Annotated in this window: 55 protein-coding genes, 6 tRNA genes and 1 other RNA gene (2 of these 62 only partly in view); 31 read left to right on the forward strand and 31 right to left on the reverse strand. The window is 54.9% G+C overall.

What is annotated here, in order from left to right:
* The 3 genes in view from AC6I8X_RS14085 to AC6I8X_RS14095 are tightly spaced (at most 10 nt apart) and all read right to left on the reverse strand, a layout consistent with a single transcriptional unit that may run on beyond the window.
* On the reverse strand, positions 1–642 hold the 5' portion of the coding sequence (locus tag AC6I8X_RS14085) for a hypothetical protein (protein WP_313682248.1). 162 nt of this gene lie to the left of the window's left edge; 642 of the gene's 804 nt are visible here — the first part of the coding sequence; the start codon lies at positions 640–642; the stop codon falls past the left edge of the window.
* Between the two features lie 10 nt (positions 643–652).
* Entirely contained in the window at positions 653–1,105 is a 453-nt protein-coding gene (locus AC6I8X_RS14090; RefSeq protein WP_313682246.1) for a universal stress protein, read from the reverse strand.
* A 6-nt stretch (positions 1,106–1,111) separates the two neighbouring features.
* A complete protein-coding gene (locus AC6I8X_RS14095) occupies positions 1,112–1,897 on the reverse strand; it encodes an IclR family transcriptional regulator (RefSeq protein WP_497839996.1) in 786 nt (261 codons plus the stop codon).
* A 146-nt stretch (positions 1,898–2,043) separates the two neighbouring features.
* Here AC6I8X_RS14095 and AC6I8X_RS14100 point away from each other — a divergent pair, with 146 nt between their 5' ends.
* The 3 genes from AC6I8X_RS14100 (at position 2,044) to ypdK (ending at position 4,952) form a co-directional block, all read left to right on the forward strand.
* A complete protein-coding gene (locus AC6I8X_RS14100) occupies positions 2,044–3,645 on the forward strand; it encodes an MFS transporter (protein WP_313682243.1) in 1,602 nt (533 codons plus the stop codon).
* A gap of 5 nt (positions 3,646–3,650) precedes the next feature.
* Complete coding sequence (locus tag AC6I8X_RS14105; RefSeq protein WP_313682241.1) at positions 3,651–4,679, forward strand: HlyD family secretion protein; 1,029 nt, start codon at positions 3,651–3,653, stop codon at positions 4,677–4,679.
* A 201-nt stretch (positions 4,680–4,880) separates the two neighbouring features.
* Positions 4,881–4,952: a membrane protein YpdK gene (gene ypdK, locus AC6I8X_RS14110; RefSeq protein ID WP_128178783.1), complete on the forward strand. Its 72-nt coding sequence runs from the start codon at positions 4,881–4,883 to the stop codon at positions 4,950–4,952.
* Between the two features lie 54 nt (positions 4,953–5,006).
* Here the strand turns inward: ypdK and alaC are convergent, their stop codons facing one another.
* The gene (alaC, locus tag AC6I8X_RS14115) at positions 5,007–6,239 is read right to left on the reverse strand and encodes an alanine transaminase (protein WP_084876196.1); all 1,233 of its coding nucleotides are present in this window, start codon (positions 6,237–6,239) and stop codon (positions 5,007–5,009) included.
* Between the two features lie 118 nt (positions 6,240–6,357).
* On the reverse strand, positions 6,358–6,882 hold the full coding sequence (locus tag AC6I8X_RS14120) for a GNAT family N-acetyltransferase (protein ID WP_313682239.1): 525 nt from the start codon (positions 6,880–6,882) through the stop codon (positions 6,358–6,360).
* A gap of 256 nt (positions 6,883–7,138) precedes the next feature.
* Between AC6I8X_RS14120 and AC6I8X_RS14125 the strand changes: the two genes are divergently transcribed.
* The gene (locus AC6I8X_RS14125; protein WP_299455268.1) at positions 7,139–8,827 is read left to right on the forward strand and encodes a sensor histidine kinase; all 1,689 of its coding nucleotides are present in this window, start codon (positions 7,139–7,141) and stop codon (positions 8,825–8,827) included.
* Entirely contained in the window at positions 8,824–9,552 is a 729-nt protein-coding gene (locus AC6I8X_RS14130; protein ID WP_084876199.1) for a LytR/AlgR family response regulator transcription factor, read from the forward strand. The genes AC6I8X_RS14125 and AC6I8X_RS14130 overlap by 4 nt, the downstream gene beginning before the upstream one ends.
* Before the next feature lie 37 nt (positions 9,553–9,589).
* Here the strand turns inward: AC6I8X_RS14130 and glk are convergent, their stop codons facing one another.
* On the reverse strand, positions 9,590–10,555 hold the full coding sequence (gene glk / locus AC6I8X_RS14135; protein ID WP_313682236.1) for a glucokinase: 966 nt from the start codon (positions 10,553–10,555) through the stop codon (positions 9,590–9,592).
* Between the two features lie 162 nt (positions 10,556–10,717).
* Positions 10,718–12,364 carry an alpha-keto acid decarboxylase family protein gene (locus AC6I8X_RS14140; protein ID WP_497839997.1) on the reverse strand — a complete coding sequence of 549 codons (1,647 nt, stop codon included), beginning with the start codon at positions 12,362–12,364 and terminating at the stop codon, positions 10,718–10,720.
* Between the two features lie 210 nt (positions 12,365–12,574).
* Between AC6I8X_RS14140 and mgrA the strand changes: the two genes are divergently transcribed.
* The gene (gene mgrA / locus AC6I8X_RS14145) at positions 12,575–13,564 is read left to right on the forward strand and encodes an L-glyceraldehyde 3-phosphate reductase (protein ID WP_313682232.1); all 990 of its coding nucleotides are present in this window, start codon (positions 12,575–12,577) and stop codon (positions 13,562–13,564) included.
* Positions 13,565–13,723: 159 nt separating this feature from the next.
* Positions 13,724–14,068 carry a DUF2502 domain-containing protein gene (locus AC6I8X_RS14150; RefSeq protein WP_313682230.1) on the forward strand — a complete coding sequence of 115 codons (345 nt, stop codon included), beginning with the start codon at positions 13,724–13,726 and terminating at the stop codon, positions 14,066–14,068.
* Between the two features lie 32 nt (positions 14,069–14,100).
* Here the strand turns inward: AC6I8X_RS14150 and AC6I8X_RS14155 are convergent, their stop codons facing one another.
* Entirely contained in the window at positions 14,101–15,342 is a 1,242-nt protein-coding gene (locus AC6I8X_RS14155) for an Nramp family divalent metal transporter (protein ID WP_497839998.1), read from the reverse strand.
* Between the two features lie 372 nt (positions 15,343–15,714).
* Here AC6I8X_RS14155 and AC6I8X_RS14160 point away from each other — a divergent pair, with 372 nt between their 5' ends.
* From AC6I8X_RS14160 to AC6I8X_RS14180, 5 genes are all read left to right on the forward strand, one after another.
* Complete coding sequence (locus AC6I8X_RS14160) at positions 15,715–16,905, forward strand: NupC/NupG family nucleoside CNT transporter (protein ID WP_013509976.1); 1,191 nt, start codon at positions 15,715–15,717, stop codon at positions 16,903–16,905.
* A gap of 192 nt (positions 16,906–17,097) precedes the next feature.
* Complete coding sequence (locus AC6I8X_RS14165; protein ID WP_497839999.1) at positions 17,098–18,186, forward strand: LLM class flavin-dependent oxidoreductase; 1,089 nt, start codon at positions 17,098–17,100, stop codon at positions 18,184–18,186.
* The gene (locus tag AC6I8X_RS14170; RefSeq protein ID WP_497840000.1) at positions 18,186–19,166 is read left to right on the forward strand and encodes an ABC transporter substrate-binding protein; all 981 of its coding nucleotides are present in this window, start codon (positions 18,186–18,188) and stop codon (positions 19,164–19,166) included. The genes AC6I8X_RS14165 and AC6I8X_RS14170 overlap by 1 nt, the downstream gene beginning before the upstream one ends.
* On the forward strand, positions 19,163–19,753 hold the full coding sequence (locus AC6I8X_RS14175; RefSeq protein WP_313682221.1) for a cysteine dioxygenase family protein: 591 nt from the start codon (positions 19,163–19,165) through the stop codon (positions 19,751–19,753). Before AC6I8X_RS14170 ends, AC6I8X_RS14175 begins: the two co-directional genes overlap by 4 nt.
* The gene (locus AC6I8X_RS14180) at positions 19,746–21,353 is read left to right on the forward strand and encodes a rhodanese homology domain-containing protein (protein ID WP_497840001.1); all 1,608 of its coding nucleotides are present in this window, start codon (positions 19,746–19,748) and stop codon (positions 21,351–21,353) included. The genes AC6I8X_RS14175 and AC6I8X_RS14180 overlap by 8 nt, the downstream gene beginning before the upstream one ends.
* A gap of 75 nt (positions 21,354–21,428) precedes the next feature.
* Here the strand turns inward: AC6I8X_RS14180 and AC6I8X_RS14185 are convergent, their stop codons facing one another.
* From AC6I8X_RS14185 to AC6I8X_RS14200, 4 genes are all read right to left on the reverse strand, one after another.
* A complete protein-coding gene (locus tag AC6I8X_RS14185) occupies positions 21,429–21,776 on the reverse strand; it encodes a DUF1493 family protein (protein WP_313689982.1) in 348 nt (115 codons plus the stop codon).
* Entirely contained in the window at positions 21,770–22,213 is a 444-nt protein-coding gene (locus AC6I8X_RS14190; protein WP_313689979.1) for an STM2901 family protein, read from the reverse strand. The genes AC6I8X_RS14185 and AC6I8X_RS14190 overlap by 7 nt, the downstream gene beginning before the upstream one ends.
* Positions 22,214–22,408: 195 nt before the next feature.
* Positions 22,409–22,484 (reverse strand) — tRNA-Ala (locus tag AC6I8X_RS14195).
* 45 nt (positions 22,485–22,529) lie between these two features.
* A tRNA-Ala gene (locus tag AC6I8X_RS14200) sits at positions 22,530–22,605 on the reverse strand.
* Positions 22,606–22,943: 338 nt separating this feature from the next.
* Between AC6I8X_RS14200 and AC6I8X_RS14205 the strand changes: the two genes are divergently transcribed.
* Both AC6I8X_RS14205 and AC6I8X_RS14210 read left to right on the forward strand, forming a co-directional pair.
* Positions 22,944–23,732 carry a formate/nitrite transporter family protein gene (locus AC6I8X_RS14205; RefSeq protein ID WP_313689976.1) on the forward strand — a complete coding sequence of 263 codons (789 nt, stop codon included), beginning with the start codon at positions 22,944–22,946 and terminating at the stop codon, positions 23,730–23,732.
* 111 nt (positions 23,733–23,843) lie between these two features.
* The gene (locus AC6I8X_RS14210; RefSeq protein WP_084876212.1) at positions 23,844–24,197 is read left to right on the forward strand and encodes a YfeC-like transcriptional regulator; all 354 of its coding nucleotides are present in this window, start codon (positions 23,844–23,846) and stop codon (positions 24,195–24,197) included.
* A gap of 60 nt (positions 24,198–24,257) precedes the next feature.
* Here the strand turns inward: AC6I8X_RS14210 and gltX are convergent, their stop codons facing one another.
* Entirely contained in the window at positions 24,258–25,679 is a 1,422-nt protein-coding gene (gltX, locus tag AC6I8X_RS14215; RefSeq protein WP_497840002.1) for a glutamate--tRNA ligase, read from the reverse strand.
* A gap of 273 nt (positions 25,680–25,952) precedes the next feature.
* Between gltX and AC6I8X_RS14220 the strand changes: the two genes are divergently transcribed.
* The 6 genes from AC6I8X_RS14220 (at position 25,953) to AC6I8X_RS14245 (ending at position 27,010) form a co-directional block, all read left to right on the forward strand.
* Positions 25,953–26,028 (forward strand) — tRNA-Val (locus tag AC6I8X_RS14220).
* A gap of 38 nt (positions 26,029–26,066) precedes the next feature.
* A tRNA-Val gene (locus AC6I8X_RS14225) sits at positions 26,067–26,142 on the forward strand.
* A gap of 41 nt (positions 26,143–26,183) precedes the next feature.
* Positions 26,184–26,259 (forward strand) — tRNA-Val (locus tag AC6I8X_RS14230).
* Between the two features lie 4 nt (positions 26,260–26,263).
* Positions 26,264–26,339, forward strand: a tRNA-Lys gene (locus AC6I8X_RS14235).
* Positions 26,340–26,370: 31 nt separating this feature from the next.
* A non-coding RNA gene (locus tag AC6I8X_RS14240) (RtT sRNA) lies at positions 26,371–26,507 on the forward strand.
* A gap of 152 nt (positions 26,508–26,659) precedes the next feature.
* Positions 26,660–27,010 carry a FlxA-like family protein gene (locus tag AC6I8X_RS14245; RefSeq protein WP_313689478.1) on the forward strand — a complete coding sequence of 117 codons (351 nt, stop codon included), beginning with the start codon at positions 26,660–26,662 and terminating at the stop codon, positions 27,008–27,010.
* Here the strand turns inward: AC6I8X_RS14245 and AC6I8X_RS14250 are convergent.
* Positions 27,007–27,927 carry a LysR family transcriptional regulator gene (locus AC6I8X_RS14250; protein WP_299455142.1) on the reverse strand — a complete coding sequence of 307 codons (921 nt, stop codon included), beginning with the start codon at positions 27,925–27,927 and terminating at the stop codon, positions 27,007–27,009. The two genes, AC6I8X_RS14245 and AC6I8X_RS14250, sit on opposite strands and share 4 nt — an antisense overlap.
* A 99-nt stretch (positions 27,928–28,026) precedes the next feature.
* Here AC6I8X_RS14250 and AC6I8X_RS14255 point away from each other — a divergent pair, with 99 nt between their 5' ends.
* Entirely contained in the window at positions 28,027–29,031 is a 1,005-nt protein-coding gene (locus AC6I8X_RS14255; protein WP_313689474.1) for a bile acid:sodium symporter family protein, read from the forward strand.
* Between the two features lie 30 nt (positions 29,032–29,061).
* Here AC6I8X_RS14255 and AC6I8X_RS14260 read toward each other — a convergent pair whose 3' ends face one another.
* From AC6I8X_RS14260 to zipA, 3 genes are all read right to left on the reverse strand, one after another.
* On the reverse strand, positions 29,062–29,280 hold the full coding sequence (locus tag AC6I8X_RS14260) for a DUF3820 family protein (protein WP_084876217.1): 219 nt from the start codon (positions 29,278–29,280) through the stop codon (positions 29,062–29,064).
* A gap of 1 nt (position 29,281) precedes the next feature.
* Positions 29,282–31,300 carry an NAD-dependent DNA ligase LigA gene (gene ligA, locus AC6I8X_RS14265; protein WP_497840003.1) on the reverse strand — a complete coding sequence of 673 codons (2,019 nt, stop codon included), beginning with the start codon at positions 31,298–31,300 and terminating at the stop codon, positions 29,282–29,284.
* Positions 31,301–31,374: 74 nt separating this feature from the next.
* Positions 31,375–32,355 (reverse strand): cell division protein ZipA, encoded by a 981-nt coding sequence (gene zipA, locus AC6I8X_RS14270; RefSeq protein WP_497840004.1) that lies wholly within the window; start codon positions 32,353–32,355, stop codon positions 31,375–31,377.
* Positions 32,356–32,583: 228 nt separating this feature from the next.
* Here zipA and cysZ point away from each other — a divergent pair, with 228 nt between their 5' ends.
* On the forward strand, positions 32,584–33,342 hold the full coding sequence (cysZ, locus tag AC6I8X_RS14275; RefSeq protein WP_299455127.1) for a sulfate transporter CysZ: 759 nt from the start codon (positions 32,584–32,586) through the stop codon (positions 33,340–33,342).
* 140 nt (positions 33,343–33,482) lie between these two features.
* Positions 33,483–34,454, forward strand: a complete 972-nt coding sequence (cysK, locus tag AC6I8X_RS14280; protein WP_299455125.1) for a cysteine synthase A — start codon at positions 33,483–33,485, stop codon at positions 34,452–34,454.
* Positions 34,455–34,457: 3 nt separating this feature from the next.
* Here the strand turns inward: cysK and AC6I8X_RS14285 are convergent, their stop codons facing one another.
* Positions 34,458–34,733: a hypothetical protein gene (locus AC6I8X_RS14285; protein ID WP_299455122.1), complete on the reverse strand. Its 276-nt coding sequence runs from the start codon at positions 34,731–34,733 to the stop codon at positions 34,458–34,460.
* A 110-nt stretch (positions 34,734–34,843) separates the two neighbouring features.
* On the opposite strand from AC6I8X_RS14285, the gene ptsH reads away from it, so the two are divergent.
* The 3 genes from ptsH to crr all read left to right on the forward strand — a co-directional run bounded on the left by ptsH (position 34,844) and on the right by crr (position 37,534).
* Positions 34,844–35,101 (forward strand): phosphocarrier protein Hpr, encoded by a 258-nt coding sequence (ptsH, locus tag AC6I8X_RS14290; protein WP_007889063.1) that lies wholly within the window; start codon positions 34,844–34,846, stop codon positions 35,099–35,101.
* A gap of 159 nt (positions 35,102–35,260) precedes the next feature.
* Positions 35,261–36,988, forward strand: coding sequence for a phosphoenolpyruvate-protein phosphotransferase PtsI (gene ptsI, locus AC6I8X_RS14295; protein WP_332665502.1), 1,728 nt, complete (start codon positions 35,261–35,263; stop codon positions 36,986–36,988).
* Between the two features lie 42 nt (positions 36,989–37,030).
* The gene (crr, locus tag AC6I8X_RS14300; protein WP_084876224.1) at positions 37,031–37,534 is read left to right on the forward strand and encodes a PTS glucose transporter subunit IIA; all 504 of its coding nucleotides are present in this window, start codon (positions 37,031–37,033) and stop codon (positions 37,532–37,534) included.
* A gap of 58 nt (positions 37,535–37,592) precedes the next feature.
* Here the strand turns inward: crr and AC6I8X_RS14305 are convergent, their stop codons facing one another.
* The 11 genes from AC6I8X_RS14305 to AC6I8X_RS14355 all read right to left on the reverse strand — a co-directional run bounded on the left by AC6I8X_RS14305 (position 37,593) and on the right by AC6I8X_RS14355 (position 47,266).
* The gene (locus AC6I8X_RS14305; protein WP_299455095.1) at positions 37,593–38,954 is read right to left on the reverse strand and encodes an ATP-binding protein; all 1,362 of its coding nucleotides are present in this window, start codon (positions 38,952–38,954) and stop codon (positions 37,593–37,595) included.
* A complete protein-coding gene (locus AC6I8X_RS14310; RefSeq protein ID WP_084876226.1) occupies positions 38,951–39,631 on the reverse strand; it encodes a response regulator transcription factor in 681 nt (226 codons plus the stop codon). The genes AC6I8X_RS14305 and AC6I8X_RS14310 overlap by 4 nt, the downstream gene beginning before the upstream one ends.
* Positions 39,632–39,754: 123 nt before the next feature.
* The gene (cysM, locus tag AC6I8X_RS14315) at positions 39,755–40,636 is read right to left on the reverse strand and encodes a cysteine synthase CysM (protein ID WP_497840005.1); all 882 of its coding nucleotides are present in this window, start codon (positions 40,634–40,636) and stop codon (positions 39,755–39,757) included.
* 72 nt (positions 40,637–40,708) lie between these two features.
* Positions 40,709–41,797 carry a sulfate/thiosulfate ABC transporter ATP-binding protein CysA gene (gene cysA / locus AC6I8X_RS14320; protein WP_299455091.1) on the reverse strand — a complete coding sequence of 363 codons (1,089 nt, stop codon included), beginning with the start codon at positions 41,795–41,797 and terminating at the stop codon, positions 40,709–40,711.
* Positions 41,787–42,659, reverse strand: a complete 873-nt coding sequence (gene cysW, locus AC6I8X_RS14325; protein WP_084876229.1) for a sulfate/thiosulfate ABC transporter permease CysW — start codon at positions 42,657–42,659, stop codon at positions 41,787–41,789. Before cysW ends, cysA begins: the two co-directional genes overlap by 11 nt.
* A complete protein-coding gene (gene cysT / locus AC6I8X_RS14330; protein WP_299455086.1) occupies positions 42,659–43,492 on the reverse strand; it encodes a sulfate/thiosulfate ABC transporter permease CysT in 834 nt (277 codons plus the stop codon). Before cysT ends, cysW begins: the two co-directional genes overlap by 1 nt.
* A complete protein-coding gene (locus AC6I8X_RS14335; RefSeq protein ID WP_313685225.1) occupies positions 43,492–44,508 on the reverse strand; it encodes a sulfate ABC transporter substrate-binding protein in 1,017 nt (338 codons plus the stop codon). Before AC6I8X_RS14335 ends, cysT begins: the two co-directional genes overlap by 1 nt.
* A gap of 193 nt (positions 44,509–44,701) precedes the next feature.
* A complete protein-coding gene (locus AC6I8X_RS14340; RefSeq protein ID WP_313685227.1) occupies positions 44,702–45,598 on the reverse strand; it encodes a Dyp-type peroxidase in 897 nt (298 codons plus the stop codon).
* Between the two features lie 101 nt (positions 45,599–45,699).
* Positions 45,700–46,314, reverse strand: a complete 615-nt coding sequence (locus tag AC6I8X_RS14345; RefSeq protein ID WP_497840006.1) for an RpoE-regulated lipoprotein — start codon at positions 46,312–46,314, stop codon at positions 45,700–45,702.
* Between the two features lie 64 nt (positions 46,315–46,378).
* A complete protein-coding gene (locus AC6I8X_RS14350) occupies positions 46,379–46,840 on the reverse strand; it encodes a DUF2919 domain-containing protein (RefSeq protein WP_497840007.1) in 462 nt (153 codons plus the stop codon).
* Positions 46,841–47,266, reverse strand: a complete 426-nt coding sequence (locus AC6I8X_RS14355; RefSeq protein ID WP_084876235.1) for a GNAT family acetyltransferase — start codon at positions 47,264–47,266, stop codon at positions 46,841–46,843. It abuts the gene before it with no gap.
* A gap of 210 nt (positions 47,267–47,476) precedes the next feature.
* On the opposite strand from AC6I8X_RS14355, the gene amiA reads away from it, so the two are divergent.
* Positions 47,477–48,337 carry an N-acetylmuramoyl-L-alanine amidase AmiA gene (gene amiA / locus AC6I8X_RS14360; protein ID WP_299455068.1) on the forward strand — a complete coding sequence of 287 codons (861 nt, stop codon included), beginning with the start codon at positions 47,477–47,479 and terminating at the stop codon, positions 48,335–48,337.
* A 35-nt stretch (positions 48,338–48,372) separates the two neighbouring features.
* Positions 48,373–49,296: an oxygen-dependent coproporphyrinogen oxidase gene (gene hemF, locus AC6I8X_RS14365; RefSeq protein ID WP_497840008.1), complete on the forward strand. Its 924-nt coding sequence runs from the start codon at positions 48,373–48,375 to the stop codon at positions 49,294–49,296.
* Positions 49,297–49,388: 92 nt separating this feature from the next.
* Here hemF and maeB read toward each other — a convergent pair whose 3' ends face one another.
* Positions 49,389–51,668 (reverse strand): NADP-dependent oxaloacetate-decarboxylating malate dehydrogenase, encoded by a 2,280-nt coding sequence (maeB, locus tag AC6I8X_RS14370; protein WP_313685234.1) that lies wholly within the window; start codon positions 51,666–51,668, stop codon positions 49,389–49,391.
* 366 nt (positions 51,669–52,034) lie between these two features.
* Between maeB and tal the strand changes: the two genes are divergently transcribed.
* The 3 genes from tal to ampH all read left to right on the forward strand — a co-directional run bounded on the left by tal (position 52,035) and on the right by ampH (position 56,373).
* Positions 52,035–52,985 carry a transaldolase gene (tal, locus tag AC6I8X_RS14375; protein ID WP_313685236.1) on the forward strand — a complete coding sequence of 317 codons (951 nt, stop codon included), beginning with the start codon at positions 52,035–52,037 and terminating at the stop codon, positions 52,983–52,985.
* A 72-nt stretch (positions 52,986–53,057) separates the two neighbouring features.
* Positions 53,058–55,058 (forward strand): transketolase, encoded by a 2,001-nt coding sequence (gene tkt / locus AC6I8X_RS14380; RefSeq protein WP_313685238.1) that lies wholly within the window; start codon positions 53,058–53,060, stop codon positions 55,056–55,058.
* Between the two features lie 145 nt (positions 55,059–55,203).
* Positions 55,204–56,373, forward strand: coding sequence for a D-alanyl-D-alanine-carboxypeptidase/endopeptidase AmpH (gene ampH, locus AC6I8X_RS14385; RefSeq protein WP_497840009.1), 1,170 nt, complete (start codon positions 55,204–55,206; stop codon positions 56,371–56,373).
* On the opposite strand, the gene AC6I8X_RS14390 is transcribed toward ampH, so the two are convergent.
* Positions 56,370–56,435: the 3' portion of a DUF1176 domain-containing protein gene (locus AC6I8X_RS14390; protein WP_313685242.1), read on the reverse strand. 1,008 nt of this gene lie beyond the right edge of the window; the window shows 66 of its 1,074 coding nt (coding positions 1,009–1,074); its start codon lies beyond the right edge, outside the window — the gene reads right to left on this strand; the stop codon is at positions 56,370–56,372. The genes ampH and AC6I8X_RS14390 overlap by 4 nt on opposite strands.

Here is a 56,435-nt window from a genome sequence, read left to right on the forward strand (position 1 = left end):
GCCGTACAGGGTTTCCACCACTTTTTGCAAATCACGTTGCGCAGCCTGATTATCGACGACCTGATCATCACCGGTGCTCTGCGCCAACAATTCATCCAGCGCCTGAGCATCACGCTGATTCAGCGCCGGTGACAGCACGCGTTGCAAATTAATGCCGCCAATCACCTGCGGATAGAGGAAGCGGAAACAGGTTTGTGCATCCTGCTGTTGCAGCGCCTTCATCTCCTCAACCGACACGGAAATATAATTGATGATGGCTGCATCACTGGCTCGCATCAGACGCTGATTGACCAGATCGAGCAGCCAGCCACGCATTTCGCCCAGCGCTTCATCCGGCGGCACCCCGGCCAGGCGTTTGTGCAACAGTTCATGGTTCAGTAGTTGCCACAACGCCGGTTCCTGCGTTTTCAGCAATCGATAGCCCGGAGCCTCGCTGAGCTGGCTGGCAACTTCAGCCGCCAGCGCCTGTCGCTGCTGGCGCGGATGCAACCAGCTAAACCACAGCAAATTCGCCAGCAACACCGGTAACAGGAACAACACCACCCCCTGCCAGAGACGGAGTGAGGTGGTACGTATCAGCAAAATAATAATCACCGCCAGCAGCACAAAGGCGGCCAGCGTAACAGGGAAAAGCGAGAGCATGGAGCGGTTATTAATCCTTGCGAACGTCAATCAGAACCGGGCAGTTAGCACGTTCAATCACGGCAGCACTGACCGAGCCTTTCAGCAGGCGGTTAAACGGCGAAAGATGCCGACGTCCCATGATGATCATGCTGGCCTGCACTGCCGCCGACTGTGCAACAATGGTTTCTGCTGCTTCACCGGCCAGAATCACCCCTTTGGCCGCCACACCAGCCCGCAGTATGGGGGCAAGCGCATGCCGCACCACCATTTCCGCAGTATTCTGTTCATCCTTTGCCACCAGAAAATCATCCGGATCTTCACCGGCATCAATCTCGATCGGCTGGTTGCAGGATGAATAAGCGGGATCGACGCAGCACAACACCACGACCTGCGCCTGGTGAGCCAGCGCCTGATCAATGGTAAGGGCGATCACTTTTTCCGCCACCGGGGAGTTATCTATGGCCATCAGCAAGGTTTTCATTCTTGGTTATCCTTCAACAGCGGTCATTTTGCCAATTTCGCGGGTTAGCGCTTCTTTACACTTCAGGATTTCCTCACAATAACGCGCTTCATGTTTACGGAAACGCGCCGTTGGCACCAGTAGTGAGATAGAAAAACGTCCAAATAACGTATCGATCGCCACCGCCATGGTGGAGATGCCTTCCAGCGTCTCGCCACGATCGTAGGAGAAGCCGGTTTTACGGACTTCGCCAATCAACCCCAGCAATTGCGGCAGCGTTTTTATCGTCATTTCGGTCAGCTCTTTATACGCTTCACCGACAATAACCCGTACATCATCATCGCTCTCCAGCGCCAGCAGGGCACGTCCGCCCGAGGTGCTGTAAAGCGGAAGGTTCAGTCCCATGCGAGGCACCACGCGCAGTTCGCGCGAAGCCACCACATAATGGACGATCGCCAACTGCGTCCCACTGGCACGCGCCAGCGAAACGGTTTCATTAGTCGCAGCAGAAAGTTGTTCAAGGAAGGGACGTACCACTTCAACCACGTCGCTGTGCACACTGGAGATCAGTTTCAGCAATGCGGGCCCGAGACGTAAGCCACCTGCGCCGCTGCTGCGCACCAGTTGGGCGTTATCCAGCGCGGCGATAATGCGTTGCACCGTTGAGCGCGGCAAATCCACCGCCTGAGCGATCTCCCCCAGGCTCATACCGCCGGGATGCTCACCCAAAGCATTTAAAATTTTTGCCGCGCGGGCAATGACCTGAATGCCGCCCGCTTTTTCATCCTCACGGCAGGAGGGGAGTTCAACCATATTTCGTTCCTTTGTGGCCTGGCCTACTGTAGCGCGATTACCGCACTTTTACACCCTGTATCACATTGCAATACAACATACCGGGATGTAATATGCGAGCTGTATCACATCGCAATACACTGCATCAACATAACGAGATTCCTGCTATGAACGCCCAACCTGCAGCGGCGCCGGCACCTCATCCTTTTACCCTGCGCCTTGCGCTCGGTCTGGTGGGGGTACTGATTGCCGCACTCACCTCCGGTTTAAACGATCGTGTCACCGATATTGCGCTGGCGGATATTCGTGCGGCCATTGGCATCAGTTACGATCAGGGTAGCTGGATTATTTCCGCCTATCAGGCCGCCGAAGTGGCCGCGATGATGATCGCCCCCTGGTTTGCCGTGACCTTCTCGTTACGTCGTTTTGCGCTGACGGTGTCAGCAGGCTTTATGCTTACCGGCCTTCTGTTACCACTGCTGCCTAATGCCACGCTGTTTATCACCCTGCGCGTCATTCAGGGATTATTCGGCGGCGCGCTGCCCCCGTTACTGATGACGGTAGCGCTGCGTTTTTTACCTCCGCCGATCAAACTTTACGGCCTCGGCGCTTATGCGCTGACCGCCACCTTCGGTCCCAATCTCGCCGCCACCCTTGCTGCCTTCTGGACCGATGACGTCAGCTGGATGTTTGTGTTCTGGCAGATTGTCCCCACCATGCTGATCGCCATGCTGCTGATCGGTTGGGGCCTGCCGCAGGATCCCCTGCGCTTCGAGCGTTTCCAGCAGATGGATCTGTTTGGCATGCTCACCGGTTGCAGCGGCATTGCCATGCTGGTACTGGCGCTGACCCAGGGCGAACGGCTGGACTGGCTCAGTTCACCGCTAATCGTCGCGCTATTATTCAGCGCAGCGGCATTGCTGATTGTGTTCTTTATTAATGAATGGTTTCATCCGCTACCCATCTTTAAGTTGCAGATGCTCCAGCGCCGCAATCTGGCGCACGGTCTGCTGGCGCTGGCGGGGGTACTGATTCTGTCGCTGTCCGGCTCTGCCCTGCCCTCCGCTTACTTTGGCCAGATTGAAGGTTTTCGCACCCTGCAATTCGCACCGCTGGCGCTGACGGTGGGTTTACCGCAGTTACTGATCGCACCGTTGATTGCTGCCTTGCTGAATATCCGCTGGATTGACTGCCGCTGGATGTTGACGGCTGGCGTGGCGCTGCTGGTCATCTCCTGCCTGCTGGGCATGCAGATCACCACCGACTGGGGACGGCAGAATTTTTGGCTGATCCAAATTTTGCAGGCTTTCGGTCAACCGATGGTCATTTTGCCGGTGCTGATGAGCGCCACCAGCGTGGTAGCACCGCCGGAAGGTCCGTTTGCCTCGGCGATGTTCAACACCGTACGTGGGTTCTCCAGTGTCGCTGCCAGTACGCTGGTGGAGTGGTTTATCAGCCATCGCGAACAGTTTCATTCCAATATCCTGGTGGGTAATGCCGCCAGTCGTTCCTGGCTGATGACCGCACCCACCACCGCCCAGGCCAGCAGCAGTTTTCCACTCCTCCCCGATGGCAGCGCCAGCAGCAGTGAAAACCTGAGTGGTTTCGCCAGCCTGCTCAAGCATCAGGCGATGGTGCTGAGCCTGAGTGATAGCTATCTGATGCTGATCGGTTTCGCCGCACTGATGCTGCTGCTTACCGTCTGGCTGCCAAAACGCGTCTGGCCGCCACAAACCCTGATTCAACCTGTTACAAACACGTCGAGATAAATAATATGCGTGCTTTTGCTTTGAAGAGAACGGTGCTGCTGAGCGCCTTACTGCTGCTGTTGCTGGTGATGGCTTTTTTTGTCTGGTCAGCCATGACCCGTAACGATCATCGCACCGATGATGCTTACGTGAATGCTGATTACACGCTGGTGGCCCCCAAAGTCTCTGGCTATATTGCCAGCGTCAATGTGCAGGATAACCAGCGGGTGAAAGCGGGAGAACTGCTGGCGACGCTGGACGATCGTGATTACCGCGTCGCGCTGGAAACCGCCAAAGCCAATCTGCAGGTTAGCGAAGCCAAACGTCTGAGCAGCCAGGCACAGCTGGATCAGCAACAATCGACCATCGACCAGGCCAAAGCAACGCTGGCAGCCAGCCAGGCCTCCGCGCAATACGCGGGACAGAGCGCTGCACGTTACGACAGCTTGTATAAAAGCGGCACCATCGCTGCCGACGAGCAACAAAAAGCGACATCGACTCAGCGTTCCGCCGCCGCTACGGTGCGTCAAAGCGAAGCGGCTCTCGCCGCAGCGGTAAAGGAAGTGGGAGTGTTGCAGGCGGCCTTGCGTCAGGCTGAAGCCGATGTCAGCGCAGCGCAGGCCAGTGTCGATCAGGCGCAGCTAAACCTGTCTTACACGCGGATTGTCGCACCGGTTGATGGCATGGTCGGGCAGCGTTCGGTCCGCCTCGGAGCCTATGTCACAGCGGGTACCCGTTTGCTGGCAGTGGTGCCATTACAGCAAACTTACATCACCGCCAATTTTCTGGAAACTCAGTTGACAGATGTTCGCCAGGGTCAGAAGGTGACCGTGCGGGTGGATGCCCTGCCCGGCAAAACGTTTTCCGGTCACGTTGACAGCATCGCCCCGGCCACAGGCGCGACCTTTTCCGCCATTTCTCCGGATAACGCGACAGGCAACTATACTAAGGTGATTCAGCGTCTGCCGGTAAAAATCGTGCTGGATCCGAACCAATCCGATCTGGCGCAATTACGGGTAGGTATGTCGGCGATCCCGCAAATTGAGGTGCAGTAAAAGCGTGATAAATATCTCAGATCCGATCACTTTCTTTTCGGAAAGATTACGCGTAAATTAGCGTTCGATCCTGTTCTGAGTTTGCTCTGGACGACCTGAGAGAAAAGCGTGCGGCGGTTATGAACTTCACCTTTCTCTTATTCTGTCGCGTTACGCTGGCCTGGGATCGCCATCGTCGTAACCGCTCAGAGGAGTTGTTGTGTGAAATACGCTTTGATGGGAATCTCTTTTTTCCTGTTAATCTGGGTCGGCACCTTTGTGCTGATGCTATAGAGCCACCAGGAAGTCAGAAAGGGCGACAAATCTGTCGCCCTTTACTCAAAAATTCTACTCTTCTTCTGTTGCTTTCAGCGTTCCCGGCAAAATACCATCCGCACGAAACATCGCTTTAATGCCCCGCACCGCCTGACGAATACGGTCGCTGTTTTCGATCAGCGCGAAACGTACGTGAGTATCGCCGTAATCGCCAAAGCCGACACCCGGTGAGACGCACACTTTGGCTTCCTGTAGCAACAGTTTGGCAAATTCCAGCGAGCCAAGGTGCGCATAGTGGTCAGGAATTTTCGCCCAGACATACATTGACGCTTTCGGCATCTCCACCATCCAGCCCGCTTCATGCAGCCCTTTCACCAGCACATCACGACGACGTTTGTATTGTTCAGCGATATCACGAACGCATTGCTGATCGCCTTCCAGTGCAGCAATCGCCGCCACCTGCAACGGTGTAAAGGTGCCGTAATCGTGATAACTCTTGATACGCGCCAGCGCTGCGACCAGCTCCTTGTTGCCGACCATAAAGCCGATACGCCAGCCCGCCATGTTGTAGCTTTTTGACAGGGTGAAAAACTCCACCGCCACATCGCGTGCACCCGGCACCTGCATGATAGACGGCGCTTTCCAGCCATCGTAAACAATGTCGGCATAGGCCAGATCGTGGATAACCAGCACGTTGTACTGTTTCGCCAGCGCAATCACCCGCTCAAAGAAATCCAGCTCGACGCACTGCGCGGTCGGATTCGACGGGAAGCCGAGGATCATCATCTTCGGTTTCGGGTAGCTTTCGCGAATTGCGCGTTCCAGCTCGTTAAAGAAATCGACGCCCGCCACCAGCGGCACAGAACGGACCTGTGCACCGGCAATCACCGCGCCGTAGATATGAATAGGATAACTGGGATTCGGTACCAGCACGGTGTCACCGTGGTCGAGCGTTGCCAGCATCAGATGCGCCAGCCCCTCTTTCGAACCGATAGTGACAATGGCTTCGGACTCCGGATCGATGTCCACCTGATAACGGTCCGCATACCAGCGCGAAATAGCGCGGCGCAGACGCGGAATACCTTTCGAGGTGGAGTAACCATGGGTGTCGTCGCGCTGTGCCACCTGGCACAATTTTTCCACGATATGCGGCGGCGTTGGGCCATCCGGGTTCCCCATCGAAAAATCGATGATGTCTTCGCCGCGCCGACGCGCAGCCATCTTCAATTCAGCGGTGATGTTAAAAACGTAAGGGGGAAGGCGTTCAATACGGGAAAAACGACGGGGTGTGCTGTTATCAGCCATGATGTCCTCTGGAGTACGTTAGCGCCCGGACCGTCCGAGCGACGTGGGTCACTGCTGTGACCGAACCAAGAACATAACGCGGCGATCACCGCATTGTCGAGCGCCGAAGATAATTTTTTTATTTTCGCGGATTCAGGCGGCCGAGCACCCAATCGTTTACCCACCGGCCATTTAGCAGATAATTATCCCGCAAAACCCCCTCCAGCGCGAAATCATTCTTCTCCAGAATGCGCCGTGACGGCCAATTCCCCTCCACCACCAGCGCTTTGAGTTTATGAAATTCCGCCTGGAACAAAAAGGTGCACAGCGCGCTCAATGCCTCACTGCCATAGCCCTGCCCGGTGAAGCGATGCAGCATCATGTAACCCACTTCAGCCTGCCGATTTGGCTCCCATTCGGGGCTACAGCCAAACAGGCCGATAGCCTCCCCGCTGTCACGCAGACGGGCCACCAGACACAGCATATGGAAACTGGTGACCAGCCAGGGTGCAAGGCGTTCGGTAAAGCGCTGGCGGATATCCTCTTCATCGGGGATCTCACTTACCCAGGTCATAGTGGCGGCATCTTCGTGGACCGCTTTAAAAATCTGCCAGTCTTCCGGTTGTAACCGGCTGAGGGTCAAACGAGCAGTAACTAATTGCATGGCTGCACTCCGAAAAAGGCTTAGGCCAACATAACAAACCGGACCAGTGACAGGAAGTCGCAACCACCGGGAAAAGATAATCCTCTTTTTACCACTCAACTTTTCCCCTTTTTGGATTTTGGTGAGTAAAAATTGATCCTGGCCATAAGAAGTGCCCGCAGCCTGCCAGGGCGCTGGCAGATCTCGATCACATTTTTTATCATAGACCTACTCCTTTTTCGTTAGCGACGAGATGCCTGTGCCCTCTCACTTTGACATGCTGCTGGCGGTGTTTGATCGCGCCGCACTGATGCTGATTTGCCTGTTTTTCCTCACCCGCACCCGGGTGTTTCGCCAGTTGTTGCAGAAGGATGAGCATTCACGCCAGGAAAAAGTGGTAGTAACGGCGATTTTTTCGCTATTCGCCCTCTTCAGCACCTGGTCAGGTATTGATGTCGATGGTTCACTGCTTAACGTACGTGTGATTGCGGTGATGTCGGGCGGCATTTTATTTGGCCCCTGGGTCGGCATCGCCACAGGCGTCATTGCCGGGTTACACCGTTTTCTGATTGATATTCATGGCATTACCTCAATTCCCTGTCTAATCACCAGCATCATTGCCGGTATCGCTTCAGGCGTGATTAATCGCCGGGTCAGCAAGGAGCAGCGCTGGCGCGCCGGTATTCTCGGCGGCATGTTGTGTGAAACCCTGACCATGCTGCTGATTGTGCTGTGGGCCAGACCGATGACGCTCGGCCTCGATATTGTCTCTGAGATTGCACTGCCGATGATCCTTGGCGCATCCAGTATTGGGTTAATTGTGTTGCTGGTGCAGAGCGTTGAAGGGGAAAAAGAAGCGATTGCGGCGCGCCAGGCCAAGCTGGCGCTGGAGATTGCGAACAAAACGCTGCCACTGTTTCGCCAGGTCAACAGCGATTCATTGCACCAGATTTGCGACATCATTCGCAGCGAAATTCATGCAGATGCGGTGGCAATCACCAATACCAAACAGATTCTTGCCTATGTCGGCTACGGTGAAGAGAACTATCACGATGGTGATGACGGCCTCAGCCCCACCACCGCTCAGGCGATCACCAGCCGAAAAATTATCATTAAAAATAATGACGAGGCACACCGCACCAAAGATATCCACTCGATGCTGGTTATTCCCCTTTGGGAAAAAGGGGAAGTTACCGGGACGCTAAAAATCTATTATCGCCGTGCGCATCGCATCACCGGTTCGCTAAAAGAGATGGCAGTTGGGCTGTCGCAGATCATCTCCACCCAGCTGGAAGTGTCGCGCGCCGAGCAGTTGCGTGAGATGGCAAACAAAGCCGAACTACGTGCGTTACAAAGCAAGATCAACCCGCATTTCCTGTTTAACGCGCTGAACGCGATCTCCGCCTCGATTCGCCTCAATCCCGATACCGCCCGCCAGCTGGTGATCAATTTGTCACGCTATCTGCGCTACAACCTGGAACTGAATGATGACGAGCCTATCGATATCAAGAAAGAGCTGTGGCAGGTGAAAGATTATATTGCGATTGAGCAAGCGCGCTTCGGTGACAAACTGTCGATGATTTACGATGTTGATGAAGACCTGCATTTCACCCTGCCCAGCCTGCTAATCCAGCCACTGGTGGAGAATGCCATTGTGCATGGCATCCAGCCCTGCCGGGGTAAAGGGGTGGTCACGCTCAGCGTGAAAGACCTGGGCGACCAGGTGCGGGTTTCGGTGCGCGATACCGGTGCCGGTATTAGCGATGACGTGATGGCACGCGTGGCGCGGGATGAAATGCCAGGGAATAAAATCGGTCTGCTTAATGTACATCATCGGGTGAAACTGCTTTCCGGCCAGGGATTAACCATTGTGCGTCATCAGCCTGGCACCGAAATTTCCTTTACTCTTAGCAAAAATGGCCACCGGTTGCCCACACCGCTCGTCAGCCAGGAAACCTCAGCGTGAAAGCCATCATTGTCGAAGATGAATTCCTGGCACAGCAGGAACTGAGCTGGATGATTCAGCATCATAGCCAGATCAGTATTGAAGCCTGTTTTGATGACGGGCTGGAAGTGCTGAAATATCTGCAAAACCACCGTGTCGATGTGATTTTCCTCGACATCAATATCCCGTCCCTGGATGGCATGTTGCTGGCACAAAATATTAATCAGTTCGCGCACAAGCCGTTGATCGTGTTTATCACCGCGTGGAAAGAGCATGCAGTGGAAGCCTTTGAGCTGGAAGCCTTTGACTACATCCTGAAGCCGTATCATGAGTCGCGCATTATCACCATGCTCAACAAACTGGAAGCCAGCTGGCAACAGCAGCAATCACCCGCCAGCAATCCGCAATCCACGGTTCCGCAGACCGTGAATCTGGTTAAAGATGAGCGCATCATCGTGACTGACATCAACGATATTTATTATGTCGAAGCGCACGAGAAGCTGACGTTCGTGTATACCCGGCGCGAAGCCTACGTGATGTCGATGACCATCAGTGAGTTTTGCAGCCGTCTGCCCGAATCGGCCTTCTTTCGTTGCCACCGTTCGTACTGCGTCAACCTGAGTAAAATTCGCGAAATTGAACCCTGGTTCAACAATACCTATCTGGTGAAATTACGTGATTTGGACGCGCAGGTCCCGGTGAGCCGCAGCAAAGTGAAGGCCTTCCGGCAATTGATGCGTTTGTAAGGCGAACGGCATGTTGACACCGTTCGCCTGCGCGGAATTACAGCACGCGCCCCAGTGTCTGGCGCAGATGAGCACCGGCACCGAGCAGACCCGGCTGATCGTGGGTGATCATATAGACCGGAATATCCACCAGGTAATCGCGGAAACGGCCTTTATCTTCAAACGCCGCACGGAAACCCGAGGCTTTAAAGAAGTCGAGGAAACGCGGCACAATGCCACCAGCGATATAAACACCGCCAAAAGTGCCCAGGTTGAGCGCCAGGTTGCCGCCGAAACGTCCCATAATGACGCAGAACAGTGACAGGGCGCGGCGGCAATCAATGCAGCTGTCTTTCAGTGCGCGTTCGGTAACATCCTTCGGCTTCAGATTTTCGGGTTCACGCTGATCCGATTTAACGATGGCGCGGTACAGATTGACCAACCCGGAACCAGACAGCACGCGCTCCGCTGAGACATGGCCCAGCTCCGCCCGCAGCACTTCCAGAATCTCGGCTTCTTCTTCGCTGTTAGGCGCGAAATCAACGTGACCGCCCTCACCCGGCAGACTCACCCAGCGCTTATCGACGTGCACCAGATGGCTGACGCCAAGCCCGGTGCCTGCCCCATAGATGGCGATCGGTTTGTCCTGCACCGGCGCTTTGCCACCGAACTGAATCACATCGTTTTCTGCCAGCATCGGCACCGCCATCGATATCGCGGTGAAATCATTGATGATTTCCAGGTGAGCAAAACCGAGGCTCTCTTTCATCTGCTTCGTGGAGAAAGCCCAGTCATGGTTGGTCATTTCGACCCAGTCGCCAGTAATCGGGCAGGCGATGGCGATGCAACCATCTTTGATATCCTGTTTCTGCTCATCCAGATAGTGACGGATGACCGCTTCAAGGTTGTCATAGTCTGATGTTGAGAATGTTGTGGCCTGGGAGATGGCACCGGTCTCCACCTCACACAGGGCGAGACGGGCATTGGTACCCCCCACATCGCCGACCAGGGCGTATTTTGTCATTCTTCTGCTGCTCCGCTTGGGTCATAAATAATTGCAGGACACTATAAAAGCCTGCCAATAAAACAACAACGCCCATCAGTGCGTCAGATGGGCGTATTCACTCAGGTGCGGCCACATACTGGCACGCACCTGGCTAACTGCACAGAGGCAACTGTCCGAAACTCAGCCACCGTTGCGCTGATGGAGCGAGGCTGTCACCTTACGTAGCAACGGCGGGAGATCGTCTTTATCCAGCACCACTTCCACCAGCGACAAATGCTCGTTGCGCGCCAGTAACGCCATCACGCCTTCCAGCTGCACCGTTTCGCTCACGCGCCAGCTCTGCGCGGCACCCTCCAGGCTGAGTGCCTGCGGCAGCGCGGTCCAGTTCCACTGGGCGATATCGTTGTAACGCTGATGCGCACCGTGTATCGCCCGTTCGACGGTATAGCCCTCATTATTCAGAAGAAAAATAATCGGTTGCTGACCATCGCGCTGCATCGAACCCAGTTCCTGAATGGTTAACTGCGCCGAGCCATCGCCGATAATCAAAATCACGCGGCGATCCGGTTGTGCGGTTTGCGCACCAAAGGCTGCCGGTAAAGTATAGCCAATCGATCCCCACAGTGGCTGTACCAGCAACTGCGCATCCTGTGGTAACCGCAGCGCCGCAGCACCAAAGGCGGCAGTGCCTTGATCGGCCAGGATAATATCACCAGGTTGCAGAAACTGCTGCATCGCCTGCCAGAAAGCATTCTGCGTGATTAGCGCGTCCTCAACCGGCTCGCAGGTGCTGATCGGGATCTGCCCCAGTGCCCATTGCGCTCCGTACTGACGGAACAGTGGCTCCAGTGTGCTGAGCGCCTGTGCCATGGTCAGTGGGGCAAAAGTTTCCCCCGCCACCACTGCATGGAAAGGTTGCAGATCGATAAGTCTGGCGGCTGGCAGATGCTGAGTAAAACCGGCGGTCAAGGTATCAGTGAAGCGCACCCCGACACAGATGGTGACATCCGTCTCCTCAATCGCCGATTGCACCTGTGGCGTACTGCCTTCAGCGGCATAGGTCCCAACAAAACCGGGCTGCTGTTCATCCAGCACCCCTTTGCCCATTAATAAGGTGGCGGCTGGAATAGCGCGTATCTGGCGCAATGCGGCCAGCTGTGCCTGCAATTGCCAGCGTGATGCAAGGAAATCGGCCAGCAGCGCCACGCGCTGTGCTGGAGCCAGTAATCGTTCCGCAGCCTGCGCAAACGCCTCTGCCGCTGAAGTAATGGGGGTGACAGAGGATGACAGCGGCGGCAGTTCCACCTCCGCCTGCTCCACATCCACCGCCATCAATAAATAACCGGGCCGGTGCTGATGGAGTGCCTCGCTGATCACGCGATCAATTTCCTGAACCGCATTTTCCGCCGTCAGCACCGCAGTCGCGGCACTGACTTCTTTCGCCATACGGCTAAAGTGGCGGAAATCGCCATCACCGAGTGAATGATGGACGCAATCTCCCTGCTGCTGCGCCGCGCTGGCTGGCGCGCCAACGATATGGATCACCGGGACATATTCCGCGTAACTTCCGGCAATCCCGTTAATCGCACTCAACTCGCCAACGCCAAAAGTGGTGAGCAGTGCGGCCGCACCGCTGCAGCGGCCATAGCCATCCGCAGCATAAGCCGCATTCAGCTCATTAGCACAGCCCACCCAGGTCATCTCCGGATGATCAATCACGCTATCCAGGAACTGTAAATTGTAATCGCCCGGCACCCCAAACAGATGCCGGATGCCCGCCTGCTGTAAACGCAACAACAAGTATTCGCCAACTTTAAACGTTTTCATGCGCAGCTACTCCTTTGTAGGTTATATAAGGAGTATTACCGATGAGGCTGAATTGGTTGGATTTTAACCACAATTACTCAGAATGATCTGTCAAGGTAACGTTACTAAAGGGAAAAATCCGTAAGTTGCGATCCCCCGCGCGTTCACCATTTGTGTAAACGTATACACTGCTATGCTAATGACACTTTCCCTTTGCGACAGGAACGCTGCATGAGTGCTTTTCCCCATCCCGAACGCTATCAACAGATGCAATATCGACGCAGTGGACGTAGTGGCCTGAAATTGCCCGCCATTTCACTCGGCCTGTGGCACAACTTTGGTGATAGCACCCGGGTTGATAACAGCCGCACGCTGCTGCGTCATGCCTTCGACCGTGGCATCACGCATTTCGACCTTGCGAATAACTACGGGCCACCGCCGGGTTCAGCGGAAGAGAATTTTGGCCGCATTCTGCGGGAAGATTTTCGTGGCTACCGCGATGAACTGGTGATCTCCACCAAAGCCGGTTACACCATGTGGGACGGCCCTTACGGTGACTGGGGGTCACGCAAGTATCTGATTTCCAGTCTCGATCAAAGCCTGAAACGAATGGGGCTGGAGTACGTCGATATCTTTTATCATCACCGCCCGGATCCCGAAACGCCGCTGGAAGAAACCATGCGCGCGCTGGATCAGGTGGTACGCCAGGGCAAAGCGCTGTATGCCGCGATCTCAAATTATCCGGCAGAGAAAGCCGCCGAAGCGATCGCCATCTTGCGTGACCTGGGCACTCCCTGCCTGATTCATCAGCCACGTTATTCGATGTTTGAACGCGCGCCGGAACAGGGCTTGCTGGATGTGCTGGGTGAGAATGGTGTGGGCTGTATCGCGTTCTCGCCGCTGGCTGGCGGCGTGCTGACTGATCGTTATCTGCAAGGCATCCCCGAAGATTCGCGTGTGGCCAGTGGCAGCAAGTTCCTGCGTGAAGATCAGCTGACGCAGGAAAAAATGGTGAAAGTTCGCGCCTTGCACGCCATCGCCCAGCAACGTGGGCAGAAGCTGGCTCAGATGGCATTGAGTTGGGTGCTGCGCGATGCGCGTGTCACTTCGGTATTAATTGGTGCCAGCAAAACTGCGCAAATTGATGATGCCGTTGACATGCTGAGCCAGCCAGAGCTGAGCCAGGAAGAACTTCAGGCTATCGCCGCAATTTTGATGTAACCGCTTTCCCGCCCGGCCAGCGCCGGGCGACGTCCTCAGCAGAAAACTCTTATTTCAGAAATTCCTCAGCGCTTTCAGACCGGTTCTTAAAGCTTTACTGGTTCGATATGGCAAACTAGCGCAACGGCAGCAACCGATAAGTTGCCGGAAAGGAGAATTATGAAACGTGGAATTTTGTTTGCCGCTTTGCTGGCAACGCTGTCACCCCTGGCCCTACACTCAGCCCATGCCAGTGGTGCCACCATTAACCTGGCACCCGGCATCACCCTGCAATTAGGCGATCGCGATAATCGTGGTTATTACTGGGACGGTGGCCGCTGGCGCGAACCGCGCTGGTGGAACGATCGTTATCGCTACCATGACCACCGCTGGTGGCGTCATGAAGAATGGCGTCGTCATCAGGCGTGGGAGCGTGAACGTGAGCGTCGCCGCCATGAACGCTGGCGTTATGAACATCGTTACGACCATCCCGGTCGTGGACCTGGTCATCACGACCATCGATGATCTGTCGGGGTGCGCTTGATGCGCACCTTTTTTTATAACCCCAGCGCCTGCCCGACCAGCAGATAGATATTCAGCGCCACCACCAGCACCACAATCACCCAGCCAATGGTTTGCATCACACGCGAGTTGACCATCTCCTCACCCATCAGCTCACGATTGCCGGTGAAAAACAGCAGCGGCACCAGCGCCAGTGCGATACCAAAACTCAGCAACACCTGGCTGAGTATCAGAATTCGTGTCGGATCCCAGCCAGCCCAGATAACAATAAAGGAAGGCAGCATAGTAATGGTGCGACGCAGCCACAGCGGGATATGAAAACGGATAAACCCCTGCATCACCACCTGCCCGGCCAGCGTGCCGACCACGGTGGAAGAAAGACCGGCTGCCACCAGGCTCAAACCAAATACCGTCGCCGCCGCGTGGCTTAACAACGGTTGCAACGTCAGATAGGCCTGATCAAGATCGGCAATCCCGCTATGGCCACTAAAGTGAAAGGCTGCTGCTGCGGTTGCCATCATCGCCAGGTTAACAAATCCGGCAATGGTCATGGCGATAGCCACATCCAGTTTGGTGGAGGAGTAACGCTGTCCTTTGGTGCCCTGATTACCATATTGGGTCAACGCCGAATGCAGATAAATCACATGCGGCATGATGGTCGCCCCCAGCACACCGGCCGCGAGGAACACGGCATCAGAAGTCGGCAACGATGGCAGCGCCATGCCGGTGAGAAGTTCACTGACCTTCGGCTGTGAGAAGAACAACTCAACAATATAAGCCGCCGCGACAAACATCAGCAGACCGCCAATCACCAGTTCCAGTGGCTTTTGCCCGCGATTTTGCAGCATCAGAATCAGGTAAGTGGCAATGCCTGTCAGCACCGCCCCCTGCAATAGCGAGATACCCAGTAACAACTTAAAGCCGAGTGCAGCCCCAATAAATTCCGCTAAATCGGTGGCCATGGCGATGATTTCGGCCTGAACCCAGTAGAACCACACTGCCGGACGCGGAAAGCGGTCACGGATGTGTTCCGCGAGATTTTTGCCGGTAGCGATACCCAGCTTCGCCGACATGAGTTGGATCAGCGCAGCCATAATGTTTGCCCAGACCACCACCCACAGCAATTTGTAGCCGTAGGCAGCCCCCGCCTGGATATTGGTGGCAAAGTTACCAGGATCGATATAACCGATGGCCGCGATGAAGGCCGGTCCCAGCAACGCAAGTTTAACCTTTCTGGCTCCGCGAGCGGCGCGCTCTGCGGTGCGGCTTTCTGACATAGTTTTTGACCCTGTCTTAACGCTTGTTTACCCGCACAGGTTACGGGGCATTCAAGGCAAGTGAAATATGGTTATAGTTATCGCTTTAATAGATAGTGCTATAAAGTATAGCCTTTGCTATACCTTGCGGTAAAGCCAGGTTTTGCCAAAATTTACACAACAGGATTCAATCTACCCTCGGCTTATTTTATAGACAATCCCTTTGTGGTTATTTTTCTTGTAAAGGAGGTGTGAAGAACTTGTGATGGCTGAGACTTATCCGAGAAATATGTCGATACCGAATACTTATAATGTGGTTTAGATCTCGTTTTTAAGTAACGCGTTACATAGAATACGCAGCAAAATACAACCCTCCTCAAATTTGGAGCCGACATGTCCCATATTTTGCACTTTCTTTTAGCATTGGTGGTGGTAGCCGTGCTGGCCTTGCTGGTCAGTCACGATCGTAAAAGCATCCGTATTCGCTATATCGTTCAGCTTCTGGTGATTGAAGTTCTGCTTGCCTGGTTCTTCCTCAACTCTGAAGCCGGCCTCGGCTTCGTAAAAGGGTTTGCCGGTCTGTTTGATCATCTGCTGAAGTACGCGGCAGAAGGCACCAACTTCGTGTTCGGCAACATGAATGAAAAAGGCCTCGCCTTCTTCTTCCTTAATGTTCTGTGCCCGATCGTCTTTATCTCCGCCCTGATCGGTATTTTGCAACACTTCCGCATCCTGCCATGGGTTATTCGTGGCATCGGTACCGTGCTGTCAAAAATCAATGGCATGGGCAAGCTGGAATCCTTTAACGCCGTCAGCTCTCTGATTCTGGGACAGTCAGAAAACTTTATCGCTTATAAGGATATCCTCGGCAAAATGTCACAGCGCCGCATGTACACCATGGCCGCCACCGCGATGTCAACGGTGTCGATGTCAATCGTGGGTGCTTACATGACCATGCTGCAACCGAAATATGTGGTCGCCGCGCTGGTGCTGAACATGTTCAGTACCTTTATCGTGCTGTCGCTGATCAACCCGTACCGCGTTGATAGTGAAGAAGATCTGCAATTGCAGGATCTGCATAAAGGTCAGAGCTTCTTTGAAATGCTGGGTGAATACATCCTGGCCGGTTTCCGCGTTGCCATCATCGTCGCGGCAATGCTGATCGGCTTTATCGCCCTGATTTCCGGCCTGAATGCGTTGTTTGATGTGATTTTCGGCATCAGCTTCCAGGGCGTGCTGGGTTATGTCTTCTACCCGTTTGCCTGGGTGATGGGTGTGCCGTCTAACGAAGCGTTGCAGGTTGGCAGCATCATGGCGACCAAACTGGTTTCTAACGAATTCGTTGCGATGATGGATCTGCAGAAAATTGCCGGCCAGCTCTCTCCGCATGCGGAAGGTATTCTGTCGGTGTTCCTCGTTTCTTTCGCCAACTTCTCTTCTATCGGGATTGTGGCGGGTGCGATTAAAGGCCTGAACGAAGAACAAGGCAATGTGGTTTCCCGCTTTGGTCTGAAGCTGCTGTACGGCTCTACCCTGGTGAGCGTGCTTTCTGCCGCAATTGCCGGTCTGGTGCTGGCATTCTGATGCACGGGGCGAGCTGCGGCTCGCCCTTCCCTTCTTAATTATTCCTATCCGTTATATCTCATTTTTTCACGCCTCTCGCCGCGCCCTGGCCTGCTTCCCCGCCCAACGCAAAACCTTTGCACAATATTGAATTTCCGTTGCCACCGCCTGCGCCCGTAGTTTTTCTCCTTAACGTCACATCAGGAGAACAGCATGAGCATTCAATTTCTTGGCATGATTGGCCACCGTCTCGCCTCCGAGATCATCCCGGCCAGCGGCTCGTTATTTGATAAAGATTATATTGCCCGCTTTGCCCGCGCCCATGAAGACGCTGGCTTTGACCGTATTCTGGTCGGTTACTGGTCCGATCAACCCGATGGGTTCCTGGTGACCGCCCACGCTGCGGCCCATACCAGCAAACTGAAATTCCTGCTGGCGCACCGCCCGGGCTTTGTCGCACCCACCCTGGCCGCACGGAAACTGGCTTCGCTCGATCATCTTACCGATGGCCGTCTGGCGGTGCATATCATCAGTGGTGGCAGCGATAGCGAACAACGTCGCGACGGCGATTTCCGCAATAAAACCGAACGCTATGCACGAACCAATGAGTTTCTCACGGTGCTGAAGCAGAGTCTGGAATCGACGCAGCCCTACGACTACCAGGGGACGTACTATCAGGCCGAACAGGCCTTTTCCGCCATCAAACCCCTGCAGAAAAAGCTGCCGATTTATTTCGGCGGTTCTTCAGCGGAAGCCATTGACGTCGCCGCGCGTCATGCCGATGTGTATGCGTTGTGGGGCGAGCCGCTTAAAGGTGCGGAAGAAACGGTACACAACGTGCGCGCTGCTGCGGCGCAACAGGGAAGGAACATCGATTTCAATATCTCCTTCCGTCCGATTCTCGGCAAAACCGAAAAGGAAGCCTGGGAACGTGCTGAATATATCCGCGCCACCGCCGAAAAACAGCTGGCAGAAACCGGTTATACCTTCGGTCTGCCAAAACCGCAGAGTGTCGGTGCACAACGCCTGCTGGCTGCCGCTAACGAAGGCGATCGGCTGGATAAAGTGCTGTGGACTGGCGTCGCCAAACTGGTGAAGGGGGGCTACAACTCAACAGCGTTGGTGGGAACGCCTGAACAGGTGTCGGATGCGCTACTCGATTACTATCGCCTCGGCATTCACAGCGTGTTGATTCGCGGCTTCGATCCGCTCAATGACGTGGTGGAATATGGCCGCGAGCTGCTGCCGCTGACGCGGGAAAAAGTGGCTGCTCTCGATAGCAAAGAAAAAAGGAGCGCCTGATGCGCCTGGCTGCTTTATTTGTTGGTCTGACTCTGGCGTTATCGCTCAACCCGCTGTTTGCGGCGGAAAAAGTCACCCTGCGGCTGGGAGATGTCAAAGGTGACCGCTTTGCCGCGCTGAAAGCCTCTGGTGAACTCAACAACCTGCCATACGATCTCAAACTGACGGCGTTCGATTCCGGTGCGCCAGTGCAGGAGGCCCTGAACGCAGGCGCGCTGGATGTCGGTTTCACCGGCGATCTGCCGTTCCTGTTTGTCTATGCCGCCGGTGCGCCGGTTAAAGCCGTGGGCGCGTGGCAAAACAATCCCGATAGCATTGCCCTGCTCACCCGTCCCAATGCCGGCGTGCACAGTTTGCAGGATCTGAAAGGCAAACAAATTGCGGTGAACCGCGGCGGATGGGGCCACTATCTGATCCTTGGCCTGCTGGAACGCGCCGGCCTGAAACCTGACGATGTCACGCTGCGTTTTCTCGGCCCGGTTGATGGCCGTGCCGCGTTAACTTCCGGCGCGGTTGCCGCCTGGGCTCCGTGGGAACCGTACATTGCCACCTCCACTGCCGTGGATGGCACGGTGCGTGTACCGCAGGGGGGCGGCAAGGGGATTATGTCTGGCTACTCTTACGCGCTGGCGCGCGATGAAGCGCTGAGCAATCCGGAAAAGCGCAAAGCCATTGCCGATTTGCTGGTGCGTTTAGCTAAAGCCCAGATCTGGGCGCAGCAGCATCCCGAAGAGTTCGCCCGTGTGCTGGGTAAAACCCTCAACATGCCGACGAACATCACTGCCAGCTGGATTGCGGATGCGCGCATCCGTCCTTTGGTGTTTGACGCCAGCCTGATCGGCACCCTGCAAAAATCAGCGGATTTCTTCCACCGCTACCAGGTGCTGCCAAAACAGGTCGATGTCAGCAAAGCCTTTGATTTCAGCCTCGCGGCGGGAGCTAACCAGGTGGCGAAAAGTGCCCAGGGGGATAAATCGTGAGTGAGCTTCAGCATCAGCGTTTGCGAACCTTTGTCGGTAATCTGGCGCAATTGCTCGATAGCCAGCCCGATGAACAAACCATTTTACAACGCGGCAGCAACTGGCTGAGCGAGTTAATTCGTCATGATGACTGGCTGGATGAAGCCTTCACCCAACCCCATGCGCAGCATTATCAACAATATTTACTCTACGCCGATGCACAGCAACGCTTCTCGGTCGTGAGCTTTGTCTGGGGGCCGGGTCAGCAAACCCCGATTCACGACCATCGCGTCTGGGGTTTGATTGGCATGCTGCGCGGTGCCGAAATTTCCCAGTCATGGCAAGCGGGACCGCAGGGATTGCAACCGGAAGGCCCGCCAGTGCGGCTTGAACCCGGCAGCGTTGAGGCGGTGTCACCCACCGTGGGTGATATCCATCGCGTCAGCAATGCCTTTGATGACCGCATCTCCATCAGCATCCACGTTTATGGCGCAAATATTGGCGCAGTGAAGCGCGCGGTGTATCGCGAGGATGGCAGCGAAAAGGTGTTTATCTCCGGTTACAGCAACCGTTATTTACCCAACATCTGGGATCTTTCACATGACTAAACCGATTTTCCCGTTGCGCCAGGTGGCCGACATTATTGCAGCGCTGCGCCAGCAGCAGGAAGTGGCGCTGGTGGATGTACGCGATGAAGCGTTGTATGCCACTGGTCATCCGTTGTTTGCGGTGAACATTCCCTTGTCCAAACTGGAGCTGGAGTGGCTGGATCGTATCCCCCGGCGTGAGACGGCCATCACCTTGTACGATAATGGCGAAGGTCTGGCACAAACAGCGGCGGAACGTATATCCGCACTGGGTTATCGCAACGTCGCGCTGCTGGCTGGCGATTTGCAGGGCTGGCAGGATGCGGGTGGTGAGCTGTTTATTGACGTTAATTCCCCCAGCAAAGCCTTTGGTGAACTGGTGGAACATCATAACCAGACACCGTCGCTGGCGGCTGATGAGGTACATGCGTTGCTGGCAAGCGGCAACCATGTGGTGGTACTGGATGCGCGCCGTTTTGATGAATACCAGACCATGAGTATTCCTGGTGCGACCAGCGTACCGGGCGGTGAACTGGTGCTGCGGGTACGTGACCTGGCCCCTTCACCGGATACCACGGTAATCGTGAACTGCGCGGGCCGTACCCGCAGCATTATCGGCACGCAATCGCTGGTGAATGCCGGTATCCGTAACCCGGTTTATGCGCTGCGCAACGGCACTATCGGCTGGACGTTGGCCGGCCATCCGCTCGAGACAGGACAGACGCGCCGCTACGAAACCACCAGCGAAACCGCCCAGCGACAGGCCGCAGCTCAAGCGCGTCAGTTGGCTGACCAGGCAGGCGTGGAGCGTACTCACCTCTCTGCCCTGGCGGGTCTTCAGCAGGAAAACCGCACCACCTATCTGTTCGATGTGCGTGATGCGCAGGAGTATGCAGCAGGCCATCTGCCGGGCAGCCGCCATGTCCCCGGCGGACAGCTGGTGCAGGAGACCGATCATTACGCCAGCGTTCGTGGTGCGCGGATTGTGCTGATCGATGATGACAACGTACGCGCCAATATGGCGGCATCCTGGCTGGTTCAACTTGGCTGGCAGGTCGCGGTGCTGGATGGATTACAACCCAGTGACTTCAGCGTTAGCGGGCCATGGCTGGCACAGGTACCACCCGTCGCCCATCCCGAGTTTGTCTCACCAGAGCAGCTCGCCAGTTGGCTGGATGAGGGGCAAACTCAGGTGCTGGATTTCACTACGCGCGCCAACCATCTCAACAGCCATATCCCCGGTGCCGCCTGGCTGCTGCGCTCAACTCTGCAACAACAGGGAAAAGCGTTGCTTCCCGAGGCGCGACGTTATGTGCTGACCTGTGGTAGCAGCCTGCTGGCGGGTTATGCCGTTGAACAGGTCGCTGAACTGACCGGGAAGCCGGTCTATGTCCTGGCGGGCGGGAACGCCGCCTGGCGCGCCGCGGGTCTGCCGACTGAGCAGGGAGCACAACAATTGCTGTCACCAGCGATAGACCGTTATCGCCGCCCGTATGAAGGCACCGATATCGCACCCGCGGTGATGCAGGCGTATCTCGACTGGGAATACGGCCTGGTGGCGCAGCTGGATCGTGATGGGACGCATGGGTTCCGCGTACTGAAGCCAGTCGCACAGGGCTAGCGTTGTGCATGGGTAGCGGCGGGATTTTCGACTTTGCGCGATAAATCGCGCCGCTACGGTTATGCAGGATTTTGATTAATCAAACAGCCAACGCCCGGCTTTGGCGGAATCAATCAACATCTGGATTGTCAGCGGCTTAGGGTCAGCTTGAGAAATTTTTTGCGATTTTGGACGAATAAAGTTAGGCAGTATGCCTTTTTCATAGGGCCAGTATGAAAGGAAGTTGAAGTCACTACTGTCAACATTGAAGTGCTGAAAGTAGTCTTTCATGATTTCGTCACCTGTCTCTCTCGCCCAGGGATATTTACCTGTGTTCAGACTCGTTTCTGGCGTTAATACGGGTGCCGATTTTGCGAAGAGAGGCTTAACGTTGTAGCTCGTTTCATACCATTCGGTAACCGCGTTTTCGATATCCGTTACCATATACGATCCTCCTCTCTGGCAATTCGGTTGTAGGTGTTAAGAGAGTTAAACCCTATCCATGCAACGTCATTCATCACAAAGGCAATACTGAGAATGGGTATCCAGCGGCCAGCGAAAGCGCCCAAATTAGTGACATAACTAAAGCGTAAATTGCGGATACTTTCGTTGGTTAAGGTAGGCCAGCGGTTAACACGATACTTTAACCAGCGTCGAAGGTTTTCACTGAGAATGGATGTTCCTGGCGTCGCGCCTGCTGGCTTACCTCTGGTACTTTGCGTTGGCTGTCCCAGGATGATGAGAGCCAGTGCCAGCACATCCCCTGCACCAAGTTGCTTTTGAGCCTCTTCCAGAAAGACGAAAAAGAATAATTCTCCGGCAGAGAGATTGGTTAATCCTTTATAAAAATACGTCCCATCCAGCTGTTCCGTGGTATCCATTCCTGAAACTCCATTCCATTAAAGATTTCTTATCATAAAATCCTGTCCGGAAGGTGTCCAGATTAAAAAAACAGCAATGGGAAACCGTTACGCAGCTATAAGGCTCGCAGGAATGACAAAACCAGATAACGTCATTTCGATGTTTGGAAGATTGGATAGTTTTATAACGAATTGATTGCAATGAATCAGGATGAATGGTGGAGATAAGCGGGATCGAACCGCTGACCTCTTGCATGCCATGCAAGCGCTCTCCCAGCTGAGCTATACCCCCACATCTGGAATCGTTTTTTCAGTGCCAAACCTCTGGGAAGAAGTTTGGTGGAGCTAAGCGGGATCGAACCGCTGACCTCTTGCATGCCATGCAAGCGCTCTCCCAGCTGAGCTATAGCCCCGAACCGAAAAAACCGCCGAGTCACCTCGACGGACGGCATAATATGAAACCCATTCCTGGGTGTCAACGTCAAATTTCGGTTCTGTGTTCAATCGCTGAAAAAGGCGGCAAACCCGCGCCGCACTGGCTTTTTTTTCATCATCGCCGGGCTTTTGCCAGATATCCCCCTTCTCCCGTTCACAACCCACGAGGTTAACCATGCGTTAATCATGTTAGGAGAAATCTTGTTTTCGTTAAAAGGGAGTGTAAACTTAGCGCGCTAATTAACCGGTCACCGACCAGGGTTTAACCTTTTGCCGGTTTGCACCTTCCCTTTGCCAATAGAAGAAAAGTGAGTTTATGTCGCTGCATACACCCAAAGAGATCGCCCAGCTGGCGATTCAGTCTGGCGTGGTAAAAAGCCAGTTATCCGTTTCAACCTTATTGATTCTCGGCTTTATGGCCGGTGCATTTATTGCCACCGGTTTTCTGCTCGATCTTCATGTAATTAACCAACTCCCGGCCGACTGGGGTTCCTTCGGTGGACTGCTCGGCGCGGCAGTGTTCCCGGTGGGACTGATTCTGACGGTGCTGGCCGGTGGTGAACTGCTGACCGGCAATATGATGACCATGCCGATTGCCTGGTTCGCGCGTCGCATCAGCGGTTTTAGCGTGCTGCGTAACTGGTTCTGGGTCACCATTGCTAACTTTCTCGGCAGTATGGCCGTGGCCTGGTTCTTTGGTCATATGCTCGGCATGACCGAAGGTGATTACCTGAAGAAAACCGTCGCGATTGCTACCGCCAAAGTGAATGCCGACTTCCTGCATGCCTTTATCTCTGGCATCGGCTGTAACTGGCTGGTGTGCCTCGCCGTCTGGCTGGCCTTCGCCAGTAAAGATGTGGTGGGAAAAATTTTCGGCATGTGGTTCCCGGTGATGGCATTCGTCGCGATTGGCTTCCAGCACGTGGTAGCAAACATGTTTATCGTGCCTGCCGCGATTTTTGCCGGACAGCTTAGCTGGGCTGAATACCTGCCGAATTTCGTTGCGGTGTTCCTCGGCAACGGGGTTGGCGGTGCGATTTTTGTCGGCCTGACCTACTTCATCGCCTTCCGTCCTGCACAAGCGGCGGCAACCGAAGCCTCTTAATCGATTTATGCCTTTTGCCGGATGGCAGGAGGCATTTTCCTTCGTGATTACTTTTTCCTGTAACGTTTTGTTGTAATATGTAGAGCTAATGTATTTAACAGGGAAAGCGTCGTGAAAAAGGAATGGCTAACACCCGAAGAACTCGCGCTGGAAACGGGCTACAGTCGGCAGACTGTTAACAAATGGATTAAACGCGAAAACTGGACAACCACGCCCAAGCCCGGTGTACAGGGCGGTAAGGCGCGATTGATCCATATCGATGAACGCGTGAAAAGCTTTATCCAATCCACCCGCCATGCGAACGAACCGGCAGCTCATTACGGTGCACAGCAAAATACGTTACCTGCGTTATTAATAAATTCTGTCCAGCAAATGACAGCAGCCGAACAGGAACAACTGGTGGCGCTTCTGCTACGGGAAGGGATCCGAGGCGTGTTACAACGGCTGGGAATTCAGGAAAAATAAAAAAGCCGGGAGCAGATGCTTCCGGCTTTTTTTATGCCTGTCAGAGGTTAGCGCAGAACATTATGCCTGAGCTTCGCGCTCGGCAATAAAGGCCAGCGCTTTTTCGATACGTGCCACGCTGCGGCTGCGGCCAATAGCCTGGACAGTCACATCCAGCGCCGGAGACTGACCCGCACCGGTCACGGCAACGCGCAACGGCATACCGACTTTGCCCATCCCCAGCTCCAGTTCATCGGCAGCGCTTTGAATGGCGTGATGCACATTCTCTGCGGTCCAGTCGTTGTCGCTGATGGCCGCCAGTTTGTCACGTACCACTTCCAGCGGCTGACGCGCAACCGGACGCAGATGCTTCTTCGCAGCGTCAGCATCAAAGGCATCGAACTCTTCATAGAAGTAACGGCAGGATGCCGCAATCTCTACCAGAGTCTTACAACGCTCGCCCAGCAGGGTAACCAGTTTCGCCAGTTCCGGACCGGTACGGGTATCGATGTTCTGCTGTTCAATATGCCATTGCAGATGCGTCGCCACATATTCCGGCGGCAGGGTATTAATGTAGTGATGGTTCAGCCACTGCAATTTTTCAGTATTGAAGGCACTGGCCGATTTGCTCACCGCATCGAGGGTAAACAGTTCAGTCATTTCCGCCACGCTGAAGATTTCCTGATCGCCATGTGACCAGCCCAGACGCACCAGATAGTTGAGCAGCGCTTCCGGCAGGTAGCCATCATCACGATACTGCATCACCCCTACCGCGCCATGACGTTTGGACAGCTTTTTACCGTCATCACCGAGGATCATTGATACGTGCGCGTACACAGGAACTTCAGCACCAATCGCTTTCAGGATGTTGATCTGACGCGGCGTGTTGTTGATATGGTCTTCACCACGGATAACGTGGGTGATACCCATATCCCAGTCGTCCACCACCACACAGAAGTTATAGGTCGGCGAACCATCGGTACGACGAATGATCAGGTCATCCAGCTCCTGGTTGCTGAACTCAATCGGTCCACGAATCTGATCATCAAAAATGACAGAGCCATCCTGCGGGTTGCGGAAACGCACCACACAAGGTTCGTCAGCAGCATGATGTTCATGGCTGTCGCGGCAACGGCCGTCGTAACGCGGCTTTTCACCCTTCGCCATCTGTTCTTCACGCAATGCTTCCAGGCGCTCTTTGGAGCAGTAACATTTATAAGCAGTGCCAGCCACCAGCATCTCATCGATCACCGCGTTGTAGCGATCAAAGCGTTTGGTCTGGTAGTACGGACCTTCGTTCCAGTCGAGGCTCAGCCAGTTCATGCCATCCATAATGGCTTCGATGGCTTCCGGTGTGGATCGCTCCAGATCGGTATCTTCGATACGCAGAACAAATTCGCCCTTGTTATGACGAGCATAAAGCCAGGAGTAAAGAGCAGTACGAGCACCGCCCACATGCAGATAGCCAGTGGGGCTGGGTGCGAAGCGAGTTTTGATTTTCATTCAGCATTGCCTTAAATGCGCGGAGGTTCGTTGTCTGGATGACAAAAAACAGGTTAACGCGAAAAAACAGTGGGCATATTCTAGCAGCTGACCGTTATTCCTCAATGATTGTCGCGGTGGGTACTGCCGGAGAGAGCCAGTTTTCTGCTAATAAAACCAGCACATTGGCTAAAAGCCCTGCAGGATGTTTAATTTTAAAGCGAACGCACATTTATGTTTTAAAAAGCGTTGACTCACTTCGAAGGATCCCTATAATGCGACTCCACACAGCGGGGGTGATTAGCTCAGTTGGTAGAGCATCTCCCTTACAAGGAGGGGGTCGGCGGTTCGAGCCCGTCATCACCCACCACTCTCAAGGTGGCCCGCAGTGAACAAGAGATAAGATATGGGTGATTAGCTCAGTTGGTAGAGCATCTCCCTTACAAGGAGGGGGTCGGCGGTTCGAGCCCGTCATCACCCACCATATCTTAGTCAGATGACACTCTTGTTAAGTAGTACCGAAGTGGGTGATTAGCTCAGTTGGTAGAGCATCTCCCTTACAAGGAGGGGGTCGGCGGTTCGAGCCCGTCATCACCCACCACTTCGGGTCGTTAGCTCAGTTGGTAGAGCAGTTGACTTTTAATCAATTGGTCGCAGGTTCGAATCCTGCACGACCCACCAATGTAGAAAGGCGCCCTAAAGGCGCCTTTTTGCTATGCCTGCAAAGTGCAGGATGAGAACCTGCTGCAGGTTCGACTGAATCGCCGGGAGCGATTCAGGCTGATGCGTCAGCATCACCCGCAGGGCGAGGCCCCGGATGGGCCGAGGCACATCCTGCACGACCCACCAATGTAGAAAGGCGCCCTAAAGGCGCCTTTTTGCTCTGCGCGAAAACCTCGTCGCCCCTTTGCAAATTCCTTTCGCAACCTTAACACTTTGTGCCCTCATGTGATTTTATCCCCTTGCCGATAACGACTGTGAACTATTGCAAGGAGAAAACCATGAGTACCATTTCAAGTGTGTCCAGCAGTGTCAGTAGTAGTAGCAGCACCGGCAATACCTCACAAATTGCCAGCCTGAATAAACAAATCCAGAGTCTCACCACAGAACTCAAAGATCTGTCCAGTGATGACACCCTGACTGATGAGCAAAAATCAACGCAGGAGCAAATGATTCAGTCGCAGATTCAGATGATTGAGGCGCAGATCACGCAAATCGAGCAGCAGGCGACGCAAAAAGCACAGCAACAGCAGGAGCAGCAGCAAAAGCAAGATACCTCCTCCTCCACCAGCACCAAGGCAGATGGAATCAACCGTCCTACCGATACTAATCAAATCAACGTTTACGTTTAAAACGCCGGTTTGAGGGAACGTTGTTGCGTCAGCAGCTCTGCCTGCTGACGCACTTCCTGCCAGATGGCCTCTGCCGCAGGTGTCAGCGAGCGGTTTCTGCGCTTAATCAACATCAGGCTGCGATTGATTTCAGGATACAGCCGCCGCACCGTCAGTTTCCGTCCGGAAGGCAACGGTAACGCCAGCGCCGGTAAGATACTGATGCCAATTCCTGCCTCAACCATCGGATACAGCGTCGCCGGGTGACCAATCTCCTGCACCACATTCACCGCAATCGACTGCTGCTGCAAAGCGGCATCAATCAGCGCACGGCTGCCGGAGGCATAATCCTGCAACACCATCGTTCGCCCCGCTAACATCGCCCATTGCGGCTGAGTATCCTGAGCCAGCACATCATCTTCCCGACATAGCAGCAAAAATGGTTCATTCATGATGGTCTGATAATCAAAATCGCTATCGCTGATCGGCCCAATAATCAGGCCAAAATCGACCTCCGCGTTACGCACGCTTTGCAGCACCCATTGCTGGGCACGATCATGCAGAATCACGCGAATGTCTGGATAGTGTTGCTGACAGCTGGCGAGGCATTGTGGCATCAGATGGGCAGACGGTGTCTGGCTGGCAGCGACCCGTACCGTCCCACTGCGTTGTTCGCCATAGCTGCGCACATCCTGCACCGTGGTGTTTAGCTCCTCCAGCAGCCGCTCAAGCCGCGTTGCCAGTTGCTGCCCGGCCTCGGTCAGTTGCACTTCACGGGTGGTACGATCCAGTAACCGTACTCCCATCTCCGCCTCCAGCTCTTTAATACTGTGGCTGACCGCCGACTGGCTAAGGCCAATCACCTGCCCCGCCTGGCTGAAGCTGCCGTACTTCGCAACCGCGACAAAGGTGCGCAACTGGCGTAACGTGTAATTCATCGATAGCGCTCATAGATTGATGCAATAAATCAATTTTATTTCTAAACCCAGCTAGCGCACAATCAGCAACATCATTTTTTGCTTAACCGGATTGTAACAATGGGATTTTTACGACTCGACCCGATGATGGTCAAACTCATCATCACCGTGCTGCTGGCCAGCTTCTTACCGGCCAAAGGCGGGTTTGTCGATTTCTTCGAATGGCTGACCACCGCCGCCATCGCCCTGCTGTTCTTTATGCATGGCGCTAAGCTGTCACGCGAAAAAATCATCGCCGGTAGCAGCCACTGGCGGCTGCATTTATGGATTATGTGCAGCACCTTTGTGCTGTTCCCGATCCTCGGCCTGTTGCTGGTGTGGTGGCATCCGGTTGATGTGGGCACCGATATCTATACTGGCTTCATTTATCTGTGTATTTTGCCTGCCACCGTGCAGTCGGCGATTGCCTTTACCTCGATGGCTGGCGGTAACGTCGCCGCGGCGGTATGCAGCGCCTCTGCCTCCAGCCTGCTGGGTGTTTTTGTCTCACCGCTGCTGGTTAACCTGGTGATGAATGTGCACAGTGATGCACCGAGCAACGGTCTGGAGCAGATTGGCAAAATCATGCTGCAATTGCTGGTGCCTTTTGTGCTGGGTCACATCTCACGCCGCTGGATTGGTGGCTGGGTAGAAAAACATCGTAGCCTGATTGGCAAAACCGATCAGACCTCGATTCTGCTGGTGGTTTACTCTGCCTTCAGTGAAGCGGTGGTTAACGGCATCTGGAATCGTGTCGGCGTGGATACCCTGCTGTGGATCCTGGCGGGCAGCCTGCTGCTGCTGGTGGTGGTTCTGCTGATCAACCTCGGAGCTTCACGTCTGTTCGGCTTCAAACGTGCTGATGAGATTACGGTATTGTTCTGCGGATCGAAAAAGAGTCTGGCAAACGGCGTGCCGATGGCCAATATCCTGTTTCCGGCCAGCAGCGTGGGGATTATCGTGCTACCGCTGATGATCTTCCACCAGGTACAGCTGATGGTCTGTTCATTCATCGCACAACGCTATAAAACCAGCAACGAAAAACACCTGGCGCAGCAGCAACAGGCTGAAGCACAAAAATCCTGATAAAAAGGCCCGCATGCGGGCCTTGTTCTTTTATTCACTGCGTTTCAGCGGCTTCACCAGACCTTCCAATCCTTCGATCTTGATCGCCAGCGTTATCTGCATCAGCTCCCCGAGTTTACCGGCGGGAAACTCACCGCCACGGGCAAACCACAACAGATACGGCTCTGGCAGGTCGATCAGCATTCTGCCTTTGTATTTGCCAAATGGCATCGGCGTGTTGGCGATCTCAATCAGCTGCTGCTTTTCCATATCAGGCTCCGAGCAGGCGAATCATCTCTGCTTCGTCAATCACCGCAATGCCCAGTTCCTGGGCCTTCGCCAGCTTAGAACCTGCGGCTTCACCGGCAATCAACAAGTCGGTTTTCTTCGACACGCTACCGCTGACTTTAGCACCCAGCGCCGTTAGTCGCGCCTTCGCATCATCACGGTTCATCTGCGACAGCGAGCCGGTTAATACCACAGTTTTGCCAGCGAACGGGCTATCAATTTCTTCAGCATTGACCACTTCAACCTGCGGCCAGTGTACGCCCATCTGTTCCGTCAGCTCGCGGATAACCTCACGGTTGCTTTCCTCATCCATAAAATTACGTACGTGGCTGGCGACCACTTTGCCGACATCCTGTACCGCGATCAGCGCATCCAAATCAGCATCCATCACCTTTTCCAGCTCGCCGAAATGGTTTGCCAGGTTAGCGGCCGTGGCTTCCCCGACTTCACGGATGCCGAGTGCATAGAGGAAGCGTGGCAGCGTGGTGAATTTGGCTTTCTCCAGTGCATCGACCACATTCTGCGCCGACTTCGGCCCCATACGGTCCAGCCCGGTGAGTTTACCCGCCGTCAGACGGAACAGGTCGGCAGGGGTTTTGACGTATTCTTTTTCCACCAGCTGGTCGATGATTTTGTCACCCATGCCATCAACATCCAGCGCGCGGCGCGATACAAAGTGCTTCAGCGCTTCTTTGCGCTGGGCACCGCAAATCAACCCACCGGTACAGCGCGTTACTGCTTCGCCTTCGACACGCTCAACATCAGAACCACATACCGGACAGTGGCTGGGGAACACGATTTCACGCGTATCGTCCGGACGCTCGGATTCCACCACATTCACCACCTGCGGGATGACATCGCCTGCGCGACGAATCACGACTTTGTCGCCAATACGCAGCCCGAGTCGGGCGATTTCATCGGCGTTATGCAACGTCGCATTGCTGACGATCACCCCGGCGACCTGCACCGGCTCCAGACGCGCCACCGGCGTGATGGCCCCGGTACGTCCTACCTGAAACTCAACATCGCGCACAAAGGTCAACTGCTCCTGGGCGGGAAATTTGAACGCTACGGCCCAGCGCGGTGCACGTGCGACAAAGCCCAGCTGCTCCTGCAATGCCAGCGAATCGACCTTGATAACCACACCATCAATATCAAAACCCAGCGTGGGGCGATCCTGTTCAATCTGACGATAAAATTCCAGCACCTGATCGGCATTGTTAGCCAGACGGACACGGTTGCTGACCGGTAAGCCCCAGGCTTTAAACTGCTCCAGACGCCCAAGGTGGCTGGCCGGCATTTCACCGCCTTCCAGCAAGCCAAGACCGTAGCAGAAAAAAGTCAGTGGACGCTTAGCGGTGATACGCGGATCGAGCTGACGCAGTGAACCTGCGGCCGCATTACGCGGGTTGGCAAAAACTTTGGCTCCGGTGCGACGCGCTTCCTCATTGAGTTTTTCGAAACCGCTTTCCGTCATAAAGACTTCACCACGGACTTCAACACGCGCCGGAATGTTATCACCACGCAGACGCAGCGGAATCGCATGAATGGTACGCACATTGGCGGTGATATTTTCCCCGGTAGTGCCGTCGCCACGGGTCGCGGCACGCACCAGTACGCCCTCTTCATACAGCAGGCTCACCGCCAGACCATCCAGCTTGAGCTCACAGCAGTAGACCAGATCATCGCTGCTTTTCAGACGATCCTGAACGCGTTTGTTAAAGGCGAGGAAGCCCGCTTCGTCGAAAGTATTATCCAGCGACAGCATTGGCACTTCATGGCGTACCTGGTCGAAAGCTGCCAGTGGCTCAGCACCCACACGTTGCGTCGGCGAATCCGGCGTGACCAGATCGGGATGCGCTCCCTCCAGCTCACGCAGCTGCGCCATTAATCGGTCATACTCTGCATCCGGGACTTCCGGCGTATCCATCACATGGTAGAGATATTCGTGGTGACGTAACGTGGTGCGCAGCGCGGTGATCTGCTCCTGAACCGATTTCATAGTGCCTCATCCGATAAAAAACCCCCGACAGGCGGGGGTTATAAGTAGAGATTTTTTGATGCCTGTGCAGGTTATCAGCCGATAACCTCACGAATACGCGCTTTGTAGGTTTCCAGCTTTTGCGGCGTCATCATACGACGCTCATCATCCAGCACCACGCCACCCACGTCATCCGCGATGCGTTGCGCAGATTGCAGCATCAGTTTGAAGTTCTGATTCGCATCCCCGTAAGACGGCACCATCATAAAGATAGAAACGCCAGGGGTGCTGAAATCGCCCATCTCATCCGGATTGAACGAGCCAGGCTTCACCATATTGGCCAGGCTAAACAACACCGGGCCACTGCCTGCCGGGCTGAGGTGGCGATGGAAAATATTCATTTCACCGAACTGGAAGCCTGCCTGCAGAATCCCCTGCAACAACGCTTCACCATTCAGTACGCCACCCGCATGGGCAGCAACATGCAGTACCAGCACTGCTTCTTTCTTACTGCCAGCTGCAGCAGGCTGCGGCTGTTTTTCTTCATGGACAACCGGCGCAGCGACATGCGGCTCAGGTTGTTCTGCAGCCTGGAATTCAGGTGCCGGTTGTGTGGCGGCGAGCGGATCCTGATCCAGCAACGGATCGGCCTGAATCGGCTGAGGCTGCGGTGCCGGTCGTGCCACTGGCGCTACCGGCGGCTCAGGCTGCTGGCGCACTTCAGGCTCCGCATCAAACAGCGGATCACGCGCAACTGGCGCTTCCTGACGCGGTGCAGGCTGACGAACAGGTTCCGGCGCACGCGGCGCGCTGGCAGGCTTCTTATCCGGATAGCCACCAAACTCAGGTTCATCGTGCGTGTCATGATCGCGACGAACACGAACTTCGCCGACGCCTTCATCATCGTCGCTCAGCAGATCATCATCCGCTTCTTCGCGTTGTTTCAGACGTTTGTGCGGGCGATCGCGAAACACAGAAGAGCGCTCTTTACGGCTGGTCCACAGTCCGTGAAGTAGCAGCGCTATTATGGCGATCGCGCCAACAACGATTAATATCAGACGCAAATCCTGCATCATTGTATTCTCTGTTGTTCCAATACCTTGCCACCACGGCAAACTTTACCCTCTAACTGTATTTGCCCAGCTACACAAGTGCAAGTCTGTGCAGTATTTTCTGACAAATAAGATAGCTCCCCCACGCTTTTTTGCTGTTTTTTCGCGCAAAGCGACCCGGTTGCCGATAAAAAGCCAGGAAAAGCCAGGTTATGATGTTTGCGCCCGCACACATATGGAGAAAGGCCCGTTATGCCCGCTGAGAATTCGGTCTCATCATTTAATGGTATTCATTACTTCGCCGAGGGATGGAAACTGGTGCGTCTGCCTGGCATTCGCCGTTACGTCATCATCCCCCTGCTGGTCAACATTCTGCTGCTGGGTGGTGCCTTTATCTGGCTGTTTAAGCGCCTGGGGCTTTGGATTCCGCAGTTCATGGCACACATTCCAGACTGGCTACAGTGGCTCAGCTATCTGCTATGGCCACTGACCGTGATTTCGATTGTGCTGATATTCAGTTACTTCTTCTCCACCATTGCCAACTTAATTGCTGCCCCCTTTTGTGGCCTGCTGGCGGAGCAATTGGAAGGACGTTTAACCGGAAATCCGCTGCCCGATAGCGGCTGGGTTGCCATGCTGAAAGACGTCCCGCGCATCATGAAACGTGAAATACAGAAGCTGGGTTACTATTTGCCACGCGCATTTGGTCTCCTGTTGCTCCACTTTATCCCGGGCTTTGGTCAAACCGTGGCACCACTTTTATGGTTTCTGTTCAGCGCCTGGATGTTGTCAGTGCAATACTGCGATTATCCCTTTGATAACCACAAAGTGAGTTTTGCCCGCATGCGCAGTGCGTTACGCCAGCATAAAACCGCCAATATGCAGTTTGGTGCGCTGGTGAGCCTGTTCACCATGATCCCGATTGTCAATCTGGCCATTATGCCGGTCGCTGTATGTGGTGCCACGGCAATGTGGGTGGATCGTTATCGCCTGCAACATCAGCGTCATTAATCCATCAAAGAGCCTTATGCTTTTTTGCATGGGGCTTATGGTTGTGGGCTATATAGATATACGATTTCTTTCCTTCCGCACTCAGGCAGAAAAGGTATGCTCTGAGGGTTCCCAATATTTCATACAGTTAAGGACGAGCTATGAGTAAGATCTATGAAGACAACTCGCTGACAATTGGTCATACGCCGCTGGTTCGACTGAACCGCATCGGTAACGGCCGCATTCTGGCGAAGGTCGAGTCCCGTAACCCGAGCTTCAGCGTCAAATGCCGTATCGGTGCCAATATGATTTGGGACGCAGAAAAACGCGGCATCCTGAAACCTGGCGTAGAACTGGTTGAACCCACCAGCGGTAACACCGGTATTGCCCTGGCCTATGTGGCAGCAGCGCGTGGTTACAAGCTGACGCTGACCATGCCGGAAACCATGTCGATCGAACGTCGTAAGCTTTTGAAAGCGCTGGGTGCCAATCTGGTGTTGACCGAAGGTGCGAAAGGCATGAAAGGTGCCATCGCCAAAGCGGAAGAGATTGTTGCCGGCGACCCGGATAAATTTGTCCTGCTGCAGCAGTTCAGCAACCCGGCTAACCCGGAAATTCATGAAAAAACCACCGGCCCGGAGATCTGGGAAGATACCGATGGTGCCGTGGACGTGTTTATCGCCGGTGTCGGTACTGGCGGCACGCTGACCGGTGTCAGCCGCTACATCAAAAACACCAAAGGGAAGAAAGACCTGATTTCGGTGGCAGTCGAACCCACCGATTCCCCGGTGATCGCTCAGGCGCTTGCTGGTGAAGAGATCAAACCGGGTCCGCACAAAATTCAGGGTATCGGTGCTGGCTTCATCCCAGGCAACCTTGACCTGAAACTGGTTGACCGGGTTGTTGCCATCACCAATGACGAAGCGATCAGCACCGCACGTCGTCTGATGGAAGAAGAAGGCATCCTCGCCGGTATCTCCTCAGGTGCAGCCGTCGCCGCCGCGCTGAAGTTGCAGGAAGACGAAGCATTCGCCAACAAAAACATTGTGGTGATCCTGCCGTCCTCTGGCGAGCGTTACCTTAGCACTGCGCTTTTTGCTGATCTGTTCACCGAAAAAGAGCTGCAACAGTGACGGTCAAAGTCTGAAAGTGGCGAAAAAAGCACCCGAATGGGTGCTTTTTTGTGGCTCAGATCTCACTTTTACCACCTGGCAGATTGCTTTCAGTGACGAGGGTCTGGTATTTAAGCAGCCAATTATTTCGATGCCTGAAATTAATCGGGCTTTGAAGTGGATCAAGCTGAATCGATTTACTGATTTGGCGATACGGCGAATCACGGCATAATGGGCAGATGGAGCGATCATCTCTGCTTTTGATCCTTCACCTGAAATGACGCTCTCATTCATGCGCATTTTTTGGTCATCTGTGATGCCTGACCCGCGCACCTACACAGGCTAAAGTTACGGCTCCAGGCTAGACTTTAGATCCATAACACCAAACCTGATAAAGTTGGGGAAATAGAATGTTCCAGCAAGAAGTTACCATTACCGCACCGAACGGCCTCCACACTCGTCCTGCAGCTCAGTTCGTTAAAGAAGCCAAGGCTTTCCAGTCAGAAATCACCGTGACTTCCAATGGCAAATCCGCCAGCGCGAAAAGCTTGTTCAAACTGCAGACACTGGGTCTGACTCAGGGTACGGTTGTTACGCTGTCTGCCGAAGGTGAAGATGAGCAGCAAGCGGTTGAACACCTGGTAAAACTGATGGCTGAGCTGGAGTAATCCGCTCAGTTTGTAACTAAACCGACTCCTTTGCCCCATTGAGTGCAAACATCTTGATCGCGGACAACCTGTCCGCGTTATTGCTTCCGTAGATTGACTTATCCGCGACAATGGCAATGCATCGGGTCAACGAGCCATCGTGATTATAAAGGTAGAGTTATGATTTCAGGCATTTTAGCATCACCGGGTATCGCTTTCGGCAAAGCACTGCTGCTGAAGGAAGATGAGATCGTCATCAACCGTAAAAAGATTTCTGATGACCAGGTTGAGCAGGAAGTACAGCGCTTCCTTGATGGACGCAGCAAAGCTGCTTCTCAGCTCGAAGCCATCAAAATCAAAGCCGGTGAAACCTTCGGTGAAGAAAAAGCGGCGATCTTTGAAGGTCACATCATGCTGCTGGAAGACGAAGAGCTGGAGCAGGAAATCATCGACCTGATCAAGAAAGATCGCGCGACTGCTGATGCTGCTGCCCACTCCGTCATTGAAGGACAGGCGAAAGCGCTGGAAGAACTGGATGACGAATACTTAAAAGAACGTGCGGCTGACGTACGTGACATCGGTAAACGCCTGCTGCAAAACATCCTTGGCCTGCACATCGTTGACCTGAGCGCCATCGAAGAAGAATCCATTCTGGTGGCGAAAGATCTGACACCATCAGAAACCGCGCAGCTGAACCTGAAAAAGGTACTGGGCTTTATCACCGATCTCGGTGGCCGCACCTCTCACACCTCCATCATGGCGCGTTCCCTCGAACTGCCTGCGATTGTCGGCACCGGTAGCGTGACCGCCACGGTGAACAATGGCGATTTTCTGATTCTGGATGGCGTAAACAACAAAGTTTACATCAACCCGACCGCAGACGTACTGGAAGAGCTGAAAGCCATCCAGACGCAATATTTGTCTGAAAAACATGAACTGGCGAAACTGAAAGATCTGCCGGCGATCACGCTGGATGGTCATCAGGTTGAAGTGTGCGCCAACATCGGTACCGTCCGTGATGTTGCCGGTGCCGAGCGTAACGGTGCCGAAGGTGTGGGCCTGTATCGTACCGAGTTCCTGTTTATGGACCGTGATTCACTGCCAACTGAAGAAGAACAGTTCCAGGCTTACAAAGCCGTGGCTGAAGCCATGGGCTCACAGGCCGTCATCGTCCGTACCATGGATATCGGTGGCGACAAAGACCTGCCCTACATGGACCTGCCGAAAGAAGAAAACCCGTTCCTCGGCTGGCGTGCGATTCGTATCGCCATGGACCGCAAAGAGATTCTGCACGCCCAGCTGCGCGCGATCCTGCGTGCCTCTTCGTTTGGCAAACTGCGCATCATGTTCCCGATGATCATTTCCGTGGAAGAAGTTCGCTTCCTGAAAGCAGAACTGGACATGCTCAAAGCGCAGCTGCGTGAAGAAGGTAAAGCCTTTGATGAAACCATCGAGATGGGCATCATGGTAGAAACACCGGCTTCCGCAGTGATTGCCCGCCATCTGGCGAAAGAAGTCGATTTCTTCAGTATTGGGACAAACGACCTGACGCAGTATACTCTGGCGGTCGATCGTGGTAATGATTTGATTTCTCACCTCTATAACCCAATGTCGCCTTCTGTTCTGGGCCTCATCAAGCAAGTGATCGATGCATCACATGCCGAAGGGAAATGGACCGGCATGTGTGGTGAGCTGGCTGGTGATGAACGTGCTACACTACTGTTACTGGGAATGGGGCTGGACGAATTCAGCATGAGTGCCATTTCAATCCCGAGCATCAAGAAAATTATTCGTAATACCAATTTTGAAGATGCGAAGGCATTGGCGGAGCAGGCTCTGGCTCAACCCACAGCAGATGATTTGATGAACCTGGTGAACAAGTTCATCAAAGAAAAAACACTCTGCTGATCCGCGAGACGCTGGCCCCAAATTACTGCTTAGGAGAAGATCATGGGTTTGTTTTCTAAACTTTTTGGCGACAAAACAGAAAGCGCTTCCGGAACTATTGAAATCGTAGCGCCTCTGTCAGGCGAAATCGTGAATATTGAAGACGTACCAGATGTGGTATTCGCGGAGAAAATTGTCGGTGACGGTATCGCCATCAAACCTTCAGGCAACAAAATGGTTGCCCCGGTTGATGGGACTATCGGCAAAATTTTCGAGACCAACCACGCCTTTTCAATCGAGTCTGACAACGGCATCGAGCTGTTTGTCCACTTCGGTATCGACACGGTTGAACTGAAAGGTGAAGGCTTCAAACGTATCGCTGAAGAAGGCCAGAAAGTGAAAAAAGGCGATGTGGTGATCGAATTTGATCTGCCGCTGCTGGAAGAGAAAGCAAAGTCCACGCTGACGCCGGTTGTGATCTCTAACATGGATGAGATCAAAGACCTGATCAAACTCTCTGGTCCGGTTACTGTGGGTGAAACCCCGGTGATTCGTATCAAGAAATAATTCGCAGTCTGGATAGTAAAACGGCACCCAATGGGTGCCGTTTTTATTTAACAGCCACTCAATTCTGCTTCCAGCGTGGCAACTTCAGCGTCAGTTCCAGGCCCCCTTCCGGGCGATTAACCGCCTGCACTTCACCGTGATGCGCCAGGATCACCTTACGAACGATGGACAGCCCCAGACCGTAACCTTTGCCCATCAGTGGTGAATTCACCCGCACGAAGGGGTCGAAAATACTGGAAAGCTTCTCATCATCGACACCCGGCCCCTGATCGCGTACGCGAATCGCCAGCCACTGGTTCTCCGCCTGCAAACGCACCTGAATATGCTGGCCACGATGGGAGAAACGCAGCGCGTTACGCAGCACATTCTCCACCCCACGGCGAATCAGCTCCGCATTGCCGTGCACGGTATAGTCGGCATTTTCATCAACCTGAAAATCGACTTTCACGCCCGGAATCTGCGCCTCATAGCGGACATCGGTCACCACCGCATGTAGCAGGCCGGTGAGGTCAAAATACTGCTCCCCAGGCATGCTTTCGTGCTCGGCACGCGACAAAGTCAGCAACTCGCCAATCATCTTATCGAGGCGACGCGCTTCCTCATCGATACGGTTCAGAGAGGTTTCTACGCTTTCCGGCGTCTGGCGCGCCAGACCGGTTGCCAGTTGCAGACGCGCCAGCGGCGAACGCAATTCGTGGGAGATATCATGCAACAACTCCTCACGCGCTTTCACCAGCGTATCCAGTCGTTCCACCATGGCGTCAAAATCCTGCGCCACGCTGGACAGCTCATCATGGCGTTTGCGCATCACCGGATAGAGACGCACGCTCAAATCACCACTACTCACGCGGGCAAAACCTTCACGCAGCTGACGCATCGGACGCGTCAGGTTCCACGCCAGCAGCAGGCTAAACAGCAGCCCCAACGCACCAGCGAAGGTAAACATCGGCTCAGGAATATTCAGGATACGACGCGGACCGCCCACGCCCATTGAGCTATCCTCACGCAGGCCTTTCACGTCGTAGCGTAGCTCGTACTCTTTGCCGTCAGACCCTTTGACCCAGCGTACAATCACATCCGGGAAAGGGCCGTGGAAGGGTTCATTAAACCCTTCCGGTGGCGCGTTCTGGGTTGAGACCGGTTTGTTGTGCTGAATCACCGAAAAGAACTGTCGATCATTCGGTTCCCAGTCAGCCATCATATCGTCGAGTGAACTTGGCCCACCGCGTTCCAGCACCGACACTGCCGACGCCATCTGCAAATTGACAATACGCCGAATCGCCACGATTTCAGGGGGTTCATGGCGATTACCGGAGAGGGAAAAACCGAGCCACAGCAGCTGGCTGATAATCACAAAAACGATCCAGAAGCCCAGCAGGATCTTCCAGAACATCCGACCACGATAGCTGTGCTGCTTCATCGAATGCGATAACCAATACTGCGCACGGTTTCAATGTTGACGTTGTCTGCGGTTAACGCCGCCAGCTTTTGACGAATATTGCTGATATGCACATCGACGCTACGGTCGTAAGCTTCACGCGGACGGCCCAGCCCTTTCTCGGACAGTTCATCTTTCGATACCACACGATCCGGAGCACGCATCAGCAGGTCGAGCAGATTGAATTCTGAAGCGGTCAGGTCAAAGGCTTTGCCCTGCCATTCGGTGATACGGGTAGCGGGATTGAGGCTCAAATCGCCCCAGCGCAGCACTTCTTTTTTATCGGGCAACGGCGTCTGATCTTCAAAGCGACGCAGCACCGCACGCAGACGCGCTACCAGTTCACGTGGGTAGCAGGGTTTCGGTACATAATCGTCCGCTCCCATCTCCAGACCAATCACGCGATCGATATTGTCGCCTTTGGCCGTCAGCATGATCACCGGCAGACGGCTGTTCTGACGCACCTGGCGCAGCACATCAATTCCACTCATATCCGGCAGCATGATATCGAGAATCATGGCGGTGTAATTGCCTGAAAGCGCACCTTCAACTCCGGCACTTCCGGTTAAAACCAGTTGTGCATCAAAGCCTTCCGCAATCAGGTATTGGCTCAGCATAGTACCAAGCTCTAAATCGTCATCAACAAGCAGAATTTTCATCTTTATCTCTCGTACAAAATTGCCGCTATTTTGTCCTGAGTTCGTCCCGAACGCAGCCGGTTTTACTCGATCCTTACGTAGCGGCGCGATTTATCGCGCAACGAATTTGTGCAAGAGAATAGTTTAGTGGAAAACACCGGTGGAGAGGTAACGGTCGCCGCGATCGCAAATAATCGCCACCACTACGCTGCCTGGCTGAGCCGCTGCAATGCGCAATGCCCCGGCTACCGCACCGCCAGAACTGACACCACAGAAAATACCTTCACGCCGCGCCAGCGCACGCATCGTCTCTTCCGCTTCCTGTTGCGTCATATCCATCACTTCATCCACCAGTTCCGGGCGGAAAATACCGGGCAAATAGGCACTCGGCCAGCGACGGATACCGGGAATGCTGCTGCCTTCCTGCGGTTGCAAACCAATAATTTTCACTGCTGGCGCAGACTCGCGCAGATAGCGGCCCACGCCAGTGATAGTGCCTGTCGTCCCCATGCTGGAGACGAAATGGGTCATGCGATGCTGGCTCTGCTGCCAGATTTCCGGGCCGGTAGTGAGATAGTGACCGAGAGGATTATCGGGGTTATTGAACTGATCCAGCACCCTGCCCTCACCGCGTGCCGCCATCTCCTGCGCCAAATCACGCGCCCCTTCCATTCCCTGTTCGCGAGTGACCAGCACCAGCTCCGCACCATAGGCGCGCATCGCGTCCTGGCGCTCCTGACTCATGTTTTCCGGCATCAACAGGCGCAGACGATAGCCTTTCATCGCCGCGATCATCGCCAGCGCGATACCGGTGTTGCCACTGGTGGCTTCAATCAGCGTATCGCCCGGTTTAATTTCACCACGCCGTTCCGCCTGATGAATCATCGACCAGGCGGCACGATCCTTGACTGAACCCGCAGGATTATTACCTTCCAGTTTTAGCCAGATTTCGCTGCCGTTGTCAGGCGTCAGGCGCTGCAACTTAATCAACGGCGTATTACCGATGGTATTTTCCAGTGTGGTCACGGTCAGATTCCCGGAGAAAGAGGGGCAAAGAAATCGGGCGGGAAAGTCCCGCCCGAAGGAGTGTCAAAAATATCAGGCGCTCTCGGCAAAGGCAACCGTGCGCAGCGGTGTTGTGCCCTGGTAAAGCCGGGCCTGTTGCAGGCCAACAAACAAACGTTCACCGCGAATCGGGGCGGATTGCTCGCCATCAAACACCAGGGTAAAAGGTTCGCTCTGCCAGCCAGCGGGTTGTACCACCAGCTGCCAGAAATGTCCGCGCGGGCTGACTTCCAGCACCTGCACTGGCAGCGGAGTCTCCAGGCTGCTCTGGCGCGACACATCAATCTCCCACGGACGCAGGAACAGCTCTACCGGGCCCTGATGCGCCGGGGTATAGCCCAGCGGCCAGCGATGTGCCGCAACATGGAATTGCGAGCCATGCACTTCACCATCAAAGCGGTTAACTTCACCGAGGAACTCCAGCACGAAGCGGGTGGCCGGATCGCGCCACACTTCGTCCGGTGTACCGACCTGCTCAATATTGCCCTGGCTCATCACCACTACGCTGTCCGCGACTTCCATCGCTTCTTCCTGATCGTGGGTGACGAACACGCTGGTGAATTTCAGTTCTTCATGCAGCTGACGCAGCCAGCGACGCAGCTCTTTACGCACCTGGGCATCGAGCGCGCCGAAGGGTTCATCCAGCAATAAAATTTGCGGTTCTACGGCCAGCGCACGCGCCAGTGCGACGCGCTGTTTCTGACCGCCCGACAGCTGTGCCGGGAAACGGCTGGCGAGATGACTCAACTGCACCATCTCCAGCAGACGGGTCACGCGCTGTTTGATTTCCGCACTGGAGGGACGCTCGCGGCGTGGCAGCACCGTCAGGCCAAACGCGATGTTGTCGAACACCGTCATATGGCGAAACAGCGCGTAGTGCTGGAAGACAAACCCCACCTGGCGATCGCGCGCATGCAGGCGGCTGACGTCTTTACCGTGGAACTGGATCTGACCGCTGTTCTGATGCTCCAGACCGGCGATGATACGCAGCAGCGTGGTTTTACCCGAACCGGATGGGCCCAGCAGCGCCACCATCTGGCCGGAAGGAATATCCAGAGAGATATCGTTCAACACCGGCGTGCGGCCAAACGATTTGTTAATTTGTTTGATCTCAATGCTCATGATTTTCCTCCTGTTGGCGTTTCCGCTGATGCTCTAAACGCCACTGCACCACGCTTTTCAGAAACAGTGTCACTATCGCCATCAGGGTCAGCAGCGCGGCGGCGGTAAATGCGCCAACGGTGTTGTAGTCCTGATGGAGTAATTCAACCTGAAGCGGCAAGGTATAGGTTTCGCCGCGAATCGATCCCGATACCACCGAGACCGCACCAAATTCGCCGATGGTACGGGCATTGGTCAGCACCACGCCGTACAACAACGCCCAGCGGATATTCGGCAGCGTGACGCGGCGGAACATCTGCCAGCCGGATGCGCCAAGCAGCACCGCGGCTTCATCTTCGTTACTGCCCTGGCTGAGCATCACCGGCACCAGTTCACGCACCACAAACGGACAGGTTACGAAAATGGTCGCCAGCACCATGCCCGGCCAGGCAAACATAATCTGGATATTGTGCGCATCCAGCCAGCCACCCGCCGGACCATTGATACCCCAGAACAGCAGGTACATCAGGCCAGCGACCACCGGGGAGACGGCAAAAGGAATATCGAACAGCGTCAGCAACAGCTGGCGGCCAGGAAAGTTAAAACGCGTCACCAGCCACGCCAGCAACGTACCGAACACCAGGTTAACCGGCACGGTGATCAACGCCACCATCACCGTCAGCCAGATGGCGTGCAGCATATCGCCATCTTTCAGGTTACCGATGGCGGCACCCAGCCCCTGATTGAGCGCTTCCCAGAAGATGGAGACCATCGGCACCACCAGCAACATGATGGAAACCAGCGCGCCAATGCCAATCAGCAGCCATTTACCCCAGTTAATCGGTGAACGATCAACCCGATTGATTTGCGAAATCTCTGCCATCAGTGACCTCCTAAACGACGGCCAAAGCGGCTTTGCAGGGTGTTGATAGCGAACAGCAGCAGCAACGAGGCGGCAAGGATCACCGAGGCGATGGCGCTGGCGGCCGGATAATCAAACTCCTGCAAACGCACAAAAATCATCAGCGAGGTCACTTCTGTTTTCCACGCGATATTACCGGCGATAAAGATCACCGCACCAAACTCGCCGAGGCTGCGGGTAAACGACAGCGCGGTCCCGGCCAGCAACGCCGGAGCCACTTCTGGCAGCACCACGCGACGAAAGCTCTGCCACGGTGTCGCACCGAGGGTTTCGGCAGCTTCTTCGTATTCCGGCCCTAACTCTTCCAGCACCGGTTGCACGGTACGCACCACAAACGGAATGCTGGTGAAGGCCATCGCCACCGCGATACCGAGCCAGGTATAAGAAACTTTGATATCGAACTGGGCCAGCCACTGACCATACCAGCCATTAACCGAGAACAAACCCGCCAGCGTCAGGCCAGCCACTGCCGTGGGCAGGGCGAAGGGTAAATCCATCAGACCATCGAGCAGAGTACGGCCAGGAAAGCGATAGCGGGTCAGAATCCACGCCATCAGCATGCCAAACACCGCATTGAAGAGGGAAGCTACCCCGGCAGACAGCAGCGTCACTTTATACGCCGCTACCAGCTGTGGATTGGTGATCACTTCCCAGTACTGCGCCAGCGTCATTTTCGACAGCTGCATCAGCAACGCGCTGATCGGCAGCAGCAGAATCAGGCAGGTAAATAGCAGACTGGTACCGAGGCTGATACCGAATCCGGGCAGTACCCGTTTTTGCGTTGAGGCAAACATTAACCGCGCCCCGCTGCCAGCAATTTGTCCAGCTCAGCGCCGCTGGCAAAATGGGTTTTCATCACGTTATCCCAGCCACCAAATGCCTCATCGACATTGAAAAGACGGGTCTGCGGGAAGCGATCCTGCTGGGCTGCCATCAACTGCGGGTTGTTCACACGATAGTAAAAGCTGGTAATGATTTTCTGTGCTTCCGGTGTATAGAGATAATTTAAATAGGCTTTCGCCGCATCCGTCGTGCCATTGTGCGCGACGTTTTTATCCACCCAGGCAACCGGGAACTCGGCGAGGATGTTGGTCTTCGGCACAATCACTTCGTAACCATCTTTAGCGTACTGGTTACGAATGTTATTCACTTCTGACTCGAAGCTAATCAGCACGTCACCCAGGCCGCGCTCGGCGAAAGTGGTGGTGGCACCACGGCCTCCGGTATCAAACACTTCGACGTTTTTCAGGAATTGCGTCATAAAGGCTTCGGTTTTGGCCTGGTCTTTGCCATCAGCCTGATCCGCAGCGCCCCAGGCGGCCAGATAGGTGTAGCGGCCATTGCCGGAGGTTTTAGGATTCGGGAAAATCAGTTTCACGTCAGCCCGTGCCAGATCGGCCCAGTCGTGAATATTCTTTGGGTTACCCTTACGCACCAGGAACGCCATGGTGGAGTAAAACGGCGAGCTGTTATTCGGCAGGCGGCTTTGCCAGTCGGCCGGGATCAGCTGACCTTTATCGTGCAGCACCTGCACATCTGTCACCTGGTTATAAGTCACCACATCGGCGCGCAAACCCTGCAGGATCGCCAGCGCCTGTTTTGATGAACCGGCATGAGATTGTTTAATCGTCAGCTTGTCACCCGGATGGCTGGCATCCCACTGCTGCTCAAAAGGCGCATTCAGGGCGACAAACAGTTCGCGCGAGACGTCATACGAGCTGTTGAGCAGCTCTGTCGCCTGCACAGCACCCGCCATTGCCAGCGAAAGCGCGATACCGCCAACCAACTTTTTAAAAACGGGAAGTGTCATGCTGCACCTGGAAATGTGGAGTTACGGCTGATGCCATTAGATGTTGTCAGTGTATTTATAACTCGAGGCAAACCAGTAACGGTTTTATATATCGTTTGCTGATTTCAAAGTCTAAAAAGGCATAAGACGACGGGGAAGTTTATGCATCTGGCGGGATAACGAACGGACGGCATCGCCGCCGTCCGGGAGGGCATTACAGCGCCTGTAACGCGTCAAGCGATGGAGCAAAAAAGTAGCTACCGGTGACCGGTTTGGTAAACCGTAGCATGGCGTCCATCTTGCCATCACGCTCACCAAACATGCTCAACAGCTGCTGTTCAATATTATGCAGGCGATTGCAGTAGGCAATAAAGAACAGGCCATGGGTGCCGCTGGCTGTACCGTAAGGCAGGCTCTGACGCAAAATCTTCAGCCCTTTGCCTTCTTCTTTAAGATCGACGCGGCTGAGATGCGAGGTCACCGGGCGCTCATCGCCGGGAATCTCTTCATTCTCCACCTTGGTGCGCCCCATTACCGCTTCCTGCTTGTCAACCGCCATGCGGTTCCACAGCTTCAGGTTATGTTCCCAGCGCTGGGTGAAGACATAGCTGCCACCTGCATCCGGGCCAGCGGCGATAATCGCTACCTGCTCACGCTGTTCGCCTTGCGGATTCTCGGTGCCATCGACGAAACCGGAGAGATCGCGTTCTTCCACCCAGCGAAAACCGTGGGTTTCTTCTTCGATATCGACAGCAGCGGCAAACGCTACCAGCGCAGCCTGCGCCAGAGAGAAGTTCACATCGTGGCGGAGTGACTGAATATGGATCAGCAAATCACGCTGCGTAGCAGGCGCAATGCCTTTGCCCAGCGCGCTAAAGGCTTTCAGTTCTGGTGCAGAATCCGCACCCTGCAAGTCGCGCCACAGCGTATCACCGAAGGCGATCACCGCGCCCAACCCGGCATCAGCGAATTTTTGTTGCAGTGCATCGAGGTGTTGCAGGAAGGTTTTGCTGCCCAGGCGCAGCGCATCGAGATCACCCGTGACACGGGCTTCCAGCCAAATGGCGAAACGGCGGTGTTCCAGCAGAATCCCGCTCTGAAATTGAGACATCGACATGCTCTCCGGCAATGGGGGTTAAACGGCGTTTTTTTCGTCCGTATCATACCGGAAAGTGGCGGCGATAGCCCGTATCACCGCACTTTTTTGAGGGATTAACGTTGCCAGACGATCTTGCTGATTTTCCAGTTTTTCAGCGTATCATCCGACGGCATCAACCCTTCAGGGCCGTGCCATTCGCCGCTGTAGACATAAGCGATGTGCTGGCTATTCGGCGCACGGCACTCCACATCACGGCTGTCGAGACCCGGTACCATTTTGCAGTTATCAAACGCCTTAGTGAATTTGGCACTGAACGGGTCACCGATTTTGCTGCCGTCTGCACTCTTCGCGCTCGGATCCAGTACCTCGATACGTTCAACGCTGCTTTGCCCGTTGATCACCAGTTTGACCTTGTCACCATCCAGTGCCTGCCAGAACTCCACCACCTGGCCATTCTGGGTGCGCATGCCCTGGCGCAGCTTGTAATCGCCATTCAGCGCTTTATCGATAGCCGTTTGCGTCATGGCGGTGCTACTGGATAGCCCGGCGACACCCTGCTCGCTTACCGTCAGCGAACCACCGAACCAGCTGAGCGGATTCAGCGCCGACCAATGGTAACTCAGGGGGTTATACCAGTGGCTTTCATCAGCCGAACCCGAAGACGCAGAGCTGGCACAACCTGCCAGCACCAGAGCCGTCGCCAGCAGCGCGGGACGAACAACTTTCATGAAAACTCCTTGATCTTGTTTGCCGGTTTGGCGTGCCTGTTGGAGTCGCAAAGCGACAAAAAGTTTATTCGTGATGCTGATGTTCGGGCAAAAAGCAGTCACACAGGCGTCGATGGGTTTGCAGCCAGTACAGCGCCAGCAGGTCGAACACCGTTAGCAGCAGCGGGAATGGCGAATCGGGCATCGCGCCCTGCAACAGATTAACGCCCTGCCACAACAGGTTAATCAGCAATGACAGGCTCAGCACCAGACGCCAGCTTTGCCACAGGCGCGGCCAGCGTTGACGATAACCGGTGAGCAGCAGCCCGATAGCCGCCGGAATGCCGAGCGCCAGGCCCAGCCAGAAACTTTGCCGATCGGGATAGAACAGCGCCAGCAGGTCATTCCCCTGCTGACGGGACGCCCCGGCCATCACCAGAATCAGCCAGGTTCGCGCCTGGAGCAGCAGGATCAGCCAGAAAAGAAACGGCAGCCGCAGCTGCCCTTTTGCATCGTATTCTTCTGGCGGGTATTTCAGCGTAACCACTTAATACTCACGGTCTTCAATCAGGCGCTTGCCCAGCAGCAGTGAATCCACTGGCTCGTAATCGAGCTTTTCATAGAAGGCCACCACCTGGTCGTTCTCTTCACGCACCATCAGATGGATTTTCGGGCAGCCGCGCGCAATCAGTTTCTTTTCCAGACGATTCATCAGCGCGTTGGCAAAGCCACGCCCCTGATAATCAGGATGCACCGCCAGATAATAAGCCGCACCACGATGACCATCGTAGCCGCCCATCAGCGTACCCACCACCTCGCCACCGACTTCGGCCACCAGAAACAGCTCCGGGTCATGGTTCATTTTGCGTTCAATGTCCAGCTCAGGGTCATTCCACGGGCGTAACAGATCGCAACGCTCCCAGAGCGTGATCACTTCTTCAAAATCTTCCTGGCGGAATGAGCGGATTTCCATCGGCGTTACCCTGCAGTTAGGCACAATTCGCTGATTATCACGTATTCTTTAGCGGGCGCAACCCTCGCACCGTTCAGTGGCAGAAAAAAGCGACGAAATTCCTGTTCGCGACCTGAAATACAAAGTAAAGCCCTGAAATAGTTACAGGGTCGCACCCGTCAGGATGTTACGATATAACACTTTTCAGGTAAGCCTGTCAGGGATTCATTGATGAAAAAAATTTCACTGCTCAAACGTTTAACTAATCGCCGTCAGCTGCTGCTGTCCGGGCTGGCGCTGGCGGTGCTATCGCCGCGTCTGGTGCAGGCCAAAGAAGAAAGTGCCGATTTGCACCTGCTGCCGCGCCACAATAAACCCGCGCCACCAGCTAAAAACGGCAAACGTATTGTGATGATCGACCCGGGCCACGGCGGGATTGATTCCGGTGCGGTTGGCGAACAAGGTTCCGAAGAAAAACACATCGTGCTGGATATCGCCAACAACGTGCGCCAGCTGTTGCAGGATCATCCCCGGGTTGAAGTCCGCCTGACGCGTGATACGGATTACTTTATCCCCCTGTATCAGCGGGTGGAAATTGCCCATCAGCACGGTGCCAACCTGTTTATGTCGATTCACGCCGATGGTTACACCAGCCCGGACGCCAATGGCGCTTCGGTGTTTGCCCTGTCAAATCGTGGAGCCAGCAGCGCGATGGCGCGCTATATGTCGCAGAAAGAGAACGATGCTGACAAAGTCGCCGGGGTGGAAGTGGCGCAGAAAGATCAGTATCTGAACCAAATCCTGTTCGATCTGGTACAGACCGATACCATCCGCAACAGCCTGACGCTTGGTAAACATGTGCTGGATCAGATCCGTCCGGTGCATCATTTACACAGCCAGCACACTGAGCAGGCGGCGTTCGCTGTGCTGAAATCCCCCTCGATTCCGTCGGTACTGGTGGAGACCTCCTTCATTACCAACCCGCACGAGGAGCAGTTGCTTGGCACCCCAGCGTTTCGCCGAAAAATTGCCAGCGCCATCGCGGATGGCATCGTCAATTACTTTGAGGAGTACGATCGGCGTCAGGCTTAGGTATAATCGCGGCAAATTTCCGGAACGAGTGACTCATGAGCAATCCCGATATTTCCCGCGTCAAAGCCTTTCTGCTGGCGCTCCAGGATGACATCTGCGCCCAGCTGGCGGCGGAAGATGGTGCCGCCGATTTTGCCGAAGATAGCTGGCAGCGCCCGGCCGGCGGCGGTGGCCGCAGCCGCGTATTACGCAACGGCGCGGTGTTTGAGCAGGCCGGTGTTAACTTCTCCCACGTCCATGGCGATCAAATGCCTGCCTCAGCCACCGCGCACCGCCCGGAGCTGGCAGGCCGCAGTTTTGAAGCGATGGGCGTCTCGCTGGTGATCCACCCGGAAAATCCCTATGTCCCGACCAGCCACGCCAATGTGCGTTTCTTTATTGCCGAAAAACCGGGTGCCGATCCGGTGTGGTGGTTCGGTGGCGGTTTCGATCTCACCCCTTTCTACGGCTTTGAAGAAGATGCGCTGCACTGGCATCAGACCGCGTTTGATCTGTGCCAGCCGTTCGGTGCGGATGTCTACCCGCGTTATAAAAAGTGGTGCGACGACTACTTCTGGCTGAAGCATCGCGACGAGCAGCGCGGCATTGGCGGCCTGTTCTTTGACGATCTCAACACCCCTGATTTTGACCATTGCTTTGCCTTTACCCAGGCGGTGGGCAATGGCTTCCTGCAAGCCTATCGCCCGATTGTGGCAAAACGCAAAGCGCTGCCGTGGGGCGAACGCGAGCGTCAGTTCCAGCTGTATCGTCGTGGGCGTTATGTCGAGTTCAATCTGGTGTGGGATCGCGGCACACTGTTTGGCCTGCAAACCGGCGGACGCACCGAATCGATCCTGATGTCGATGCCGCCGCTGGTGCGCTGGGAATATGATTATCAGCCGGAATCTGACTCACCGGAAGCGGCGTTGTATCGTGATTTTCTGCCGGTGAAGGATTGGCTGAAACTCGCGTCCAAATAATTAATATTTTTGCTATCTGTAGCGGCGCGATTTATCGCGCAGGTTTTAAAACACGCGCGATAAATCGCGCCGCTACAATGATGTGCCTGTATTTATAACGGCTCGGTCTGTGCCTCCACCACCGCCAGCGCCACCATATTGACGATGCGGCGTACTGACGCGATACGCGTCAGCACATGCACCGGTTTGCTGATCCCCATCAACACCGGCCCGACGGTCACCCCTTCCGAGCAGGAAACACGCAGCAGGTTGTAGCTGATACGGGCCGCTTCGACATTGGGCATAATCAACAGATTAGCCGTGCCTTTTAGTGGGCTGTCCGGCATCAACTCGCGACGGATGTTTTCCACCAGTGCCGCATCGCCGTGCATCTCGCCGTCAATCTCCAGATCCGGCGCTCGCTGCTGAATCAGCGCCAGCGCGTCACGCATCTTGCGCGCCCCAGGCGCATTGGAGGTGCCAAAACTGGAGTGCGACAGCAACGCCACACGCGGTTCGATACCAAAACGCCGCACCGTTTCTGCCGCCATCAGGGTGATATCCGCCAGCTGTTCCGGCGTCGGATCTTCATTGACGTAGGTATCGGTAATAAAGGTGTTGCCGCTCGGCAGCAGCAGCGCATTCATCGCCCCGGCCACCCGCACATCAGGCCGGAAGCCAAACACCTTCTCGATCACCTCATAATGTTCATGATAATCGCCCACCGTACCGCAAATCATCGCATCGGCTTCGCCACGATGGACCATGATGGCACCGATCAGTGTTGGATTGCCGATCACCGCTCGCTGGGCCATCTCTGGCGTTACGCCACGTCGTTTCATGATCTGATAATATTCACTCCAGTAAGCTTTAAAACGCGGATCGGATTCGTTATTCACCACTTCAAAATCCTTGCCCGCCTCGATCTTCAGCCCCTGCTTTTGTAAACGCATGGCGATGACATTCGGGCGTCCAATCAGGATCGGTTTCGCCAGCCCGAGCGACACCAGTTCCTGGGTGGCATGCAGCACCCGCACCTCCTCCCCTTCCGCCAGCACCACGCGCTTCGGATCTTTACGCGCCTGCGAGAAGATCGGTTTCATAAACAGGTTGGTTTTATAAACAAACTCGGTGAGTTTCTCGCGATAGGCATCAAAATCTTCAATCGGCCGCGTCGCCACACCGGAGTCCATCGCCGCTTTAGCAACCGCTGGCGCGATCTGCACAATCAGACGTGGGTCAAAAGGTTTGGGGATCAGATATTCCGGGCCAAAGCTCAGATCCTGATCGTCATAGGCCGAGGCCACCACATCGCTCTGCTCAGCCTGCGCCAGCGCCGCAATGGCATGTACCGCCGCCAGTTTCATTTCCTCATTGATGGCGGTGGCCCCAACATCCAGCGCACCACGGAAGATAAAAGGAAAACACAGCACGTTATTCACCTGATTGGGGAAATCAGAACGCCCGGTACAGATAATCGCGTCGGGCCGGACCGCCTTCGCCAGCGGTGGCATGATTTCCGGCTCCGGGTTGGCCAGCGCCAGAATCAGCGGATCCTGCGCCATCTGCTGTACCATCTGCGGCGTCAGCACTTGCGGCCCTGAGCAGCCGAGGAAAATGTCCGCACCGGCAATCACCTCCTCCAGCGTGCGTTTCCCATTATCCTCAACGGCATAGGCCGCTTTGGTCTCCGCCATATCGGTATCACGTCCGCGCCAGATCACCCCTTTCGAGTCACACGCCACAATGTTATGGCGTTGCATCCCCAGCGCCACCAGCAGATTCAGGCAGGCAATGGCCGAAGCCCCCGCTCCTGACACCACCAGCCGCACATCAGAGATGGCTTTTTTGACGATCTGCAAACCATTAAGTACCGCCGCAGTACAGATAATCGCGGTGCCGTGCTGATCGTCATGGAACACCGGGATCTTCATCCGTTCACGCAGCTTCTGCTCGATATAGAAGCACTCCGGCGCTTTGATATCTTCAAGGTTGATGCCGCCAAAGGTCGGCTCCAGTGCCGCGATCACCTCAATCAGCTTGTCCGGGTCCCGCTCGTCGATTTCGATATCAAACACATCAATACCGGCAAATTTCTTAAACAGCACCCCTTTGCCTTCCATCACCGGTTTACCGGCCAGTGCGCCGATATTGCCCAGCCCCAGCACCGCAGTGCCATTGGAGATCACCGCCACCAGATTGCCACGCGCGGTGTATTTGTGTGCCGCCAGTGGGTCTGCGGCAATTTCCAGGCAGGGTGCAGCCACGCCGGGAGAATAGGCCAGCGCCAGATCGCGCTGGGTCGCCAGCGGTTTGGTGGGTGACACCTGAATTTTTCCGGGAGTGGGATACTGGTGAAACTCGAGAGCGCTTTGCTTCAGTTGTTCGTCCATTGGGCATCCTGTTGCGCGGAGAGATAAGCGTTCAGTATAGAAATCAACGGCACAAAAGAGGGTGAAGGCGCTCAAAGAATGCACGGCTGGCAAGGGCACAGATTGCCACAGCAGGATCAACGGGTCTGCCACAGGCTGCTATGCTTAGGAGTGGTAAAACGCGCAGCTGACACCTTTCAGGCAGGCCCTCAATCACAACCGCGCGCGGTGGGCATCCCGGCGTCACAATCAGAGAAAACGCATTTTCTTAACCTGGCGTCTGTAGCAAGGTGTTGGACCGGACCCCACCTGGAAATGGCGCAACAAAGCCAGAGCTGCCTGAGGTTTTTTATTTGCCCTAATGATTGCTAATCAAGGAGTTAAGCGATGAACCAGCTAGATGCATTGAAACAGTTCACCACCGTGGTGGCGGACAGTGGCGATATTGAATCCATTCGCCAATACCACCCGGAAGATGCCACCACCAACCCCTCGTTAATCCTCAAAGCCGCCGGACTCGACGCCTACAAGCACCTGATTGATGACGCCATCGACTACGCGAAAAAACAGGGCGGCAGTAAAGAAACGCAAATCATCAACGCCAGCGATAAAGTGGCGATCAACCTCGGTATGGAAATTCTGAAAAGCGTACCAGGCCGTGTCTCGACCGAAGTGGATGCTCGCCTCTCCTTCGATCGTGGCATGTGTGTCACCAAAGCGGAAAAACTGATTCGTTTGTATGAAGAAAACGGCATCGACCGCTCACGCATTCTGATCAAACTGGCTTCGACCTGGGAAGGGATCCGCGCCGCCGAAGAACTGCAAAAGAACGGCATCAACTGCAACCTGACGCTGCTGTTCTCTTTCGCCCAGGCCCGCGCCTGTGCTGAAGCCGGGGTGTTCCTGATTTCGCCGTTCGTCGGCCGTATTTATGACTGGTACAACAGCCGTAAACCGCTTGATCCGTATGTGGTCGATGAGGATCCAGGTGTGAAATCGGTACGCCGTATTTACGATTACTACAAAAAGCATCGCTACAACACCGTCATCATGGGTGCCAGCTTCCGTAAAGTGGAGCAAATCCTGGCACTGGCGGGCTGTGACCGTCTGACCATCTCCCCGAATCTGCTGGAGGAGCTGGCAAACAGCGATGCACCGCTGGAACGTAAACTGGAGCCATCCACCGAGGGCTTCCATCAGCCGGCCCCGCTGTCCGAAGCGGAGTTCCGCTGGGAACATAATCAGGATCCGATGGCAGTGGAAAAACTGTCTGATGGTATCCGTCAGTTTGCTGTAGACCAGCAAAAACTGGAGGACGTGCTGGCTGCACGCCTCTAGTCATTATCCTCACATCATGCCGGACGGGCGTCTGCCCGTCCTTATTTTTGCCAAATCACAAGGGAGCACCCTATGTCTTCACGCAGAGAGTTGGCTAACGCAATTCGTGCCCTGAGCATGGATGCGGTACAAAAAGCAAATTCAGGTCACCCCGGAGCCCCTATGGGCATGGCGGATATCGCCGAAGTGCTGTGGCGCGATTTCCTGAAACATAACCCGACCAATCCCGCCTGGGCGGATCGTGACCGCTTTATCCTGTCCAACGGCCACGCCTCGATGTTGCTATACAGCCTGCTGCATCTCACCGGCTATGACCTGCCGATGGAAGAGTTGAAAAACTTCCGCCAGCTGCATTCAAAAACGCCGGGCCACCCGGAACTGGGATACACCCCCGGCGTTGAAACCACCACCGGACCGCTGGGTCAGGGGCTGGCTAATGCAGTAGGAATGGCGATTTCTGAACGCACATTAGCCGCTCAGTTTAATCAGCCTGGACATGACATCGTTGACCATTACACCTACGTGTTTATGGGTGACGGCTGCCTGATGGAAGGGATCTCGCACGAAGTCAGCTCGCTGGCGGGCACCCTGGGGCTTGGCAAATTGATCGGCTTTTACGATCACAACGGTATTTCGATTGATGGTGAAACCGAAGGCTGGTTTACCGACGATACCCACAAACGTTTTGAAGCCTATAACTGGCATGTGATTGGCGATATTGACGGGCACGATCCGGCCGCCGTCGCCAGTGCCATCAAAGAGGCGCAGAGCGTCACCGACAAACCCTCGCTGATCATCTGTCGCACCATCATCGGTTTTGGCTCGCCGAATAAAGCCGGTAAAGAAGAATCGCACGGTGCTGCACTCGGCGAAGCGGAAGTCGCGCTGGCCCGTAAGCAACTCGGCTGGAATTACCCGCCGTTTGAAATCCCGAAAGAGATCTATCAGCAATGGGATGCCAAAGAAGCCGGTGCCGCCCGAGAAAAAGCCTGGGACGACAAAATGGCGGCTTATCAGGCTGCCTATCCTGAGCTGGCAAAAGAATTTAAACGCCGCATGAGCGGTGAGATGCCCGCCAACTGGGAAAACGATGTGCAGGCATTTGTCGATCAGTTGCAGGCCAATCCGCAGAAAATTGCCAGTCGCAAGGCTTCGCAAAATACTCTCGAAGTGTTTGGCAAGTTATTGCCTGAGTTCCTCGGTGGTTCCGCTGACCTTGCACCGAGCAACCTGACGATCTGGTCCGGTTCTAAATCGATTAAGGAAGACATTGCCGGGAACTACATCCACTACGGAGTACGTGAGTTCGGGATGACAGCGATTGGTAACGGCATCGCCCATCACGGTGGCTTTCTGCCCTACACGGCCACCTTCCTGATGTTTGTGGAGTACGCCCGTAACGCTGCGCGTATGGCGGCGTTGATGAAGGCACGTCAGGTGCTGGTCTATACCCATGATTCGATTGGTCTGGGGGAGGATGGTCCGACGCACCAGCCGGTCGAACAGCTCGCCAGCCTGCGTCTGACACCTAACATGAGCGTATGGCGTCCGTGCGATCAGGTAGAAACCACGGTGGCGTGGAAAGCCGCAGTGGAACGCCATCACGGCCCCACCGCGCTGATTCTGTCGCGTCAGAACCTGCTGCAACCGGAACGCAGCAAACAACAGGTCGCCAATATTGCGCGTGGTGGTTATGTGTTGCAGGATTGCGACGCTACCCCGGAGGCTATCATTATTGCCACCGGTTCGGAAATTGAGATCGCCCTGGGTGCAGCGGACAAACTGACAGCCAACGGGCATAAAATCCGCGTGGTTTCCCTGCCCTCCACCGACGTGTTTGATAAACAGGATGCGGCATACCGCGAATCTGTGCTGCCTTCCGGCGTGAAAGCGCGGGTGGCCGTGGAGGCCGGGATTGCTGATTACTGGTTCAAATATGTTGGTCTGGATGGGGCGATAGTCGGTATGACCACCTTTGGTGAGTCTGCACCTGCCGGGAAACTCTTCCCGGAATTTGGCTTCACGGTGGAGAATATCGTGAGCCATACCGAAGCCTTACTCAAGCCTCACTAATCGATTCGGCCCTGCGTCTCACGGCGTCAGGGCCGTTTTTGATCACAGCCTGATACAGAAAAAAACCTGCCCTGCCCCCTTCCCGCCTCGTTCAAACTGATTACTATAAGACTTTTCTCCGCTTCTTCTGCCGGACGTCTTACCGTTGAAAAAACATACACCCTGGTTGCTGACATTAATGGTTTCACTGCTTCCTTTAAAAAGCATGGCGCAGACCGCCCCGGCTCCCCTGCTGGCTTCACAGATCGTTGATCGTTATGCCGAACACATCTTTTACGGCAGTGGTGCCGTGGGGATGGCGTTGGTCGCGATTGATGGCAATCAACGCGTTTTCGCCAGCTTTGGCGAAACCCGACCAGGTAGCAACGTCCGGCCACAGCAGGATTCGCTGATCCGCATTGCCTCGCTGAGTAAGCTGATGACCAGCGAAGTGATGGTGAAAATGGCTGAACGCGGCCAGATTCGCCTTGAGGACCCGTTAAGCAAATACGCACCTCCGGGAATGCGTGTTCCCAGCTACAACGGCCAACCCATTCGCCTGATTAACCTTTCAACCCACACCAGCGGCCTGCCGCGTGAGCAACCGGGTGGCAAACCGCATCGTCCGGTGTTCAACTGGCCGACACGTAGCGACCGCTGGCAATGGCTGTCTCGCGCTTCGCTCAAAGTCGCCCCTGGTGTGGACGCATCTTATTCAAACCTCGGTTATGACCTGCTGAGTGATGCGCTGTCGCAGGCGGCGGGTAAACCTTATCCGGCGTTGTTCCAGCAACTTATCACGCGCCCGTTAGGGATGAAGGACACCACTTTTACCCCGTCACCGGATCAGTGTCAGCGTCTGATGATTGCCGAGAAAGGCACCAGCCCGTGTAATAACACGCTGGCAGCGACTGGCAGCGGTGGCGTGTATTCCACACCGGAGGATATGGGGCGCTGGATGCAGCAATTCCTTAACTCCGCCGTGAATCAGCGCACCGCGCAAATCGACCGGCTGCAAACGTTGATCTATCGTCGTGACCAGCTAAACAAAGTGGAAGGAATGGATGTGCCGGGTCGGGCCGATGCGCTGGGCATGGGGTGGGTCTATATGGGACCGAAAAACGGCCACCCGGGCATCATTCAGAAAACCGGCGGTGGTGGTGGTTTCATCACCTATATGGCGATGGTGCCGCAGCATAATGTTGGGGTGTTCGTGGTGGTGACGCGTTCGCCGCTGACGCGCTTCACGCCGATGAGCGATGGCGTCAACGATATGCTGGCCGAGCTGGTGGGCAACCAGAGCGGTTCACCGATGATGGTGCAGGTGATCCGTTAACGCGATGGTGGTGCATTTTGCGGCTGGCTGACCCACAGGGTTGGCCAGTCGTCACTGCTGTG

This window comes from Pantoea sp. X-Soil-TKNS-1280, assembly GCF_059730475.1.

What these genes read in the sequence shown, in the direction of transcription:
- AC6I8X_RS14090 (WP_313682246.1), bottom strand. Translation starts at nt 1,105, where the DNA reads ATGAAAACCTTGCTGATGGCCATAGATAACTCCCCGGTGGCGGAAAAA.
- AC6I8X_RS14095 (WP_497839996.1), bottom strand. Translation starts at nt 1,897, where the DNA reads ATGGTTGAACTCCCCTCCTGCCGTGAGGATGAAAAAGCGGGCGGCATT.
- AC6I8X_RS14100 (WP_313682243.1), top strand. Translation starts at nt 2,044, where the DNA reads ATGAACGCCCAACCTGCAGCGGCGCCGGCACCTCATCCTTTTACCCTG.
- AC6I8X_RS14105 (WP_313682241.1), top strand. Translation starts at nt 3,651, where the DNA reads ATGCGTGCTTTTGCTTTGAAGAGAACGGTGCTGCTGAGCGCCTTACTG.
- alaC (WP_084876196.1), bottom strand. Translation starts at nt 6,239, where the DNA reads ATGGCTGATAACAGCACACCCCGTCGTTTTTCCCGTATTGAACGCCTT.
- AC6I8X_RS14120 (WP_313682239.1), bottom strand. Translation starts at nt 6,882, where the DNA reads ATGCAATTAGTTACTGCTCGTTTGACCCTCAGCCGGTTACAACCGGAA.
- AC6I8X_RS14125 (WP_299455268.1), top strand. Translation starts at nt 7,139, where the DNA reads ATGCTGCTGGCGGTGTTTGATCGCGCCGCACTGATGCTGATTTGCCTG.
- glk (WP_313682236.1), bottom strand. Translation starts at nt 10,555, where the DNA reads ATGACAAAATACGCCCTGGTCGGCGATGTGGGGGGTACCAATGCCCGT.
- AC6I8X_RS14140 (WP_497839997.1), bottom strand. Translation starts at nt 12,364, where the DNA reads ATGAAAACGTTTAAAGTTGGCGAATACTTGTTGTTGCGTTTACAGCAG.
- mgrA (WP_313682232.1), top strand. Translation starts at nt 12,575, where the DNA reads ATGAGTGCTTTTCCCCATCCCGAACGCTATCAACAGATGCAATATCGA.
- AC6I8X_RS14150 (WP_313682230.1), top strand. Translation starts at nt 13,724, where the DNA reads ATGAAACGTGGAATTTTGTTTGCCGCTTTGCTGGCAACGCTGTCACCC.
- AC6I8X_RS14155 (WP_497839998.1), bottom strand. Translation starts at nt 15,342, where the DNA reads ATGTCAGAAAGCCGCACCGCAGAGCGCGCCGCTCGCGGAGCCAGAAAG.
- AC6I8X_RS14160 (WP_013509976.1), top strand. Translation starts at nt 15,715, where the DNA reads ATGTCCCATATTTTGCACTTTCTTTTAGCATTGGTGGTGGTAGCCGTG.
- AC6I8X_RS14165 (WP_497839999.1), top strand. Translation starts at nt 17,098, where the DNA reads ATGAGCATTCAATTTCTTGGCATGATTGGCCACCGTCTCGCCTCCGAG.
- AC6I8X_RS14170 (WP_497840000.1), top strand. Translation starts at nt 18,186, where the DNA reads ATGCGCCTGGCTGCTTTATTTGTTGGTCTGACTCTGGCGTTATCGCTC.
- AC6I8X_RS14180 (WP_497840001.1), top strand. Translation starts at nt 19,746, where the DNA reads ATGACTAAACCGATTTTCCCGTTGCGCCAGGTGGCCGACATTATTGCA.
- AC6I8X_RS14185 (WP_313689982.1), bottom strand. Translation starts at nt 21,776, where the DNA reads ATGGTAACGGATATCGAAAACGCGGTTACCGAATGGTATGAAACGAGC.
- AC6I8X_RS14190 (WP_313689979.1), bottom strand. Translation starts at nt 22,213, where the DNA reads ATGGATACCACGGAACAGCTGGATGGGACGTATTTTTATAAAGGATTA.
- AC6I8X_RS14205 (WP_313689976.1), top strand. Translation starts at nt 22,944, where the DNA reads ATGTCGCTGCATACACCCAAAGAGATCGCCCAGCTGGCGATTCAGTCT.
- gltX (WP_497840002.1), bottom strand. Translation starts at nt 25,679, where the DNA reads ATGAAAATCAAAACTCGCTTCGCACCCAGCCCCACTGGCTATCTGCAT.
- AC6I8X_RS14245 (WP_313689478.1), top strand. Translation starts at nt 26,660, where the DNA reads ATGAGTACCATTTCAAGTGTGTCCAGCAGTGTCAGTAGTAGTAGCAGC.
- AC6I8X_RS14250 (WP_299455142.1), bottom strand. Translation starts at nt 27,927, where the DNA reads ATGAATTACACGTTACGCCAGTTGCGCACCTTTGTCGCGGTTGCGAAG.
- AC6I8X_RS14255 (WP_313689474.1), top strand. Translation starts at nt 28,027, where the DNA reads ATGGGATTTTTACGACTCGACCCGATGATGGTCAAACTCATCATCACC.
- AC6I8X_RS14260 (WP_084876217.1), bottom strand. Translation starts at nt 29,280, where the DNA reads ATGGAAAAGCAGCAGCTGATTGAGATCGCCAACACGCCGATGCCATTT.
- ligA (WP_497840003.1), bottom strand. Translation starts at nt 31,300, where the DNA reads ATGAAATCGGTTCAGGAGCAGATCACCGCGCTGCGCACCACGTTACGT.
- zipA (WP_497840004.1), bottom strand. Translation starts at nt 32,355, where the DNA reads ATGATGCAGGATTTGCGTCTGATATTAATCGTTGTTGGCGCGATCGCC.
- cysZ (WP_299455127.1), top strand. Translation starts at nt 32,584, where the DNA reads ATGCCCGCTGAGAATTCGGTCTCATCATTTAATGGTATTCATTACTTC.
- cysK (WP_299455125.1), top strand. Translation starts at nt 33,483, where the DNA reads ATGAGTAAGATCTATGAAGACAACTCGCTGACAATTGGTCATACGCCG.
- AC6I8X_RS14285 (WP_299455122.1), bottom strand. Translation starts at nt 34,733, where the DNA reads ATGCGCATGAATGAGAGCGTCATTTCAGGTGAAGGATCAAAAGCAGAG.
- ptsH (WP_007889063.1), top strand. Translation starts at nt 34,844, where the DNA reads ATGTTCCAGCAAGAAGTTACCATTACCGCACCGAACGGCCTCCACACT.
- ptsI (WP_332665502.1), top strand. Translation starts at nt 35,261, where the DNA reads ATGATTTCAGGCATTTTAGCATCACCGGGTATCGCTTTCGGCAAAGCA.
- crr (WP_084876224.1), top strand. Translation starts at nt 37,031, where the DNA reads ATGGGTTTGTTTTCTAAACTTTTTGGCGACAAAACAGAAAGCGCTTCC.
- AC6I8X_RS14305 (WP_299455095.1), bottom strand. Translation starts at nt 38,954, where the DNA reads ATGAAGCAGCACAGCTATCGTGGTCGGATGTTCTGGAAGATCCTGCTG.
- AC6I8X_RS14310 (WP_084876226.1), bottom strand. Translation starts at nt 39,631, where the DNA reads ATGAAAATTCTGCTTGTTGATGACGATTTAGAGCTTGGTACTATGCTG.
- cysA (WP_299455091.1), bottom strand. Translation starts at nt 41,797, where the DNA reads ATGAGCATTGAGATCAAACAAATTAACAAATCGTTTGGCCGCACGCCG.
- cysW (WP_084876229.1), bottom strand. Translation starts at nt 42,659, where the DNA reads ATGGCAGAGATTTCGCAAATCAATCGGGTTGATCGTTCACCGATTAAC.
- cysT (WP_299455086.1), bottom strand. Translation starts at nt 43,492, where the DNA reads ATGTTTGCCTCAACGCAAAAACGGGTACTGCCCGGATTCGGTATCAGC.
- AC6I8X_RS14335 (WP_313685225.1), bottom strand. Translation starts at nt 44,508, where the DNA reads ATGACACTTCCCGTTTTTAAAAAGTTGGTTGGCGGTATCGCGCTTTCG.
- AC6I8X_RS14340 (WP_313685227.1), bottom strand. Translation starts at nt 45,598, where the DNA reads ATGTCTCAATTTCAGAGCGGGATTCTGCTGGAACACCGCCGTTTCGCC.
- AC6I8X_RS14345 (WP_497840006.1), bottom strand. Translation starts at nt 46,314, where the DNA reads ATGAAAGTTGTTCGTCCCGCGCTGCTGGCGACGGCTCTGGTGCTGGCA.
- AC6I8X_RS14355 (WP_084876235.1), bottom strand. Translation starts at nt 47,266, where the DNA reads ATGGAAATCCGCTCATTCCGCCAGGAAGATTTTGAAGAAGTGATCACG.
- amiA (WP_299455068.1), top strand. Translation starts at nt 47,477, where the DNA reads ATGAAAAAAATTTCACTGCTCAAACGTTTAACTAATCGCCGTCAGCTG.
- hemF (WP_497840008.1), top strand. Translation starts at nt 48,373, where the DNA reads ATGAGCAATCCCGATATTTCCCGCGTCAAAGCCTTTCTGCTGGCGCTC.
- maeB (WP_313685234.1), bottom strand. Translation starts at nt 51,668, where the DNA reads ATGGACGAACAACTGAAGCAAAGCGCTCTCGAGTTTCACCAGTATCCC.
- tal (WP_313685236.1), top strand. Translation starts at nt 52,035, where the DNA reads ATGAACCAGCTAGATGCATTGAAACAGTTCACCACCGTGGTGGCGGAC.
- tkt (WP_313685238.1), top strand. Translation starts at nt 53,058, where the DNA reads ATGTCTTCACGCAGAGAGTTGGCTAACGCAATTCGTGCCCTGAGCATG.